Source organism: Bdellovibrionota bacterium, from assembly GCA_035292885.1.
In the GTDB taxonomy this organism is placed as follows: Bacteria; Bdellovibrionota_G; JALEGL01; order JALEGL01; family DATDPG01; genus DATDPG01.
Genome location: DATDPG010000047.1, coordinates 1 through 53275 on the forward strand (window position 1 = coordinate 1; position 53275 = coordinate 53275).

Annotated in this window: 50 protein-coding genes and 1 tRNA gene; 29 read left to right on the plus strand and 22 right to left on the minus strand. The window is 55.1% G+C overall.

Features of this window, described 5'->3' with window-relative positions; genetic code table 11:
* The 3 genes from VI895_03835 to VI895_03845 all read right to left on the minus strand — a co-directional run.
* Nucleotides 1-229 (minus strand): ribonuclease PH (locus tag VI895_03835; GenBank protein ID HLG18933.1); only part of this gene is annotated, 229 nt, incomplete at its 3' end.
* Nucleotides 226-930, minus strand: coding sequence for an N-acetylmuramoyl-L-alanine amidase (locus VI895_03840; GenBank protein ID HLG18934.1), 705 nt, complete (start codon nt 928-930; stop codon nt 226-228). The genes VI895_03840 and VI895_03835, both read right to left, overlap by 4 nt.
* Nucleotides 896-1582 (minus strand): CpsB/CapC family capsule biosynthesis tyrosine phosphatase, encoded by a 687-nt coding sequence (locus tag VI895_03845; GenBank protein ID HLG18935.1) that lies wholly within the window; start codon nt 1580-1582, stop codon nt 896-898. Before VI895_03845 ends, VI895_03840 begins: the two co-directional genes overlap by 35 nt.
* 75 nt (nt 1583-1657) lie before the next feature.
* On the opposite strand from VI895_03845, the gene VI895_03850 reads away from it, so the two are divergent.
* Genes VI895_03850 through VI895_03870 form a run of 5 tightly spaced genes read left to right on the plus strand, consistent with a single transcriptional unit; the run spans nt 1658 to nt 6740 of the window.
* Nucleotides 1658-3289 carry an NAD+ synthase gene (locus VI895_03850; protein HLG18936.1) on the plus strand — a complete coding sequence of 544 codons (1632 nt, stop codon included), beginning with the start codon at nt 1658-1660 and terminating at the stop codon, nt 3287-3289.
* Entirely contained in the window at nt 3286-4182 is an 897-nt protein-coding gene (locus VI895_03855) for an NAD(+)/NADH kinase (GenBank protein HLG18937.1), read from the plus strand. Before VI895_03850 ends, VI895_03855 begins: the two co-directional genes overlap by 4 nt.
* Nucleotides 4179-4919: a DNA repair protein RecO gene (recO, locus tag VI895_03860; protein HLG18938.1), complete on the plus strand. Its 741-nt coding sequence runs from the start codon at nt 4179-4181 to the stop codon at nt 4917-4919. Before VI895_03855 ends, recO begins: the two co-directional genes overlap by 4 nt.
* Nucleotides 4906-5697: a nucleoside triphosphate pyrophosphohydrolase gene (gene mazG / locus VI895_03865; protein HLG18939.1), complete on the plus strand. Its 792-nt coding sequence runs from the start codon at nt 4906-4908 to the stop codon at nt 5695-5697. Before recO ends, mazG begins: the two co-directional genes overlap by 14 nt.
* The gene (locus tag VI895_03870) at nt 5694-6740 is read left to right on the plus strand and encodes a methyltransferase (GenBank protein HLG18940.1); all 1047 of its coding nucleotides are present in this window, start codon (nt 5694-5696) and stop codon (nt 6738-6740) included. Before mazG ends, VI895_03870 begins: the two co-directional genes overlap by 4 nt.
* Before the next feature lie 70 nt (nt 6741-6810).
* Here the strand turns inward: VI895_03870 and VI895_03875 are convergent, their stop codons facing one another.
* The 4 genes from VI895_03875 to VI895_03890 form a co-directional block, all read right to left on the minus strand.
* Nucleotides 6811-7047: a hypothetical protein gene (locus VI895_03875; GenBank protein ID HLG18941.1), complete on the minus strand. Its 237-nt coding sequence runs from the start codon at nt 7045-7047 to the stop codon at nt 6811-6813.
* Nucleotides 7048-7153: 106 nt separating this feature from the next.
* Nucleotides 7154-8782: a hypothetical protein gene (locus tag VI895_03880; GenBank protein HLG18942.1), complete on the minus strand. Its 1629-nt coding sequence runs from the start codon at nt 8780-8782 to the stop codon at nt 7154-7156.
* 26 nt (nt 8783-8808) lie between these two features.
* Nucleotides 8809-9762, minus strand: a complete 954-nt coding sequence (locus VI895_03885; protein ID HLG18943.1) for a radical SAM protein — start codon at nt 9760-9762, stop codon at nt 8809-8811.
* A gap of 88 nt (nt 9763-9850) precedes the next feature.
* Nucleotides 9851-10507, minus strand: a complete 657-nt coding sequence (locus VI895_03890; GenBank protein ID HLG18944.1) for a type II secretion system protein — start codon at nt 10505-10507, stop codon at nt 9851-9853.
* 83 nt (nt 10508-10590) lie between these two features.
* Here VI895_03890 and glp point away from each other — a divergent pair, with 83 nt between their 5' ends.
* Nucleotides 10591-11817 (plus strand): gephyrin-like molybdotransferase Glp, encoded by a 1227-nt coding sequence (glp, locus tag VI895_03895; protein ID HLG18945.1) that lies wholly within the window; start codon nt 10591-10593, stop codon nt 11815-11817.
* A gap of 11 nt (nt 11818-11828) precedes the next feature.
* Nucleotides 11829-13412: a glycosyltransferase family 39 protein gene (locus VI895_03900; protein ID HLG18946.1), complete on the plus strand. Its 1584-nt coding sequence runs from the start codon at nt 11829-11831 to the stop codon at nt 13410-13412.
* 34 nt (nt 13413-13446) lie between these two features.
* Here VI895_03900 and VI895_03905 read toward each other — a convergent pair whose 3' ends face one another.
* Genes VI895_03905 through tolQ form a run of 5 tightly spaced genes read right to left on the minus strand, consistent with a single transcriptional unit; the run spans nt 13447 to nt 17646 of the window.
* Nucleotides 13447-14412, minus strand: a complete 966-nt coding sequence (locus VI895_03905; GenBank protein HLG18947.1) for a Ppx/GppA phosphatase family protein — start codon at nt 14410-14412, stop codon at nt 13447-13449.
* The gene (tolB, locus tag VI895_03910) at nt 14391-15707 is read right to left on the minus strand and encodes a Tol-Pal system beta propeller repeat protein TolB (protein ID HLG18948.1); all 1317 of its coding nucleotides are present in this window, start codon (nt 15705-15707) and stop codon (nt 14391-14393) included. Before tolB ends, VI895_03905 begins: the two co-directional genes overlap by 22 nt.
* Nucleotides 15704-16492, minus strand: a complete 789-nt coding sequence (tolA, locus tag VI895_03915) for a cell envelope integrity protein TolA (GenBank protein ID HLG18949.1) — start codon at nt 16490-16492, stop codon at nt 15704-15706. Before tolA ends, tolB begins: the two co-directional genes overlap by 4 nt.
* A 41-nt stretch (nt 16493-16533) precedes the next feature.
* Entirely contained in the window at nt 16534-16953 is a 420-nt protein-coding gene (tolR, locus tag VI895_03920; protein ID HLG18950.1) for a protein TolR, read from the minus strand.
* A gap of 3 nt (nt 16954-16956) precedes the next feature.
* Entirely contained in the window at nt 16957-17646 is a 690-nt protein-coding gene (tolQ, locus tag VI895_03925; GenBank protein HLG18951.1) for a protein TolQ, read from the minus strand.
* A gap of 54 nt (nt 17647-17700) precedes the next feature.
* Here tolQ and VI895_03930 point away from each other — a divergent pair, with 54 nt between their 5' ends.
* Nucleotides 17701-18243: a GerMN domain-containing protein gene (locus VI895_03930; protein HLG18952.1), complete on the plus strand. Its 543-nt coding sequence runs from the start codon at nt 17701-17703 to the stop codon at nt 18241-18243.
* On the opposite strand, the gene VI895_03935 is transcribed toward VI895_03930, so the two are convergent.
* Complete coding sequence (locus VI895_03935) at nt 18170-19621, minus strand: hypothetical protein (protein ID HLG18953.1); 1452 nt, start codon at nt 19619-19621, stop codon at nt 18170-18172. The genes VI895_03930 and VI895_03935 overlap by 74 nt on opposite strands.
* 78 nt (nt 19622-19699) lie before the next feature.
* Here VI895_03935 and VI895_03940 point away from each other — a divergent pair, with 78 nt between their 5' ends.
* The 7 genes from VI895_03940 to VI895_03970 all read left to right on the plus strand — a co-directional run bounded on the left by VI895_03940 (nt 19700) and on the right by VI895_03970 (nt 26206).
* Entirely contained in the window at nt 19700-20260 is a 561-nt protein-coding gene (locus VI895_03940) for a hypothetical protein (GenBank protein HLG18954.1), read from the plus strand.
* Nucleotides 20257-20913: a cell division ATP-binding protein FtsE gene (ftsE, locus tag VI895_03945; GenBank protein ID HLG18955.1), complete on the plus strand. Its 657-nt coding sequence runs from the start codon at nt 20257-20259 to the stop codon at nt 20911-20913. Before VI895_03940 ends, ftsE begins: the two co-directional genes overlap by 4 nt.
* On the plus strand, nt 20910-21809 hold the full coding sequence (locus tag VI895_03950; protein ID HLG18956.1) for a permease-like cell division protein FtsX: 900 nt from the start codon (nt 20910-20912) through the stop codon (nt 21807-21809). The genes ftsE and VI895_03950 overlap by 4 nt, the downstream gene beginning before the upstream one ends.
* Nucleotides 21806-22945: a peptidoglycan DD-metalloendopeptidase family protein gene (locus VI895_03955; protein HLG18957.1), complete on the plus strand. Its 1140-nt coding sequence runs from the start codon at nt 21806-21808 to the stop codon at nt 22943-22945. The genes VI895_03950 and VI895_03955 overlap by 4 nt, the downstream gene beginning before the upstream one ends.
* A gap of 33 nt (nt 22946-22978) precedes the next feature.
* Entirely contained in the window at nt 22979-24268 is a 1290-nt protein-coding gene (locus tag VI895_03960) for a S41 family peptidase (protein ID HLG18958.1), read from the plus strand.
* Between the two features lie 73 nt (nt 24269-24341).
* Entirely contained in the window at nt 24342-24698 is a 357-nt protein-coding gene (locus VI895_03965; protein HLG18959.1) for a PilZ domain-containing protein, read from the plus strand.
* Between the two features lie 146 nt (nt 24699-24844).
* On the plus strand, nt 24845-26206 hold the full coding sequence (locus VI895_03970; protein ID HLG18960.1) for a sigma 54-interacting transcriptional regulator: 1362 nt from the start codon (nt 24845-24847) through the stop codon (nt 26204-26206).
* Between the two features lie 209 nt (nt 26207-26415).
* On the opposite strand, the gene VI895_03975 is transcribed toward VI895_03970, so the two are convergent.
* Nucleotides 26416-27207, minus strand: coding sequence for an RMD1 family protein (locus VI895_03975; protein ID HLG18961.1), 792 nt, complete (start codon nt 27205-27207; stop codon nt 26416-26418).
* On the opposite strand from VI895_03975, the gene VI895_03980 reads away from it, so the two are divergent.
* Nucleotides 27182-27637 carry a hypothetical protein gene (locus VI895_03980; GenBank protein HLG18962.1) on the plus strand — a complete coding sequence of 152 codons (456 nt, stop codon included), beginning with the start codon at nt 27182-27184 and terminating at the stop codon, nt 27635-27637. The genes VI895_03975 and VI895_03980 overlap by 26 nt on opposite strands.
* A gap of 16 nt (nt 27638-27653) precedes the next feature.
* Here the strand turns inward: VI895_03980 and VI895_03985 are convergent, their stop codons facing one another.
* A complete protein-coding gene (locus VI895_03985; protein ID HLG18963.1) occupies nt 27654-31421 on the minus strand; it encodes a hypothetical protein in 3768 nt (1255 codons plus the stop codon).
* Between the two features lie 176 nt (nt 31422-31597).
* Between VI895_03985 and VI895_03990 the strand changes: the two genes are divergently transcribed.
* The 4 genes from VI895_03990 (at nt 31598) to VI895_04005 (ending at nt 36216) form a co-directional block, all read left to right on the plus strand.
* Complete coding sequence (locus tag VI895_03990) at nt 31598-32329, plus strand: OmpA family protein (GenBank protein HLG18964.1); 732 nt, start codon at nt 31598-31600, stop codon at nt 32327-32329.
* Between the two features lie 193 nt (nt 32330-32522).
* Nucleotides 32523-34790 (plus strand): PBP1A family penicillin-binding protein, encoded by a 2268-nt coding sequence (locus tag VI895_03995; GenBank protein ID HLG18965.1) that lies wholly within the window; start codon nt 32523-32525, stop codon nt 34788-34790.
* Between the two features lie 71 nt (nt 34791-34861).
* On the plus strand, nt 34862-35404 hold the full coding sequence (locus VI895_04000; GenBank protein HLG18966.1) for a hypothetical protein: 543 nt from the start codon (nt 34862-34864) through the stop codon (nt 35402-35404).
* A gap of 23 nt (nt 35405-35427) precedes the next feature.
* Nucleotides 35428-36216 (plus strand): enoyl-CoA hydratase-related protein, encoded by a 789-nt coding sequence (locus VI895_04005; protein ID HLG18967.1) that lies wholly within the window; start codon nt 35428-35430, stop codon nt 36214-36216.
* A 7-nt stretch (nt 36217-36223) separates the two neighbouring features.
* Here the strand turns inward: VI895_04005 and VI895_04010 are convergent, their stop codons facing one another.
* The 3 genes from VI895_04010 to VI895_04020 form a co-directional block, all read right to left on the minus strand.
* Nucleotides 36224-38095, minus strand: coding sequence for a M48 family metalloprotease (locus tag VI895_04010; protein HLG18968.1), 1872 nt, complete (start codon nt 38093-38095; stop codon nt 36224-36226).
* Nucleotides 38096-38112: 17 nt separating this feature from the next.
* Entirely contained in the window at nt 38113-38706 is a 594-nt protein-coding gene (locus VI895_04015; GenBank protein HLG18969.1) for a LemA family protein, read from the minus strand.
* An 85-nt stretch (nt 38707-38791) separates the two neighbouring features.
* Nucleotides 38792-39373, minus strand: coding sequence for a TIGR00730 family Rossman fold protein (locus tag VI895_04020; protein HLG18970.1), 582 nt, complete (start codon nt 39371-39373; stop codon nt 38792-38794).
* Nucleotides 39374-39464: 91 nt separating this feature from the next.
* On the opposite strand from VI895_04020, the gene VI895_04025 reads away from it, so the two are divergent.
* Together VI895_04025 and tnpA are read left to right on the plus strand one after the other, a co-directional pair.
* Nucleotides 39465-39547, plus strand: a tRNA-Leu gene (locus VI895_04025).
* A gap of 116 nt (nt 39548-39663) precedes the next feature.
* On the plus strand, nt 39664-40110 hold the full coding sequence (gene tnpA / locus VI895_04030) for an IS200/IS605 family transposase (protein ID HLG18971.1): 447 nt from the start codon (nt 39664-39666) through the stop codon (nt 40108-40110).
* 131 nt (nt 40111-40241) lie between these two features.
* Here tnpA and VI895_04035 read toward each other — a convergent pair whose 3' ends face one another.
* The 3 genes from VI895_04035 to VI895_04045 form a co-directional block, all read right to left on the minus strand.
* Nucleotides 40242-41525, minus strand: a complete 1284-nt coding sequence (locus VI895_04035) for a site-specific integrase (protein HLG18972.1) — start codon at nt 41523-41525, stop codon at nt 40242-40244.
* A gap of 311 nt (nt 41526-41836) precedes the next feature.
* Nucleotides 41837-43210, minus strand: a complete 1374-nt coding sequence (locus VI895_04040; GenBank protein ID HLG18973.1) for a relaxase/mobilization nuclease domain-containing protein — start codon at nt 43208-43210, stop codon at nt 41837-41839.
* Complete coding sequence (locus VI895_04045) at nt 43207-43545, minus strand: plasmid mobilization relaxosome protein MobC (GenBank protein HLG18974.1); 339 nt, start codon at nt 43543-43545, stop codon at nt 43207-43209. The genes VI895_04040 and VI895_04045 overlap by 4 nt, the downstream gene beginning before the upstream one ends.
* 228 nt (nt 43546-43773) lie before the next feature.
* Here VI895_04045 and VI895_04050 point away from each other — a divergent pair, with 228 nt between their 5' ends.
* The 7 genes from VI895_04050 (at nt 43774) to VI895_04080 (ending at nt 53111) form a co-directional block, all read left to right on the plus strand.
* Complete coding sequence (locus VI895_04050) at nt 43774-44502, plus strand: hypothetical protein (GenBank protein ID HLG18975.1); 729 nt, start codon at nt 43774-43776, stop codon at nt 44500-44502.
* Nucleotides 44503-44509: 7 nt separating this feature from the next.
* Nucleotides 44510-46006 carry an ATP-binding protein gene (locus tag VI895_04055; protein ID HLG18976.1) on the plus strand — a complete coding sequence of 499 codons (1497 nt, stop codon included), beginning with the start codon at nt 44510-44512 and terminating at the stop codon, nt 46004-46006.
* A gap of 140 nt (nt 46007-46146) precedes the next feature.
* Nucleotides 46147-47328, plus strand: a complete 1182-nt coding sequence (locus VI895_04060; protein HLG18977.1) for a hypothetical protein — start codon at nt 46147-46149, stop codon at nt 47326-47328.
* 191 nt (nt 47329-47519) lie between these two features.
* A complete protein-coding gene (locus VI895_04065; GenBank protein ID HLG18978.1) occupies nt 47520-48434 on the plus strand; it encodes a hypothetical protein in 915 nt (304 codons plus the stop codon).
* 128 nt (nt 48435-48562) lie between these two features.
* The gene (locus tag VI895_04070) at nt 48563-49354 is read left to right on the plus strand and encodes a hypothetical protein (GenBank protein HLG18979.1); all 792 of its coding nucleotides are present in this window, start codon (nt 48563-48565) and stop codon (nt 49352-49354) included.
* A 209-nt stretch (nt 49355-49563) separates the two neighbouring features.
* Nucleotides 49564-49896, plus strand: coding sequence for a hypothetical protein (locus VI895_04075; protein ID HLG18980.1), 333 nt, complete (start codon nt 49564-49566; stop codon nt 49894-49896).
* Nucleotides 49893-53111, plus strand: coding sequence for an adenylate/guanylate cyclase domain-containing protein (locus VI895_04080; protein ID HLG18981.1), 3219 nt, complete (start codon nt 49893-49895; stop codon nt 53109-53111). Before VI895_04075 ends, VI895_04080 begins: the two co-directional genes overlap by 4 nt.
* Here the strand turns inward: VI895_04080 and VI895_04085 are convergent.
* On the minus strand, nt 53080-53275 hold a 196-nt coding region (locus VI895_04085), incomplete at its 5' end, for a hypothetical protein (protein ID HLG18982.1). The two genes, VI895_04080 and VI895_04085, sit on opposite strands and share 32 nt — an antisense overlap.

The window sequence follows — 53275 nt, forward strand, 5'->3', positions numbered from 1 at the left end:
CCCGCCGTTTTCGGGTGTGCGTCGCCCGCGGAAGCATGGAATATTCGGCGGTGACCCAACCCCGTTTTTTCCCTTCCAAAAAGGGGGGGACACTCTCCTCCACCGAAGCGGAACAGAGGACCCAAGTGTTGCCCATGCGGATCAGACACGATCCCTCGGGATATTTAATGTAATTCGGCTCGATCAAAAGAGGTCGCAGGCCGAGTTCGTCGCGTCCGGGAGATCTCATGGCGACGGATTGTTGCCCGGCGAGCGAAAACGGTCAATAGCTGCGACGAGCATCGTTGCGGCCCGGTCCCACGTCGCGGGGTTTTCCCATCGGTTCCCCTCCGTGGAGGTGAGATAGCCCAGCTCCACCATAGCCGCCGGCATAGTGATCCCCAAAAGCGGAGCCAACGGCAGAGCGGAGATTTGCATCGTCGTTTCGGGATTGTCCTCCAAGAACTGGTCCGTCAACGCCGAAACCCATCGCCAGGACTCTTGGGTATACGCCTGGTGAGCGGACATGAGCGGCATGACGAGATCTTCCCGAAGTACGGACACCGAGCTTAAGGCGTAAATCCTCGCTCCTCGAACCACCGGATCGGGCGCCCCCGCCATGTGCAGGCTCACAAAAATTCCCGGACGATGACTATTGGCGAGACGCCTCCGCTCGTCGAGAGAAAGACCGTAGTCGTCGCGGCGCGTGAGAAACACGCTGATGTCCGATCGACCGGACAGGAGTTGCTCGGTGCGCTTGGCGACTTCCAGATCGACCGTCTTCTCCGAGATCGCGCCCATTTGCACGCCGGTATCGCTCCCGCCGTGGCCGGGATCCAGGACGATAGTAAAGCCCAACGCGTCCTGGGCATAGAGCGGCAAAATGGGAAAACTTCCGTAGACCGAAGCTGAGATACTAAGGAAGAGTGCAGAGGCGCTCCAGGCGTTCATCCCCACATTCCTTTCGAAGAAATTCCACGGCATCCCGAATTTCAGGGAGCTGCGAAGGGCGGTGAATATCGGTGGCCACCAAATCGATTCGATCGGCCTTCAAAAACGCCATCGCCGCGGACCGAAGCGCTCGGTGCGCCGACTTCGGAAAGCTCATGAGGTCCACCTGAATTCGAAAACCCATGTCGATATATTCCTGCACCCGCTCCGGATCGCGGATAATTCGGTTGTATCGTTCGGCGTGGGCGAGGAGCGGAAGGATTTTGGCGGCATGGAGCGTCTCAAGATACGTGGCGGCGGCCTTGGGAACGGTGATCTGCGGCAGCTCGATCAATTGGTATTTTTTCCCCTTCCAATCAAACGGGAACGTCTCGCGCTCCGGCGCCGAAAGCAGCTCGTAATCCAAAAGGCATTCGCGGCCGAGGAGAATCTCGATGGAAATGCCTTCCTTCCGAATCGCTTCCCTGACCTTTTCCGCGGCTTCGCGGATAGATGCAGCGGTGGGCGTATATCGACCCGGATAAAAATGAGGCGTGGCGACCACATGGGTAAATCCAATATCCGATAGGCCGCGCAATATACCCACCGAGTCGCCGACCGTCTTCGCTCCGTCGTCGAGAGCGGGGAGAAAATGCGCGTGGACATCCAACACGGCTGAAATCGTACCATCGCGTGCAACCCCTGTCGCCGTTTCCCGTCGCGGGGAAGGAGTGATATCCTCCGCGCCATGCGCGTGGCGCTGGCACAAATCAATACGTCCACGGGTGCGATCGATGAAAACTGCAAACGGATCGATCGCTATCTGAAACATGCCTCGGTCCGCGGCGCGGAATTGGTCGTTTTTCCCGAACTGGCGATCGTCGGTTATCCGCCCAAGGATCTTTTGGACCAAGACGGTTTCGTTCGGCGAAGCCGGCAAGCGCTCGATCGCTTGGCCGCCGACCATCCGAAAGAAAAATTCATCGTCGGTTTCGTCGACACCGGCGGAAAGGAAGGGAAGGGAAGGGCCAACGCCGCCGCCTATGTGGAAGGTGGAAAGATCCAGTTCATCCATCGAAAGGTGTTGCTGCCCAACTACGACGTGTTCGATGAGGTTCGCTATTTCGATGCCGGCAGGAATGTCGACGTCGTCAAGATCGGCGATCGGAAAATCGGCATCACGATTTGTGAGGACATTTGGAACGACGAATCGATTCTGGGGCGGAAGCTCTATGGCCGAAATCCGGCGGAAGAGCTCAAACAAATGGGGGCCGAACTCATTATCAATATTTCCGCTTCGCCGTATCACGATGGAAAAGAGCAGGTTCGCCGGAAACTGGTGGACGGTCTGATCGAAGATCTTCGCCTTCCGATCCTTCTAGTGAACCTGGTTGGAGGGAACGACGAGCTTCTTTTTGACGGCGGAAGCTTCGCGGCCGATGCACGGGGGAAAATTTTCTGCCGGGCGAAGGTGTTCGAAGAGGATTTGGTTTTCATGGATTTGGATTTGATGCAGGGGGAATTCCGCGACTGGCCCGAGGAAGAACAGGAGTGGATGTCTCGGGCGTTGGTCATGGGTCTTCGGGATTACGCAAGGAAGTGCGGATTTCAAAAGGTGGTGGTGGGTCTCTCCGGCGGGATCGACTCATCTTTGGTTGCATTATTGGCCGTGGAAGCCTTGGGACCCAAGAACGTAATGGGCGTCTCGATGCCGTCACGCTTTACCAGTCCAATGAGCCGGGAGGACGCGGAATCGCTGGCGAAAAAACTGGGCATTGAGTTTCTGACCCTACCGATCGACCCGATCGCGCAATCGTATGAAGAAGCACTGAGCGATGCATTTTCCGGGAAAAAACGGGATGTCACGGAGGAAAATATTCAAGCGCGCGTTCGGGGAAATCTCTTGATGGCCTTGTCGAATAAATTTGGTTCTCTTGTGTTGAGCACCGGGAACAAATCCGAACTGGCGGTGGGATATTGCACGCAATACGGCGACATGGCGGGAGGGCTGGCCGTGATTTCCGATCTGCCAAAGGAAAAGGTTTACAAAATGGCGCGTCATCTCAACCGGAAATGGAACGCGATTGCCGAGCGGGTTTTCACCCGGCCTCCCTCGGCGGAACTTCGGCCGAATCAAAAAGACGAAGATTCCTTGCCGCCGTATTCCGTTCTCGATCCGATTTTACGGCTCTACGTCGAGGAAATGGCCGGCGTGGAAGAGATTATGGGCGCCGGATTCGATCGCGCGACGGTTCAACGGGTGATCGACCTGGTGGACCGAAACGAATTTAAGCGAAGGCAGGCGGCGCCCGGACTCCGGTTGTCGGCCAAAGCTTTCGGGGTCGGTCGTCGGATGCCGATTGCTCGGGGGAGCGCATGAAGCTCCGCCGCGTCGTGGTCGTATATAAGAAGAGTTCGTACCAGGTTTATGCGCGGGAGCGGCGCGACCGGAGGTTCCTGAAGCTCCTTCGACAGAAACACGGCGTAGTCGGGCGTTTGGTCCGAAGCCATCGGGCGCACACGGAAGTGTTGGGTCACGTTCGGAGCGTTCTTCGCCGCCGCGGCATCGCCGTCGAGTTTATCTATCGGGCGCAGGGATTTTCGGAGCGGAAAGCGGACCTGGTGCTTACCGTGGGAGGGGACGGTACGTTTTTGGAAGCCTCTCACAGCGTGATCCATCGCCCGATCCTCGGAATCAATTCAAACCCGGAGGAGAGCGTCGGATTTCTATGCGGAACGACGGCAAGGCGCCTGGAGCGGATTCTCGATTCCATTCGCGAAGATCGCTTGCACCCGACGGAGTTGGCGCGGCTCCGGGTCCGTATGGACAAAAAAGTGCTGCCGGTGCAGGTGCTCAACGATGTCTTGATCTGTCACGCCAACCCGGCCGCGACCTCCCGGTACATCATGCAATTGCGAGGAATCCGGGAAGAACACAAGTCCTCGGGCGTCTGGATTTCTCCCCCCGCCGGCTCGACAGCCGCGACCGGCGCCGCGGGTGGAAGAAGGTTGCCCATTCGATCCCGGGCGTTTCAGTTTCTCGTGCGGGAAATCTACCACCCCACCGGCAAGCGATTTCGTTTGGCCGGCGGGATTGTCCGGCCGGGTGATTCGCTTGTCGTTTTTTCCAAAATGCGCGCGGGCAAAATCTATTTGGACGGCGCACATATTCATTACCCGTTTTCTATCGGTGAGCGGCTTCAGATCTCGGCGACGGCTCCTCCGCTCTTGGCATTCGGTCTCGACGGCAAACGGGGACGAAGGCGATCATGAGTCGGCCTCTCGAATCGATGGAGGCCGTCATCGTTCGGCAGGTGCCTTACGGCGAAGCCGACCTGATCGTGGGGTTGATGACCGATCTGCGTGGAAAACTCTCGGTCTTCGCCTCGGGCGCCCGAAAGAGCGTGAAACGTTTCGGGGGCGGGCTGGATCTTTTTTCATACGTTCGAGCCGACCTCCGCCCGCCGCGGGCCGCTCATGAACATTTATGGCGGCTGGAAAAAATCGAATTGATCGACCCTCATTTCTCGGTTCGGTCGAACCTGCGGGCGTTCGCCACGGCAAGTTATCTGGCGGAATGCATTTGGTCCTTGGGAGGCGAGGGAGATCCGCAACACCGGCTGTTCGTTTGGTGGAGAGAGACGCTGGCCGCCATGGAGCGCGATCCCGCGGCGTCGGACCGCGCCGTACAATTGGATTTGGAACTTCTCAAACTTTGCGGCTACTCACCCCGATGGAATGTCTGCATCGAGTGCGGCCGCCCGCCGCAGGGGAATCCGCTCTTCTTTTCCTTCGAACAGGGCGGTATTTCGTGTCAGAGCTGCCGCAAACGGGGAGAAGGGCGTTGGCTCGACTCCGCGACGGTTCGGCATCTTTACTCGGGCGAGTCGATGGAGCATGGCGAGGAAGACTCCATCCGCCGGACGCTGGATGCCTTTGTGACCCATACGCTGGGGCGGGAGCCAAAGAGCCAGCGTTTTCGAGAGGAGATTTTGCGTGAACGCGGGTGAAAAGTTCAATCGTTTGGTGGAAATCATGGCCCGCCTGCGCGGACCGGACGGCTGTCCCTGGGACCGCGAGCAAACGCCCGAATCGATCCGTCCGTATTGCATCGAGGAGGCGTACGAAGTTGTCGAAGCGATCGACGAAGGGGATCCCAAGAAACTCTCCGAGGAGCTGGGAGATCTTCTCCTTCAGGTGGTGTTCCATGCCCGCTTCGGAGAGGAAAAAAATCAGTTCAACGTCGAAGGGGTGATCGATTCGATCAACGAAAAACTCGTTCGCCGTCATCCACATGTCTTCCGGCGGAACAAAGGGGACGAGGCTTCCACGCCCGACGAGGTTCTGGAGAAATGGGCGAAGATCAAGAAGCTGGAAGGGCGAAAACACCTTTTGGATGGAATTCCCAAGGCTCTGCCGGCGCTTCTGCGCGCCACGCGCATGGGGGAAAAGGCCGGGGGTGTCGGCTTCGACTGGCCCGACGCCGAAGGCGTTTGGAAAAAAGTGGAAGAAGAGATGGACGAACTGCGTGCGGCAAAGGGTGATTTGAAAAAGACGGAAGAGGAGTTGGGCGATTTGTTGTATGCGCTCACGAGTCTCGCGCGGCACCTGAAGGTGGACGCCGAATCGAGCCTCCGCATGGCTACGGAGAAGTTCGAAAAACGGTTTCGGTGGATGGAGGAAGAAGCGCGGAAGCGGGGAGAGGAGCTTGCGGAGCTAACCGCCGACGAGCTGGATCGGCTTTGGAATCAGGGGAAAATGACTACCAGAGAGGTTGAAAAGAAGTGACGGGGCGGCTGTTGAAACGGGAACGATCGGGCCTTGTGCGCGCGGCTGTCGTTCGCTCCTTCGTCATCGGAATTCTCGCCACACTTGTGTTTGGTGTTGCGCTCTATCATCCCTTCTTCCAATCCCGCGTCCTTTCTCGAATGCCCTTTCTCTGGACTCTGATCCTCTTTCTTTACTGGGTGGTGCCGCTCCCGCTCTATCTCCTGACGTTTCTTCGCCATCCCGAGCGGCGGTACGATTCCGGGTCAAAGCCGCTTCTTGTTCTAGCGCTTGTCCGGAGACTTCGACGGGGAGGTTGGCACGGAATCCGGCCCGCTTTTCGTTCCTTCCACGCTCGGCTGACGCTTCTGAGTCTTCTGGTGAAGCTTTATTACCTGCCGCTCATGACTTCTTTTTTTTGGGAGCACACGACGTTCATTGTGGGCTGGTTTCAGCGGAGTCCGTCCTTAAGTTCGTTTACGCTGCAAGACTGGGTTTTGGGTAGCGGCTATTCGCTTGTAAACCAGACGATCTTCCTGATTGATACGATGATTTTTGCGTTCGGTTATGCCGTCGAACTGCCCTGGCTCAAAAGCCGGATTCGATCCGTCGAGCCGACGCTGCTTGGATGGACGGTGACACTGGCCTGTTATCCGCCGTTTAACATGGCGACCGACGTTGTTCTGAGTCGGAAATACGCCAACGTCGTTCTTCCCGATCTTTTCCGCGCGACGTTGAATATCGGCGTCCTGACCTGCCTGCTGATTTACCTGTGGGCCTCGATCGCGCTCTGGTTCAAGGCGAGCAATCTCACGCATCGCGGGATCGTCGCCCACGGCCCGTATCGATTCATCCGGCACCCGGCCTATGCCGCCAAAAACCTCTCCTGGTGGTTGGAGAGCCTTCCAAGTTTAACGAATCCCTCCAACATTCTTTCGATCGTGGGCTGGAACGTCATTTACATTCTCCGGGCGATCACCGAGGAACGGCACCTCAAAAAAGATCCCGCGTACCGCGAATATTGCCGCAAAGTACGATATCGATTCATTCCCGGTGTTGTCTGAAATGGATGCCGGTGGCGCAGGTTCGGAGCGGGCGTGGGGAGCGGAAGAATTCCAAGGATTGGGCCCCAGCTCAGTGTGCAGTTCCAGTTTCGTCGTCCAATTCGTTTCTGAGCTGTTGGATGGCGGAGCAGATATCATCCTGATACTCCCGTACCGCCTCGCTGATGCTTTCCCGGCACTCGTCGAACACGGCCTCGAGCTCGCTGCTCAGTGAATTTTTCTGGGAAAGATTCTTCATGGCTTCGTCTCCTGTTGTCTGGGAATAGGTATTCAAGCGGCGTACCAACGAGGCGCCGATATTTTCCATATAATATCGGGGTCTTAGGTAGTGTCGGCGCGGCGCATGTGGGTTGATCAGTTCGCCTGGGGTGGGACGGGAAGTTCCCAGCGAATCCAGGGACTTATGCAGTGCGTTAACGGAGGGGAATCACGCTCAAGCCGAGATCCAGATTGGTTTCGCCCTGAAGGGTGATGACCGTCTGGGCGTTTGCGGGCGCCAGGAGCTGAAGGACATGGGCGCCGGAGAGAAAAAGGGATCGGCTGATCGCCGCGGAATTCCCTGCCGTCGCGCTTTCCTGGATCAAGGGCCCGTCGAGCGTGATCGAAGAACCGTCGATGTCGATTCGCGTACCGCGGAGCCGAATATTGCGCGTCATGTCGGTGAGCGGATCTTTAACTTCAGGCTGGTAATTATATTTCGGGTCGCGTCCCAAGTAGTCGGTGTTATCGAGCGCAAGCAGGGCGCCAAAATCGGCGTACCAATTGAAAAAACTTCTGGCGGACGAGCTTTGAATGTTCTCGATTCCAGTGTCAGCGGAGGAAGCCAGTTTTTTCAGAAATGTAATTCCGCCACCCGTAACGTCGCCCGCGTTCGTGGCTGAGTACGAGGCCCCGCCCTGCTGTTGGAACAAATACAGGAGAAACAACGTCATTCCGCCTCGCCGGGCCAGGCTGTCGTCGCTCCCCGCCACCGTTTCGCAGAAATCTTTTCCCGCGACGACCGGCGATCCGGATCCGGCCAGCGACGTATGCTCCAGGCATTCGAGGTAGAACTTCGTCAAGAGGGGCGTGCAGGTCCCCCAGCCGACAAGATCTTCGGCAAGGTGCGCCATCCCCTCCGCCAAGAAGACGTCCTCGATATCGATCAGGTTTCCGCCCGATGAGGTGTAAAGCGGCAACGTCTTTTCGGAAAAATTGATGAGGTGAAGCATCTCGTGGGCGACCGTCGCGTTGACGAGGGGAACGGGGTTCGAGGCATCCGGTATCAGAACATACAAGATCTCGCCTTCGTTGCTTATGAGATTTCCCGCTTCCGCGGGAAGCAGATCGATCGGTCGGAAGAATCCGAGCTCTTCGCTTCCGATTCGAACTTCGTCCGAGAAAAAGACAATCACCTTTCCGTTTCCGTCGATGTCCGATTCCGTCCCGAAGAGGGCATGGAGCCGGGGGAGAGAGATCGTCGAAAAAGCCGTGACGGCGCTGTCAATCGCCGACTGGTCCACTGACGCGCTCACCCGGCTGTCGATGTAAAACGCGGCGTCATCCGAATCCGCCCGTAACGTGCCTTGTATGGATGTATTTTCCTCCCCGGCGAAAGGCGAAAAAATGTTGATGGTCGGCTGGATGGAAATCCCGCGTATTGCGGGGGAAGCCCGGCGGTCATAAAACCGACGGAGAAGATTGGGATCCTTGCGGAATGTCCGCCCGGCTTCTTCGAAACGCGCGACCGTGTCGCGATAACGTTGCACCTCGAGTTTCATGTCTCCCATGAGCTTTGCAGCCCCAAGTTCCAGAGAAGGTTCAACGGGGCTGTGCTGAAGAGTGGAAGGTCGTGAGGAAACCTGCGCCGCCGACGCGGTAAAGTCGATGCGATACGTCGACTGGCCTGTCGGAGCGGACGTGGGGGCCGAAAAGGCCACGAGCATATAATTTTGATCGGACGCGGTGGCGGTAAGCGTCTTGTTCGAGGAACCGCCGCGGGCATCCAAGAGGAGGACTTCGCCCTCCTGGCCGCCCGAGCAAGAAGAAAGGGCTCCCCACAAAAGAGCGAGTGTGCAAAATCGGCGGCTCAGAGAAACTCGCGAATTCGCTTGAGATCGACCGGCGTTTGGGCCTCGCCGCGACAACCGTACCAACAAAGGGTGCATTCCTGTTGCTGAAAACTCTTGCGGTGATCGTAGTCTTTCCAAAAGACGACGGGAGGCAATTCCGAACAGGGCTTGTACCATCCTTCGGGCGTGATCTGAACCCATCGCAAGCCGGCCGGGCATCCGTCGATCTGGTCATGCCCGTAATATCTCGGCATGAGCGAAAGGAAATAATCCGACGACCGAACGTTCTTGTACTGGCGTTTAAATTGAAGAATCTGATTGATGACGCCCGGGAAACGGGAAAGATTTTCCTCGGACAGATAATGCGTGTCGTTCATATTTTTGAGGTCGCAGTATGACGTGTACGAAATGCGGACGCCCCACTCGCGGGCCTTTTCCGCGGCCAGCAGAGTCTGGCTGAAGTTCTCTTCCATAATGATCCAGTTGAATCCGATGGAATCGAACCCGAGCTTGGCGACTTGGGGAATCAGGCTTTCCAGATGTTTCCACAGGCCGGGAATTCCGCGGCTCTTATCGTGCTGCTCATCCAGTGAATCCACGGAAAAGGAGATCTGGTTGAGTCCGGCCTTTTTCAGCTCTTTGGCCTTTTCTATGGTCATCAAAGAGCCGTTGGTGATCATGGCCACGTAACTGATCGGGACGGCCCGTTTGATTCCCCGAATGATTTCGGGAAGATTCGTCCGCAACAACGGCTCACCGCCCGTAATGTTCACCATCATCGGATCGATCGGCTTGAGGACCGGACCGTAATCGTCAATGACGTTCTCTTTCGTGGTTTTCCAATAGTCGCAAAAGTCGCAGGTGGCGTTGCAGCGCTTGGTGATCTCCAAATTCACGGAAATGGGCCGTTTTTGCGCCACATTACGGAGATATTTGTACGTCAACAGCGCTTTGTGAATATACATGCTCATGTTTTTTGGGGTGCCGGCCTTATCTCTTTAATGAGCCGACGTCAACGCCGTATTAATGCAGAAAACGCCGTATTTGTCGATGCTTCGATTACTCGCAAGCTCCGGCATCGCTTAGCACCGGGGGGATTCTCGCGAATATTGCTCCGGCGCCCGATGTTCCGACGAGGCCTTTTTCTCCCGGTTTTACGGTCTGAATCAATCCGCCACTGAGCGCTTCGATCTCTCGTGCCCGCGCCGTGGCTTCAAGATTCGGGTTCTTCAGAATGATCTGGAAGCTATGGTCGACACACGCAGTCGTGGATACACTTTGGCAGGCTGCGCAAAGCTTGGGTGAACCTGTGTTGTCGAACCATATGATGCAAGTTCTGTCGACGTTTGCCGGGGTACCGGAACAAGATGCGAAATCGATGTCAGGCTTAAACGGCAGGCTGGAGATCAGAATATCCGCCGCGGGTGCTGCAGAATCGCCGCAAAGATTGCCCGCATGATTGCTGTTTTCATCGACCCAGAGCTCGGCTGTGAGCGGGCCGCTGGTCGAGAACTTAATACAGGTCCAGTGGCTTCGCGCCGTGGCCTCCGATTGCGCTCTTGAGAGCAGGTTCTCAAGCCCCGACACGGTGGATAAGAGACGTTGTTTGGGAATGTATCCGCGCATCGTGATCAGGCCGGCGGAAAGAAGGATCGCGACAATGACCAACGTGATCATCAACTCGACCAGTGTGAATGCGCGCGGTTTGACCGTCATCCTTAATTTCCTCTAGAGTGCGGCCAGTCGGAAAATTCGAGAATGGCCGAAATCAGTATAACCGCATCCTTTTGGAGCCGCCAATGATCCCTTGGCGGGAAGCGGTTCAGAAAATTCTCAAAGAAACTCAAGCCGCGCCGACGGAACTCGTTCCGTCCGCCAACGGATTAGACCGGGTTCTGGCTGAAAATATCCGCTCCAAGGGGGACCATCCTCCGTATGCCCAATCGGCGATGGACGGCTTTGCCGTGCGGGCGGGCGAATGCAGCGAAGGGATGGAACTCGACGTCATCGGTGAAGTCGCCGCCGGTTCAGCCGGAGGCCGTTCTCTTTCGCCCCATCACGCCATTCGAATCATGACCGGCGGGGAGATCCCCTCCGGCGCCGATGCCGTCGTTCGAACTGAGGATACCGAGCCCATGGGGGAGGCGCGGATCCGTCTCACGAAGAAACCTCGATCGGGCGACAACGTCCGTTCACTGGGGGAAGATCTAAGGAAAGGAGATGAACTGTTCCGGCCGGGAACTTGGCTTGGGCCCCCCGAACTCGGAATGTTGGCCTACTTGGGTGTTCATCGTGTCCAGGTCGCTAAGCGTCCCATCGTCGCCGTTCTCCCGACCGGAAACGAGTTGGTGGAAGCCGAGGAAGCTGCTTTTTCGGAAAGAGAAAAGCTTCTTTTCAATTCAAACGGTCCGATGATTTCGGCCGCCGTCCGCCGAGACGGGGGAACGGCGGAGCAGCTTCCGATCGCCCGAGATAATCGTTCGCTTCTCCATTCGGCGCTGGCGCGAGGGTTGGACGCCGACGTTTTGATCACGTCGGGGGGAGTTTCGGTCGGGACATATGATTTTGTCCGAGACGAATTGGAAAAACTCGGCGTTCAGGTCGTTTTTCACCAGGTAGCGATCCGTCCCGGCCGGCCGATTTTGTTCGGAGTTCGGGAGAAACCGAAGCGGACATCGGTATTCGCGTTGCCCGGGAATCCCGTATCTACGTTCGTGACGTACGAAATGTTTGTCCGGCCGGCGCTGAGGAAAATGCTCGGCTGTGAGCCGTTCGAACACCCGACGTGCCTCGCGATGCTCGAAGAACCGATCAAGAAAAAGAAGCCGGGTCTCACTTTCTTCATACAGGGGATCGTTCGATTCAATAAAGGATCTCTTCTCGCCCGGCCATCCGGTAAACAAGGCTCTCATCTGCTCACTTCCGTTGTTCGCGCCAACGCCCTTCTCGTATTGGAGGATTCGCGAGCGGAAATTCCTGCGGGCGAAGTGATTCCCGTTATTCCGCTTCGAGATATTTCCGGCTAGACTCCTTCTCCTTGGCGGCTCAAACATTCGATTCGCGGATGGAACGGCGGCGGATTCTGCTCTGCTGGTTCGTCCCGCTCCTCCTCTACCTCAGCAACTTGGACGGCACATGGATTCAGGACGACCACTATCATGTGGAACAGAATCCCTACATTCGTTCCGCAAAACATATCCCGCGAATTTTGACGACAACCGTCTGGCAATCCACCTCCGAGGAAACGACCCGGTCGGATATCTACCGCCCGGTGTTGATGATGTCGTGGATGGCGGATCAATTCCTTTTCGGGCTTCGGCCGTGGGGCTTTCACCTCATCAATAACGTGTTTCATGCGGTGAATTGCGTACTCCTGTATGCGTTACTCCGAACGTTTCTGGGTTCATCAAGTTCTCTCCTGGGCGGCTTGCTCTTTGCCGTCCATCCGTTGGGAGTCGAGGCGGTGAGTTGGATCGGCGGCCGCCAGGATCTCCTCCTGGCTCTCTTGGCATTGTGCAATATTCATGCGCTCCTGAAATGGTTGAAATCTCCTTCTCCGATTTGGATCGGGCTCTACGCGCTCACCCTCCCGCTCGGACTTTTTTCAAAGGAGAGTTTCGTTCTCGTCCCCATTGCGGGAATCGCCGCGCTTCTGATTTCCTCCGGCGATCGGCGCGAAACGGCCGCTCGGTTGAAGAGTCCGTGCGCCGTATTGATCGGCGTTTTCATCGGGTGTTTCCTTTGGCGAAACGAAATTGTTCGTCGCTCTTTCTTTGAATTGTTATCGCCGGAGTTGTTCGGAAATGCTCTCGCTCTTGCAAAACGTTTCTTGTTACTCTTGTTCGTTCCGGCGGATTCGGATTTCCTGTTCCCCTATCGGGCGCGCTCCTTCGCTTGGATGTCGGCGGCCCTACCGTTTGCTCTGATAACGGCCCTTATCGCGAGTCTTATGTTTGCGATCCGAAAAAACACCGCCGCTGTTCTCGGCATTCTTTTCCTGTTGGCTCCGCTTGTGCCAGCAGCGCTTGTACTGGACCTGGTGGGAACGATCGCGGAGAGATACTTTTATCTCCCGATGGTTGGGATCGCTTTGCTGTTTGCCGCGTCGATCGAGGGTTTGGAAAAGCGGGTCTCGGTTCCACGATTGGGGGCCTGGATCGGGTGTCTGCTTCTCGTACTTTCCTTGGTCACGGTGGCGAGAAACCGGGAGTGGCGAGACGAAGAGACACTTTACCGGAGTTCCATCCAGCGGGACCCGTCGAATGAAGCGCCCTATTTTCTTTTGGCATGGCACTATCACCGAAGCGGAAGTTTTTCCCAAGAGATCGAAGCTTATCGGGATGGATTGCAGAGGAATCCCCGCCACTTCTCCATGCTGAATAACCTTGCCGTTCGTTTGACGGAGCGGGGGGAATTTGTCGAAGCGAAGGAGCTTTTAAAGCGCGCCTACGGTCTCTATCCCCGTGTGGCCCGGGTTTCCTACAATGTGGGTTATTTTTATGAACGAACCGGCGAGGTAAAGAACGCGCGAAAATGGTACGGCCAAGCGATCCAACTTGATCCCACGTACGAAATTCCCAAAATCGCCCTCCGTCGCCTCGGTACATCCTCTACTCCATAATTTGACGTTATTTGTTCGACGTAACGGGAGCGAATTACGAGAACCGAACCGGGGGAACGAAATTCCGCAACTTTTCGAAGAGCTTTCCAAACCGAATGCCTCGGTCGTACACTTCAAAAACGTCGTTTCCGAATTTCGGGTAGAGCCGTTCAATGATCAGCGAACCGGAGAGGATGACATCCGCGCGGCGCGGATCCAGGCCGGGGAGCGAAAGTCGTTCCTTCGCCGTCATCCGTGAGAGCGTATCCACCCAGCGATTCACCGTTTTTTGATCGAGTTTGTGACCGGCGATTTTGTCGGGATGATATTCTTTCAATTGCAAATCAACCGAAGCCAGGTGGGTAAATGTGCCCGCCGTTCCGTAATAATGATCCAGCGTTCCCAAAGGGGTCACGCGCGACAGCCGCTGGTCGATTTCCGCTCGGGCGGCGTCGAGTTCCGCTTCCGAGGGCGGATCCGATTTGAGATGTCCCTCCAGCACCTTGATCGTGCCGACATCCAGGCTGCGGCCGCCGTCGAATCGGTGTCCGATTCCCCACGTCACTTCGGTGGATCCACCGCCGATGTCCACCACCATCGAGCGGGCGTCGCCTCCCGGTTCGGTGGTCACCGAGAGATAGGTCAGCCGCGCCTCTTCGTTGGGAGGAAGGACTTCGATGTCGATTCCGGCCTCTTCCTGAATACGGGTAAGAAGAGCCGAACTGTTTTCGGCCTCCCGCACCGCACTCGTCGCCGTGATAAGAATTTCCTCCACCCCGAGCTCCTTTGCTTGTAGGACGAATTCCCGAATCGAACGACAAGCGCGTTCAATGATGTGATCTCCCAGCCGCTTCGTAGCACGAAGACCCTCGCCCAATCGCGGCATCGCACTCTCGTCGGCGATTACGGTGACTCGGCCCTCCTCGTCCCGTTCGGCGATCAGCATTAAAAGGGAATTCGTACCGAGATCGAGCGTGGCGATCTTACGACTCTTGTAAATCACTTGTTCAGCGGACCCCACTTCGGCATGAGGTGGTCGAAACTTCCGTTCGTCAGTTGGATCTGTTTCGATCCGTCCGGGCGCATCACATAGATTTGATACGATCCCTTTCGATTGGACGTGAAGGTGATCAGCTGGCCGTTGGGCGACCAGGAGGGTTCCTCGTTGTTGCGCGAGTCGTACGTCAGACGGACCATGCCGGAACCGTCGATGTTCATTGAAAAAACATCTACCTGTCCGTCGGTGTCCATTCCGGCGAAGAGGATTTTGTCTCCGCGCGGGGACCAGACCGGCGTCGTGTTGTTGGCTCCTTTATACGTCAGCCGCTGGGCGTTTTGGCCGTTTCGATCCATTTTGTAGATCTGAGGCGATCCATCCCGTGTCGAGACAAATACGAGGGTCCTTCCGTCGGGCGAGAACGAGGCGCTGACGTCGATTTCCCGGTTGTTCGTCAGTCGATCCCGGGTTCGGCCGTCCATCTCCAGCAAATAAATCTCGGAATTCCCGTCCTTGGTAAGTGTGGTGGCCAAAATGTTTTCGACGGGGGAGAGGGAAAGGCCGATCACCATTCCCTGCATGGAAGCCACGCGCGACGTGTCTTTTCGTCGAAGATCGTACTTCCAAAGTTGCGGAGTTTTACCGCCTTTGAACGAAGTGTAGTAAATCGAACGCCCGTCTTTATCCCACGCGGGGGAAAGCACGATCGATCGATCATCCGTGAGCTGTTCCAAATTGTCGCCGTTGAAGTCCATGGCGTAGAGTTCTTTGTGTCCGGCTCGCTTTCCGATAAAGGCGATTCGGGTATCAAACACCCCCTCCTCTCCGGCGAGCACGCGCATGATTTCGTTCGCGAATTTGTGCGCGATCTTGGGGACGTCGGAAACGGTTCCTTCATAACGCTTGGCCGTCAGTTCCTGCCGGAGCAAGACATCGAAGAGGTGCAGCTCGATCGTGAGGCGTTTGCCTTCCACGCGATACCACCCTTTCGTCAGAGCCAGAACATCCAAAACCGTCCAGCTGGCAAAATCGATGTCGGGGACGGCAAATCCTTTCTTGTTCGGATCCTCGAGAAAAGCTCCCTTCTCGATGAATCGAAACAGTCCCATCAATTCCAAATCGTCCCGCAGTTTTCGGGCGAACTGTTCACCCATGAGGTTCGGATCCTCGTCGCCACGAACCCGAACGGGGGGGACGATGGCGATGGGAAAGGACCGATCGGATACTTGCGTAATGTCGATATAGATTTTGGCCGAGGCGGGAGAGGGGAGCAGCCCCAAAAGCACAAAGAAACCCGCGAAAACCGACCCGCGTCTCATTTCATCTCCGGAACAAAGATGATGACAAACTGTTCCCGCATGACATCCTCCGCCAATTCTTGCGGAGGGAGAGGGAGCGGAGAAGATTTTCGGATCGCCCGCAACGCCGCGGAATCGAAAGCCGGATTTCCGGAAGTGGTGCTCACGGCCGACTCGAGAATGTTCCCGCCGGCGTCGATCCGAAAACTGATCTCCGCGCGAAGCCTGTTTCTCGCGTCGTCCCGCCGTTGAATCCACACAAAGTTGTTCGTGATCGCCTGCTGAACCTGTCTTTTGTATCCGCCGAAGATCGGATTTCCCCCCAAGATTCCCCCGACACCCCCCGGTCCGGCCGGGAGCCCTTCGGCGGCGCCTTTTCCGGCGGAAGGAAAATTATCGGCCCGCGGGCCCGGGCGCGTCTCGGGTTCGCGACGTACCGAAGCCAAGGCTTCCTCCATGGCCTTTCGTCGGGCGTTTTCTTCTTCGTCGGCCGCCGCTTTTTCCTTCGCGGCGGCTCGGTCGACCTTGGCCTTGTCTTCGGGCATCACCACCTTGGCCTCGGCCGGTTTTACGGGCGCGGGAACGTCGGGCGGCACGATCGGTCCGGGCAGTTTATTGGGGGCCGTGGCCTTGGGCATCTTGACCGTGGTGGCCCACATGACGTTCATGGGACCCGGGATTGCGGCGTCCAGATATCGGCGCGAAGCAAGCGTCGTTGTCATCAGCGTGAGCCCCAATGCCACCAAGTGCGCCGCCGTGGATACGGCGACCATCCTCTTGAATTCTGTGTCTTCAAATGCGTTCATTCGAACTCACGGGATTCGATCGGCCTCCAACCTCGGCACGATCAACCCCCGTCGTTCTCCTGATCCGTGATCATCCCCATCCGGTCGATCCCGGCGTTTTTCACCAGCGCCATCACTTTGACGACAAAGCCGTACGGCACGGTTTTATCGGCCCGGAGGTAGATCTCCTTTTTCTGCTTGTTCCGGAACACTTCTTTGAGTTTGACCGACAGGTCCTGCACGCCCACCTTGGTTTTCGCGATCGAAAGTTGTTGCTTCTTGTCGATCGTGAGAACCACATCTTGCTCGGTGACGGCGACGGATTTCTTTGAGCTGGTGGCCGGCAAATCGATGTCCACTTGTTGCTGAATCAAGGGCGCCGTGACCATAAAGATCACCAGCAACACCAGCATGACGTCGACGAAAGGCGTGACGTTGATCTCCGACAGCGGCCCGTGGTCGTTACGGGTGGAAATCGCCATCGTTCATGCGGCGCCGAGCTGGCGCTTGATAATGTTGAGGAAGTCGTTGGTGAACGTGTCCATCTCCCGCTGCAACGAGCGGATGTGAGCGACACAATAGTTGTACCCGATGACGGCGGGTATGGCCGCAAAAAGGCCGACGGCGGTCGCGATCAGAGCCTCGGAAATTCCCGGCGCCACGACGGCGAGATTCGTCGCCCCTGAGGCGCCGATATTGAGAAAGGAATTCATGATGCCCCAGACGGTCCCGAACAGGCCGATGAACGGCGCCGAGCTTCCCGTCGTGGCCAAGAAAGTCACCCGTTGTTCCAGCATCGCCTGTTGCGCAAGCGCGGTCCGCCGCAACGAGCGCTCCACGTTCTCCAGAATTCCCGCCACCTCGTCCGGCTTGAGTTGCACTTTGGCGCCGCCGGCGCTTTCCCTCGCTTTCAAAAGTTCCTGATATCCGGCCGCAAACACGGCGCCGACCGGGCAATACGTCATCTCCTTCGCTTTTCGATAGGCGGTTTCCATATTTTTCTGGTTCCAAAACTCTTCCAAGAATTTCTCGGAGTTTCTGCGGGAACGGCGCAAAACGCGGCGCTTGTGAAAAATAATTGCCCAGGAAATGATCGAAAACGCGATGAGCAGGAACAGGACGAACTTGACGACAAGGCCCGCATCGAGAACAAGCTTGAGAACGTTCAATTTCATGGGAAACCGGTACGACAGACCGTACCAAAAGGAGAAGCCCTGTCAAAAGGTCTCATGATCTTATTGCTGGTGGCGGTTCTGTTCTCGGCCGCCGTTTGGCAGCTGCTCCGCTTCGGCGACCAGGATTCGCGCGAGTCTGCGCCCGCCGGAGAACCCCCTGCGGCCGTTACGCCGGCGACCGAGGCGACGATCACCGCATCCATTTATCTTCCAGCGAGAGATCTATCGAGAATCGATCTTTTTTCCGTTGAACTGCCGGACCGCAGGGCCGATCTCCAAAAGTGGGTCGAAGCTCTCTTTTCAGCCTTCTCATCTCCTCCCAGCAACACCGCTCTGCCGATTCTTGCCGCAAACACCGTCCCGCGACATGTGTTCGTGGATGAAAACCAAACGCTCTACCTCGACATGCCGGCGTCGTTCGCCGAGGCTCCGCCCACGGGGGCGGAGATGGAGATTCTGACGATCCAGTCGATCGTCCGGACGTTGACCGAAAATATTTCCGGAGTGAAAGCGGTGAAGATTCTTATGGAAGGGAGCGATCGGGACACGTTGTGGGGCCATGTGGATGTGAGGAACCCGATTGGGCCTCGTCCGTGAGACAGGCGAGGGTGTATTTACCTGCGGACCACCGAAGCTTCCACGTGCGGGGGGGCAGCGATCGGAATGCGGCCGCGCCGTTTTTCGAAGACGACAGCGTGCAAACCACGCAGGGGAACTGACCCCACCAATCGGATTCAGCTCTGCTTTTCCAAGGCGGAGGAGTTCGAAGGGTCGGCCGATCAAACACGATTCGCGGGTCTCCGTTCGTCAGTCCCCAGAGCGCCGTCCATCCGAGATCTTTTCGTTCCACCAGCACCCGCTGCTCATGTGTCATCGTTTTCAAAATAGAGTTGAGTTGTCTTGCGGCATCGATCGTTTCGGGCTGGACTTCAGCCGGCGGGAAAGCGGCCAGGCCGCAAAAGATCAAACCGATCGAAACGAGCAGCGCCATTCTTAACGGCCTCGTGATTTGAAGAATCCAACGGTCTGCGGCGATAAAAGCGAGTCCGGTCAGCAATGTGCACGGGATGAGGATGAGGCGTTCCGGAAACACGAGCGGATAATGCGAAAGCCTGAAGAGGGGGGTTAAAAGGGGAAGGAAACTCAACGCGATTACGACGAGAACCATGAGTGAAAGAGCAACGCGGATATGTCGCCGGAGAAGCCCTGAGGCGACCGCCACGAATGCAAAAACGACGAGGGGAAACGTACCGACGGCAAACCAAAAGAGACGATCTGCGATGGTGCTGGGCGTGAGATGCACGAAAGCAGCCGCTTGCACCATTCGGATCGGTCCGAGCGGATCGGCTTGCAATCCTCGCCACATGAGAAAGAGAAGAATCCCGCTCACGCCGATGGACGAGCGGGCCAATCGTTCCTTACGGGGTCGCGTCTTTTCAAACCAGACGAAGATCGACAGCACTACGGCCGTCAGCCAAACCTCGTAGCGTACGAGGGAGCCGATGCCGAGACAGAAAGCGCTCAAGAAACGGCTCCATTTCGACGCTCCGGACCAACCGTAAAGCGCGCCGAGGAGGAGGAAGAGTCCAAGCGTTTCGGAAAGAGGAACGCCCCCCAACCACAAGACGGCCGGTTGAAGCGACCAGAGGATGGAGCCTGTCCAAGCGGTTTCCCGGCTTGCCGTCATTCGCCGCAACCAGAGGTAAAAAAGGGATGAACAGCCGGCGGAAAAAAGTATGGTCAGACCCACGGCACTCGTCTGAACCGTTAGCCCCAAGCGCAGAGGTACGGAGTAAATCCAAAAATAGGCCGGGAGGAAGAATGGATCGGGAAACCAGGCCCAATGCTTCGCCGTCTGCACCGCTACCGAAACGCGGAGATATTCGTCCACGCTCAGAACCCGAAAGCCGGAGAGGAAGAGGAATGCCTGGATCACCAACCTCAGAAGTGCGACCCATGCTGCGTCACGTTTCATGAAGAATCCGTTTGAGAGTGGTAACATCCGTTCCCGATGTTGCCGGGCTTTAACCATAATATTCGCCACGAGGGGATATTGTTCCACGTTCAGACCGAAGACAACGGATTGAGCAATCCTGTCGTCGTGACCCACCTCTATGTCGGCGGAAATATTTTGGCCACGCGCAAACGGAGCTACGAAAAGTTTGCCGCCGTTCCGAGTCTGCAAGAGATTGTGTTGAGCATGATGAAAGATCAGCACAAAGAAATGATGAAGGATTTAGTGCACGGCCGAATCCGGAGCGCACTTCGTTTCTTGGCGGCACAACCGGCGGTTCGGGCTCCGATCGCCGTACGCCCGTCGACACCAACGAGTCCGCCCGCCGGCGAACCACCCGGTGTAAAACCGGCGCCCGCCGCGAAACCGTTTCCGCCGCCCTCCTCTGCAACTGCACCGGTCCGGCCTTCGGGCCCGATTCCGCCGCTGGGACAACGTCCCGCCGTGCCTCCGCCAGCCACGGCGCCGCGTCCTTACCGGAGGCCGGCATCGGTGACCCCGGCGGCGGCCGTGCCCACGCTTGATACGTCCGGTGTCGCGGAAAAAACATTGGATGAACTCATCCTGGAGTTTTTGGGTCAAGAGCAGACGAAGCCATGATTCAGATGTTCCATGTCTACAAGTCGTATCAGCGGGATACGGCGGTGTTGACGGATATCAATCTCAAAATTGAAAAGGGAGAATTCGTTTGTCTGACCGGCTCGAGCGGCGCGGGGAAAACGACCCTCCTCAAGCTGATTTTTTGCGCCGAACGCGCGAACGAAGGCCAAATCCTGGTGGACGGCCGGAACGTCGTGCGCCTTCGGCGGCATCATGTCGCCCAACTTCGCCGCTCGATCGGCGTCGTCTTTCAGGATTTCAAATTGATTTCCACGCGGACGGTTTTCGACAACGTGGCGATTACGCTCCAGATCCTCGGCTTCCGCCGCTCTACGATCGAGCACCGGGTCATGACCATTCTCCGTTTGGTGGGGCTGGACCCGAGGGCGCGGAGCATGCCGATCCGCCTGTCGGGCGGGGAACAACAGCGTGTGGCGATCGCACGCGCGCTGGTCAACGACCCGAAAATCTTGTTGGCGGATGAGCCGACCGGAAATCTCGATCCGGAGTTGACGATGGAAATCATGGAGTTGCTCCGCGAAATCAACCTCCGCGGAACCACGATCCTACTGGCCACGCACGACCGGCGGTTGGTGGAACACGTTCGACGGCGCGAAGTCGCCCTTCATGAAGGGAAATTGATTCAGGTATGAAAGCGCTCCGGATCGCAGGGTACTTGGTCGCCTCGGCGTTTCATTCCATCCGGAACACGGTTCTGCTCCATTTTGTCGCCACGGTGTCGATCGGCGTGGCTTTTCTCATCATTCTGGGGACGTGGGTTTTCTTTTACAACGCCAAATCGGCTCTGGTCGGATCGCACGCCCGAACCCATGTTTCCGCCTTCTACGAGCGGGGCCGGGATATTGCGGACATCCCGAAGATTCAAACGTCCTATTGCCGGCGAACCTATGTCCAGAGCTGTTTGTTTCGGTCCGGCGAGGAGGCCCGCGCGATCTTTGTGGAACAGAATCCGGATCTGAAAGGAGCGGTCGCCTCGCTGAAGCAGAATCCCTTCTCCGCATCGATTGAAATGGAACTTGATCCCGATTTTCGAGACCTGCGTGAAATTCAGCGCCTCGCCGCCGAATTGAAGACCTTGCCGGGCGTCGAAGCGGTGGACGACGGCGGGGAATGGGTGGGTCGCTGGGTCCGTTTGCTCGGCCTGGCCGATTGGCTGATGTGGACGCTTGGGATGGCCACGGCGTTGGCGATGATTTTTGTCGTCGCGAACACGATCGCCCTCGTCATTTATTCGCGGCGCGATGAAGTGGAAATTCTGCGCCTCGTCGGAGCCACCGATTTTCAGGTTCGCGTGCCCTTTCTTTTGGAAGGATTGATTCAAGGAGGGATCGGAGCCTTGTTGGCGCTGGGAGGTCTCCGACTTCTTCTGCTGCTGCTGCAGATTCATCTTTTTTCCGAGATCGGGAGTTTCGTTCAACTGATCGTCAAGCCGCCCTCCGTTCATTTTCAGATCGCCGCCGTCTTGGCCGGCGGCTTGATCGGTGTCGTCGGAAGCGCGGTCGCCACCGGTAGGTTCTTACGCACATGAGGCGCATGGGGGCGGCATGGATGTTTCTGCTCTTGGTTGCGCCGGCGGTTGGAGCCCAACCTCGGGTCAATTCGCAGCAAAAGAGTGTCGGTGATTTTGAAAAGAGACTTTCCGAACAGCGCCTGCATCTACAGCATCTGTCGAGCCGGGAAGGCGCGCTACTCCGGGAGTTCGATCAAGATTCCCGGAAATTGGATGGACTTGCGGAGGAGATTTCACGATTGGAAATGGAAGAGGTCGAAAACGAAAGGGATATTCGGGCCACATCGACCGAAGTGGAACAATTGAAATTTCAGATCGAATCCACGCAAGAGGAGATCGGCCGCCGCCTGCGGCGGATGTATATGGGAGGAACTCCCAACTATCTCCACCTTTACCTCGCCGCCGGGACACTCGAGGATTTGCGCGGGCGCAATCGCCTCGTCCGCCAGTGGCTCGCCTACGACCAGGAACGGGTGGATCAGTACAAAGATCGCGTACGCCAGCTGCAGAGTTTGCAAAGAAATCTGGAATCGGACCGCCGGCGCCAGGAAAAAACCTTGTCCGATCTAAGTCGGAACAAGTCGGAGTTGGACCGTGAGCGCGCCGTCCGGAATCAAATGTTGGCCATGGTTCAAAGCCAGCAAGATTTTTATAAACGAAGCATTCGGGAGCTGGAGGACGCGGCGAAGGATCTGGAACGTTTGGTCAAAACGTTGGAAGCGGCGCGGGCGGAACAGGAATCTCACTTCGCCCAAATGAAGGGCAAGCTCCCGCTTCCGGTGCGCGGCGCGCTGGAACAATCCTTCGGCCCGTATCTCGATACGCGGCTCAAGACCACCGTTCATCACAAGGGGGTCGACCTGCGGGCGAAAACGGGCGCGCCGATCCGCGCCGTATTTGACGGTCGGATCGTCCACTCGGGATGGTTCACCGGCTATGGTAAGATTCTGATTCTCGATCACGGGGGTGGATATTTCTCTCTTTATGCGCACGCTTCGAAACTTCTCAAAAAGGCCGGTGACGTGGTGGCGGTCGGAGAACCGATCGCGGAAGTGGGCGACACCAGTTCCTTGAAGGGGGCTTATCTTTATTTCGAACTCCGGTACAAAGGAATTTCCCAGGATCCGTGGCCTTGGTTTGCTCATGAACGATAACTTCCGAGAACAAGTCGTATGAAAGGAACTCCCATGAAATCGATGTTGGCTTTGTTGATCGCTGTATTTTTCCTTTTGCCCGGCGCTTGGGCCAAGAGCGATGAAACATTTCGAAAGCTCGAGGTTCTCTCGAAGGTGCTGAGCTACGTCGAGGCGAATTACGTCGAGGATGTTTCGAATTCCAAGCTTCTCGACGGGGCGATCAAGGGACTTTTGAACGACCTGGATCCCCATACCGTTTATATGCCGCCCGACAGCTATCGCGAGATGAAAGTCGATACAAAAGGGGAATTCGGCGGCCTGGGAATCGAAGTCAGCATGAAAGACGACAACCTGATCGTGGTCGCGCCGATCGAGGACACGCCGGCCGCTCGCGCGGGCGTCAAAGCCGGGGACCAGATTGTTAAGATCGACGGACTGTCGACGAAGGGAATGTCGCTGCTGGACGCCGTAAAAAAAATGCGGGGACCGAACGGGTCAAAAATCGTGCTCACTCTCCTAAGGGAGGGCCAGACGGCTCCGTTTGATGTTTCCATGCGGCGGGAGACGATTCAACTCAAGAGCGTCTCTTCGGAACTGATCGAAAAATCGTACGGATATTTTCGAATCAAAGCGTTTCAGGAAAAGACGGCCCGTGAATTGACACGAGACTACGACCGTCTGCTCAAACAAGCGGGCGGCACATTCAAAGGGGTGATCTTGGATCTTCGGAACAACCCTGGAGGACTGTTGGACCAAGCGATTCGTGTGGCTGACGAATTCCTCGACGCCGGTGCCATCGTTTCCACCATCGGCAGGAAAGGGGCTTTTCAAGAAGTGGAGATGGCGCACAAGGAAGGGACGCGTCCGTATTCCCCGCTCATCACGTTGGTGAACGAAGGATCGGCCTCGGCATCCGAAATCGTCGCCGGCGCCCTGCAGGATCATGGACGTTCGGTCATCCTCGGAACGCAGACGTTCGGGAAAGGCTCGGTGCAAACGATCATCGATCTGGACGACGGATCGGGGCTGAAACTGACGATCGCCCACTATTACACGCCGAAGGGGCGGTCGATTCAGGCGAAGGGGATTACGCCCGATATCGTCGTTTCGGCGGTTCCTCCTCCGCAACCGGACGACGCGAATTTCGTTCGGGAAAAGGACCTCAAAGGCCACTTCGAAACGCCTCGGCCGGTCCAAAAAGAGGAGCCGGAAAAGCCGAAAGGAAAAAAGACAACTGAGCTGGACTTGGAAGGGGACATTCAGCTCAAACGGGCTTTGGAATATCTGAAGACGTGGGAGGTTTTCCGGACGACCGTAGCCGCCCAAGGCCTCAAATCCTGAGCATTCTCGCGACGTTTGGCCCCTTGAACCGGCGAACGCTTCTGGATTAGAGTACGCCCAGACAGAGCATCGAATGGACGAAAGGCGAAGAACGCGAAGATTCCGAACGCGCATGAACATCGTTTCAGCGGACGACCAAGGGCTGAATTTTAGTTTTGTCACCGATCTCTCGAGGGACGGCGCGTACATCGAAACCGAGAAATTGATTCCCATCGGCACGCCTTTCACGTTTGTGCTCAACAACCGAGCCGCCCAGGCGCCGGTTACCACGCGTGTGATTCGGATGCGGGATGCTTTTTTTGAGGGAGGCAAATCCGGAATCGGCGTTCGATTCGAGCGGCTGGAAGGCTTGGCCAAAATCGTTCGAGACGATCTCCTCCTCTATCTTATGAATGAACCGTTCCACGAACAGTGGCGCGCGGCCTCTTAAGACACAGATGTCCCAATAAATTCGGGCGACTTGGCGCGGCGGCCGCATTTCTGAGACACGCATGCCTCGTGGGGCGTTGCTGGAGCGGGGATGATCGGGTATCATAGGGGCACTTAAGTCCCAATCCAGCTGAAGGAGAAGCTCCCATGATACGTTCTGAAACCAAGGTGATTCGTTCGGGTGAACAGCCCACCATGCTCCTGCTCCCCAAGAGCAAATTGATTGTCATCGGCCCGGACGGCGGCAGCCATGACTACGTCATCGATAAAGGGACGATTTCCATCGGAACCTCCGATGGGTCGGACTTAAGGCTCAATGACGAGACGGTCTCCCGCAATCACGCCGAAATCATCAAGACCAAGGACGGTTACTTGTTGCGGGATCTGGGTTCCACCAACGGGACATTCGTCGGGGGCCTTAAAGTGAAGGAAGCCTATTTGTCGGCCAGTTCCGTGATCAAGATCGGAAAAACCCGGATCAAGTTCACACCGCTGGATGAGCAGGTGGAGATTTACCCATCGAAGAAGACACAGTACGGAGACATGATCGGGAAGTCTCTCGAGATGCGGAAAATCTTCGGCATCCTGGAAAAGGTCGCCCCGACCAATGTCACCGTGGTGGTCGAGGGAGAGACCGGGACCGGGAAAGAACTGATCGCGAAGGCGATCCATCAGAATTCAAGGCGATCGCGCCATCCGTTCATCGTGTTCGATTGCGGCGCGGTGGCCGAAAATTTGATCGAGTCGGAACTCTTCGGCCATGAACGGGGGTCCTTCACCGGTGCCACCACGACCCGGCAGGGCGCATTCGAGCTGGCCGACGGAGGAACAATATTCTTGGATGAAATCGGCGAGCTTTCCATGGAGCTGCAGCCGAAACTTCTGCGTGCGCTGGAGACCGGTGAAGTGAAGCGGGTCGGCGCGGATCGACCGAAGAAGGTCGACGTTCGCGTCGTGGTCGCCACGAACCGGCATCTCAAGGATGAAGTGAAAAAGGCTCGGTTCCGGGAAGATCTCTACTTCCGTATCTCGGTCGTGCAGATCCAGCTTCCTCCGTTGCGGAAACGGCCGGAAGATGTGCCTCTTTTGATCAAGGCCTTTTTTGAAGGCGCCAAGCACGATTCAAATAAGCCCGACGTCCATGGATTCAGTGAGGAAGCTCAGCGGTTGCTTCGTGAGTATCAGTGGCCGGGCAATGTCCGGGAACTCAAGAACGCCATCGACCGGGCCATCAGTTTTTGTGACGGTTCGGAAATCGATGTGCAGCATCTCCCCGATTATATTCAAGAGCGATCCATCGTTACGCAGGCGCACCCCGCCATGGACGGCGGCCTGCCGTTTAAAGACGCCAAAGAAAAGTGGATCGAAGCCTTCGAGCGCGACTACCTCGTGGAGTGCCTGCGCAAGAACAATATGAACATCTCGAAGGCGGCGAAACAGGCCGGCATCGACCGCAAGTCCGTCCAGCGGCTGCTCAAAAAGTATTCCCTCAACGTAAAAGACCTGTGAACTCGTTAAGGGGAAGCGAGGAGTCACCGCCGAATCGGCCCTCGATTTAGCTAAGGCTTTGGGCACCACCCCAAAGCTTTGGATGAACCTCCAAGCGACATTCGATTTGGTAAGGGCTATGGAACGGAGAGCCGCTTAACCGACGGCATCGATTTGAGACGTGCCGTGCCTCGATAAGGACACGCCTCCCGCCGAGTTCAGGCGTTCAATTAGCGGGCGAGTTCGTAGACGAAAAGCACCACTTCGAGGGCGATCAGGAGGACGATCGTGATTTCGACGTACCACATACTGCGAGTACGGGAGAGATCGGAGATGATCTCAACGGTCTCTTGAACGATCTTGAGTTTGTATTCCAGCGTCCGGTATCTTTCCCGAAGTTCGAACATATCCGCCATCTGCAAGTACAACTGCTCCAGCACCTGACTCTCCCACGTGGGTTCCGGGCTATCGAGCAGATACGTCGAGCTGATCACCTTCTGTTTCACGTTCAAGCAGAAACCGATGAAGCGGACGAGCTCGGAATCCTTCTTTCCGATCTTTCCCTCTTTTTCCAGCATCTCCGAAATGGTCCCGGACTGTTGAAGCGCTTGGTTGGCCAGATTTTCAAAATATTCAAGGGCCGTCGACTGCGCCAGCACAAGGGCGATGATTTGGATCTTTTCGAACGTCGGCTTGTCCAGTATCACCCGGCGGAATTCCACGTTGAGCCGCGGGCCGATCTCCAGAACAAATTCCTCGCTGGTAACGATCTCGTCTTTAGGTGACACAAACTGGCGCATGACCGATAACGCCTGATCCTCCCGGGGAGGGTCGAGATTGAAGCAGACCATCGAGCCGAAGTTATAAATGATCAGATATTGATCCCTGCCGAACCGGTAGACGACCTCCGTGCCCGAGGCCCGGAACGGTTTTTCCGGAAAAAGATTCAGAACCGAAGTCAGTTTGAGGGCTTCGGTTAAGTGGTATGCTCGAAACGTGGCCCGATCCATTGCCGCCGGCATTCTAATCATTATAGGAATTGGGGCAACGGCATGCTCCGAAGAGTCCGACGTAAAGGCCGTTCGCGCCATCGTCGAGAATGTGCGTGTTGTGGCCGAACGGAAGGATTTTGATCGTGTCATCGAACAGGTAACTGACGATTACACGGACAATACGGGGAATAAGAAGCAGACGTTAAAGCCCAGGTTGGAACGCATGTTCGGCATTTACGACCGCCTCGAGATTCGCGCTGCGATATCCAAGATTGAAAAAGCGGGAAACAGCGCGAGAGCATTGGCCAAAGTCAAAGTGGACGGGTTCCGAGGAAGCCAGAAAGAGCGCCTGTTCGGCTCCCCCTTCGCGGCCCGCGATTTGCAGATCGATTTCGAGAAACGGGGCGGGGACTGGAAGATTGTCGGGAGCTCGCTGGTTTCCCGGAGGGGGCTGTTCTGAAGGCGCTGCACTTTATTCAGGTTCTTGGCACTTCGATCCGATGAATGACGAGATTCGCGGAATTTTGAAGAGCCATTCTCAAGTTTTCAGCAATTTCACCCAAGGGGTGCAGCCATGGGAACGAGAGGAATTGGCTCTCCAAGATGATCTGATTCTCGGTTATATAAAAACGAGTCTCGATAATCCGCGCGGCCGCGACCCCTTCTGGCGTAATGTATTGGTGAATCTCCACCACGGTGTCCCGGCTGTGGTTGATCAGAAATTCTGCGCTGGACGACTCCGAGACATGAGGGCCTTCAAGCACGGGCGGGGGGACGTCCTTAGGTTTAATGGCGATCATCTCGTTGACTTCGGCCCAAATCTCAAACATTCGCCGGCTCGATCCGAGTCCGAGATGTCGAATAAAACTCTGGATGTGTTCGGGTAGTTGGTTGAGTTGCGCGGAATTTTCAATGACGGTTAACGAATCCGCGTTTCGAATCGAACTGGCGAGTTGTTGGTAATCCTTAGCCGTTGACTTTCTTCCGACAAACCAACCCGTGTATTTAAACGGTTGGTGGTCCCCATTTGGCGCCCTTTTCCAGTCTTTCGCGTAATCGTAACGAAGTGTCGCTTGAGGAAAAGCCTCCAACACCGCGGCGCGCATGTTTGAGAAATCAAGCTGTTTGAATGACGTTTCCCGCGGATAGGCGGCGAACGTGAGCTGATTCTCGATATAATCGATTTCCCTCGGGGTGCTCAACGCACCTTCGCGCGAAGTTCCAAGGGAGAGAGTCAGATCGCGTTGCGTTTTTTCGTCGAATGCTCCGTTTTGAAGCATCGTACCTTCCCGGTAGCTTTCTTCCAAAACACGCCCCATAAGGGCTCGATTCGTCAGTTTGTAACGCCGCAGGCGCTCATCGCGGTCGAAAGTATACGTTCGACAACTTTGGTCGGCGTCGTTGAATTCGAACACGAGGAAGCGCCAAGGCTGTTCGACCAATAGAACCCACCGATGCGGGGTGATGACGTCGACGTATACGGTCACATTGAGGTCCATGTTTGGGCGGACAGATCTTCCACTAACCACGAAGCGGTTCCTAATTGTGTTCCAGGTATTGATGATTCTTGAAAAAGCGTGACCGGCGCGTCCGTCGAACACCCGTGATTTCGCTAATCGAACCCGCGCCTCCCCGGGTAAAGACTCCATCTCTTTAGCAAGAGTCATGGCATAGAAATCAAAGTTTTGGCCGGGCCGTGGCGAATTTTCAGCTCCTTTCGCGATCCACACCGGCACGACCCCTTGTCGGATCAAGTGTTGGTGCAAAGCATCGATGGTGAGAATCCGTTCATACTGGTTCGGGTTCAGAATTGCGGTAGACGAAATTCCAGCGGCCTGCTCAACCCACTCTCCAGCCATAAACGCCTCGTAGTGAACGGCTCGCGCAAATATTCCGGCGTCCTCTGGGCTGAGCTCTTCCAGGCTCTGCAAAAGCTGGTCGTACGTTTCACTTAAATGTTCGCTGGCGGAACGACTGAGGTGAGTGAGCGCAAGAATTTCGGCGAACCGCTCTTGGCGCTGGAGACTCTGTACTTCCGCTGGCAGGGCCGACAATATTTCGTTGAGCGTCTGACTTAATCGTTCAATGGTAAAAGGATGGTTCCCCTGCTTCGCGGAACGCAACAGAGCGCTCGATACAGCATGAGCATAAGCCAGGCGGGGCGCAGCCATGCGGGAAGCGCCTTGCCGAAGAAGATCGGAAACCCAATTGGCGGCGTTAACGGTTTCGGCATCTATATTTTTCAGCAAGGTTGCAGGAATATTGGGGGAGAATTCCCGCAGATGAACAATTACGTTCTCGCCTGTCCACTCGAAGTACGCGGCCTGGTGAAGCTGAAGACCTCTTGAGATTGTTTCTCGGATCTCAAGTCGAAAATGGCGCACGCGATGGGTTTGAGTGTTCGTAATCAGCCCGCTGGCGACCGTCAAATCGCCTTCCAGGTGCCGCAGGTCGGTTCTGATTCGTTGCGTGGTGACGCTCCGGTTCCGCTGAATGTTTCGGTCTTTCAACCGGAAATTGTCTACGAACTGGCGTACGCGTTGGTCTTGAGGCCGCTGGCCGAGCGTTTTGTACCATTCCCAAAACTTTTCAAACATGGGAGTTCCGTAACCCTGCGGCGGGACGAAGGGTGGCTCCGTTCCTCCGGGTCCGCGTGGGACCTCGGGCGGGCCTTTGTATTCTTCAGACGCGTGATCTTCACCGCGTTCAGGCCGTTTTAGCGGCACGACTTTTCCTTCATCCCCGTTCCCGCCGCCTTGCCCGTTTCCTCCCGCGGTCAAAGCCAAAATCGGTTTGGAGAGGTTCGGGTTGATAAGAGCTGGAACGGTGGAACCGCCGGTGCCTGTGGCTTTAAGGCCGACCTCAATCTGCTGGCCTACGACGTCAACGCGCTCAATTTCCCTTGGTATCGGTTGCCGGATCGGAATGATGTTGGCGTCGCGCCCTGATTCGAGGACCGCAGCCCGTTTGCCGGCGGGAGATGCGCGCGACCAACTTTTCCCTTCGACCAACTCTACGACATAGTTTCCTTCCGCATCGCGAATGACGGCGTAGCCGAATCGCTGCTTTTGGGCCTGGACCCGCAAAGCGCTCCAAACCGATCTGTATCCGTTTTCTACGGCCACCTGGTGGAGGCGCTCGTAGAAATGCAGGTTGGCCCGAAGTTCGACATACGCAAGGCGCAGAAAGAGGACATGCATGACACCCCAAAACCCGGTCCACCCGTTTGGATTTTGGTACATACTTGCCGCCAACTCAGCGGTGGAATAGCCGAGATAGCCCACCATCAACGGCGCTCGAACCTGTCGGGCGACCAACTCGTACGTTCGGAAGGCTTTTCCGGCACGGGTGGAACGGACAAAATCGTCGTAAAGCTCGATGGCTGTTTCGAGCTGCTTCGCGATCGTAGCCGCCTTGGCCACCTCTGCACCGAGTTTGGCTCCTTTCACGGCGGTACGAAGTAATTTTGCGGCCGGAAACACGAACACGGCGTCCATGAGAAGCGTGCTCACGTGAAAGTCGCCCCGGTAGATTTCGGAGGCTGTCTCCCCCAGCGGGAGAAGTGAGATCATGAAGTGGGTCACGATCGCGGGACGACGGCTGAGCAGTTCTTCAAACCGGGCGATCGTTGCGGCGTCCCCATACTTCGTCAATTCTGTCTCAAAGAGCCAAAACTCTTCTTCCACATGCCGGTCATAGAGCGGCATCTTCCGGTACGCCTCGATCATCGCCGGAATCTTCTGGTGGTATCGGAGTGCTTGATCGATCGTCAGAAACTCCTCTGCAGCATGTTCTGGGTTCACCGGTCCGTTTAAGTTCTTAAGGGAGTTTTCGATCCGTTCTTTCAATGGCCCGAAGTTGAACCCCTGCTGATCGAGGTACTCTCGCGCTTGCGTGAGCCCAGCGCGAACCGTCTCGATCGTCATTCGGGTTTCGATTTGAGTGCGAACCGTAAGGGCAAGCGCGTCGTCTCCTCGTTCGATGGCCTCCCGGAGCGATCGAATCAGTGCCCCAGCCTCATGGGAAGCGCCGGCCTCGGGGAGCGCGCGCGATAGCGCCTCGAAGTTTCGCAAAAGCGTGACGTTCTGGGCCTTGGACAGCTGGGTAAAGACCTCAGCATTGCCCTTGGAGATTGGAACGGAGGGTGTCGCCAGTGCGACGCCGCTGACGCAAATCAAGAAGAGAATTCCGGGAAGTTGCGGCCATCGAAAGCACGCAGATCGTAATTTCAGGTAGTTACACACGTGTCTTTGCCCCTAAATAGCGCCAAGTGCGGACTGTGCAATCCGCATGCCGTCAAAATTCAGTAACTTACCGAATTAACTACTGTTTTAAGATGAATCTCCAACTTGCGTCCCCCTGACGAGAGCGTATGTTTATCGGCTGTTTTCGGGCTAAAAACCATTCAGGAGGGTCCTTCATGATTCGAACGCTAATTACGACGGTTTTGGCAGCTGGTCTTTGTGCCTGTGGCGTCTCAAAGGAGAAGTACACCGCGCTGGAAGATCAGGTGAACGATTGCCAGGGGCAGTTGAGCGCGACCGCTTCGGCGAAGAAGAGCTGTGAGGATAGGCTGGCTTCACTTTCGACGACGAAACTGGAGCTCGAAGAAAAAACGAAGACCTATGAAGATCTAATGAGTTCGCTCAAGGACGAGATTAATTCGGGTAAGGTGAAGATTTCGGAAATGGAAGGGCGGCTCACTGTGAACATGATCGACAAGATTCTTTTCAGTTCGGGCAGTGCGCAGATTCAGGACGAGGGTAGGGCGGCGCTTAAGAAAGTGGCCGATGTATTGAAGGGCGTTAAGGACAAAAGGATCGTCGTCGAAGGGCACACCGACAACGTCCAGCTCGGGCCTTCGCTTCAGAAAAGGTTCCCAACCAACTGGGAGCTTTCCACAGCGCGCGCCACGTCCGTTGTGAAATTTCTGACAGGGGCGGGGGTGCCGGCCACCAATATGGCGGCTGCCGGATTTTCCGAGTTTTCACCCGTGGCTTCCAACCTGACGCCCGAAGGAAAGCAGCAAAACCGACGGATCGAAATCGTTTTGACACCGAAACTGCGTGATCGCGACGTGGCGAAAACGAAGCCGGCCACGACTGAACCGCCCGCGAAGGAAACTCCGTCCGCTGCGTCGGTGACGGAATAGTTTAAGTCAGTGAACGGGCGAAGGCGGGAACCGGTCTCATAAATACGTTCGTTGCGAGACCGTCAGGATGCGAGCGGGCTTCGCAACCGCAGGGCCGAGACGCCGAGGCGTACGTAGAACGTACGTCGCAGGCGGATCGGACCGAGGACGCGAAGCCAGCGATGCAAACTGACGGTCGGAGCAGAAGGTATTTATGAGACCGGTTCAAAACGCCCGTCGCCTGATGGTTCGGATCGCCATCGCGACGACGGTGGTGATCTTCTTGTATGCGTTGTACGCCGCACATCTCGTCTCCGCGAAGATGAGCGGCGCGCGCTGGAAGCTCCCCTCGCGCGTGTATGCCTCTCCATGGATTCTATATCCCGGATCGCCGCTGATTGAAGCCGACCTTAAAGATTATTTTCGTCGTCTGGGGTATGCCCGGACCGAGCGCAAACCCGTAGCGGTCGGGCAATGGAAGAAATCGAGTTGGTCGATTGAAATTGGCGTTCGCGCATTTCGCGACGCGGTCGGCGAGCATCCAGCCCAGACCCTTGAAATCGATCTGACCGGTGAAACCATCCGCTCCCTTCAACGAAAAGAAAGCGACGGCCGATCGGAAGAGATTTTTACGTTCACGTTAGAGCCGGAGCCGGTGGGGGAAATTTTCGGCGCGCAGCGGGAGCAGCGGACGGTCGTCCGGCTCAACGATCTTCCCTCCACGATGCGCGAAGCCATTCTCCTGATGGAGGACCGGAAATTTTACGAACATCACGGAATCAGTTTTCGCGGCATCGCGCGGGCGGCGTGGTCGAATCTCCAGGGCGGGAAAGTCACGCAGGGGGGAAGTACGCTCACTCAACAGCTGATGAAGAATTTCTTTCTCTCCCCGGAGCGCTCGCTCTGGCGGAAAATCCGGGAGGCTATCTTTACGGTTGTCGTTGAAATCCTCTACTCAAAAGACGAAATATTCGAGGCGTACGTGAACGAAATTTACCTCGGTCAGCGGGGCGCGACGTCGATTCATGGGTATGGTGAGGCGTCGCGTTTTTATTTCTCGAAGCAGGTCGCGTACCTGACGCTGGGAGAGCAAGCTCTTCTCGTCGGGCTCGCCAGTTCTCCCGGATTGTATTCACCCTACACGAAGCCCGGTGCCGCGAGAGAACGACGCGCCCTCGTTCTTCGCGCTCTGTTCGAGAACGGAAAAATTTCGAAGGATTTGTTCGCGGAGGCCGATCGCGAGCCGATCGAGCCTCGCGGGAAGGCCGGAGACGAACGCCGGGCGCCTTATTTTATGGACTACGTCAAAAACGAGATCGGCGAGCGATACAGTTCGGCGCAGCTGGCGGAGGAGGGCTATGAGATCTACACGACGCTCGACCCGACGTTTCAAGCGAGTGCGGAGAAGGCTGTGTCGGAGGGTTTGGCTGCTGTGCAGGCACAAGGAAAAAGGAAGAAGCGAAAGGATGTTCCTCCGCTCGGGGACAAACCTCTTCAAGCGGCATTGATCGCGCTTCATCCCCAGACGGGCGCGATTAAAGCGATGATCGGCGGTCGGTCGTACGAACAGACCCAGTTTAACCGGGCCGTGCAATCGAACCGCCAACCCGGCTCGGCGGTCAAGCCGTTCGTGGCGGCAACCGCTCTGATGCCCGACGAGGGAGGGGAGGTGCCAAAAGCGACGGCAACGACGATTCTTGATGACCGGCCGGCGACTTTTTCGTTTTCGGGTAAAGAGTGGTCGCCTCGAAATTACGAAGATGTCTATGCGGGAAGCACGACGCTGCGCGGAGCGATCGAGCGATCGCTGAATGTTGCGACGATCAATTTAGCGGCCGGCGTGGGCCTGGAACGTGTAGCGCAGTTTTTTCAGAAGGTTGGGTTTCCAAAAGTCGCGGCGGTTCCGTCGATCGTTCTCGGCACGATGGAAGTGACGCCGCTTCAGCTCGCCCGGGCGTACACGGTATTCGCCAACGCCGGCCTGCGCAGCGACCCGCAATCCGTGACGGCGGTCGTAGCACAAGACGGCGCGCGGCTTACGCAACGATCGATGGAGGTTGAGCGCGTGCTTCCGCTTCAGATCGCATATCTCGTGACAAACGTCCTCCGAGGCGTGATCGACCGAGGCACAGGATACGGAGCGAGGCTTGCCGGTCTGACCGGAGACTTGGCGGGAAAAACCGGCACGACGGACGATTACAAAGACAGTTGGTTCATCGGTTATTCTCCTTCGCTCCTTGCGGTTGTGTGGGTGGGACTCGACGATGGCACACCGACCGGGCTGACCGGGGCTTCCGGAGCCCTCCCCATTTGGATCCGATTCATGAAAGAGGCTCTACGCCGGTTGCCAAGGGAACCGTTTCTTATTCCGCCGGATATCGAATGGTTTACCGTCGACCGAATGAAAGGGTGTGTCGGTGGGTCGGGGGAGAGTTTGAAAGAAGCGTTTTTGAAGGGTACACAGCCCCCACGATGCAAGTGAGAATGTTTCGAAAAAATGAAGTTGGGCTCCGGTCTCGATGGAAGCTCCCAAGGCCATGCTCGTTCCTGCGCGTGGCCTCGGGGATCTCCATCTCGCCACCCAACTTCATTCTTTTGTGGAGTTCCCGTCTTTGCATCGTGGGGCTGTGCACAACCCTTCTCTTAGTTGGGGGTTGTGTCAAAACCGGGCCGCAGGTGGAGCCGACGGCGGTTCCGATTGGGGAGATGGCGGAGCACGAAAGCGACCCCCGCCGGGCGGCGTCGATGCGTGTGGTGGAGGAAGGGAGGAAAGAATTGACCAAGAACCTCTACGAACGCGCCGCCTATCATTTTTCGCGCGCGGTTGAAATCGACAGCTCGAATCCGTTTGCGTACTTCTACCTCGGAGTCACCCGGTTTCGCTCCGGCCAATTCAATCAGGCGGCCAATCTTTTTGGGCGGTCGTCCGATCTCTTCGATCTGATGAACAATTGGCGGGCGGAGGCGCTAGCTTATCGAGGCGAATCCTTGGAGAAAACGGGAAAGATCCAGGAGGCGCAAAAGGCTTTCGCGCTGGCGCTGGAGGCCGATGCGTCGAACGCCCGAGCACAAGAAGGCCATGCTCGCCTAAATTGAAACGAAAGATCCAGAGAAATCCGATGGAACAGATCCCGCTTGAAATCGAACGAAACGGCCCCGTCGCCTTTGTGAAGCTGAATCGTCCGGAGGTTCATAACGCATTCGACGCCCGGACGATACGTGAGTTGAGCGAAGCATTTTCGAATCTTGCGCGCGAGGAGGCGGTTCGCGTCCTGGTTCTCAGCGGTGAAGGCAAGAATTTCTGCGCGGGCGCCGATGTCAATTGGATGAAATCATCGATTCATTTCTCCGCGGCGGAGAATGAAAAAGACGCTCGAGATCTCCACGAAATGCTGGGAGCTTTGTATCGCTTCCCAAAGCCGACCGTTGCACGGGTTCACGGCGCGGCGTTCGGTGGAGGCGTGGGGCTGATCTCGGGTGTCGACGTGGCGATCGCGGCCTCCGATGCGCTCCTTAGCATCAGCGAAGTTCGCCTCGGAATTCTCCCGGCGGTGATCAGTCCGTTTGTTACGCGAAAGATCGGCGTGGCGAATCTCCGGACATATGGTCTCTCAGCGAAGAAATTTTCGGCGGAGGAAGCGTTTCGGATCGGCTTGGTGCAAGAGGTCGTTCCAGATTCCGAGCTGGATGCGGCCGTCGACAGATGGGTGAACCTATTCTTGGAAGGGGGGCCGCACGCCCAGGCGACGCTCAAAGTACTTACAGAAGAGACATACGGTCTTGGGATCACCCAGACATCGAAACAGACGGTGAAGACGATCGCGAAGATCCGTACCGGTGAGGAGGGTCAGGAAGGGCTGAAAGCCTTTTTGGAAAAGCGGCCCCCGACCTGGCGAACCAAACGCTAAAAAGCGCTTACCGTTGTGTCGCCAAAAACGGCGGCAGGGGACAATCCAACGTATCGGCAATCGCTCTCAACAATTCCCCTTCTTTTTCCGTGATTTTTCCATCCGCCGTCACGCAAAGCATAGCCGCTGTAAGGATTCTCTGTTTTAGGACCGGAGGTGCCGCGGCCAACCGGTCGAGAGATCGTTCCAATGTTTCCAACGTGCATTCGTGAAGAGGAAGCATTCCGAGAGCGTCGCGAGAAAGCGTATGACCCACGCGCGCAAAAGCTTCCTGAGCCGCGGGAAGACTCGATTGACCGGCGTACGCCAGCATAGAGAGAACGACTTCACAGTCGGGAAGAAGCGGTTTGACGGCGAAGTATTGAATTTTGTGCCGCAAAGGTAACGCACGAAGGTGTTTCGCAAGAACGCGCTCCAGCGCGAATTCGAAAATACTCAGTTTGCGATCCGAACGTGCAAGAACCCGGACCCGGCGCTGCAAATCCTTTCGATGTTGCATGGAAAGCATTCGCAACGCGGGTAGTGACAGTTCGATCAGGGGTAGTCGAGCCGTTGGACCAAGAATCGCCACCGCTAAGGCTAACGCAGCGACTTCATTTGCATTTGCGTCTCCGATCTCTTCTTGAAGGGCGGCGATCTGATGGGTCCGTTCGGTCTCGGAGTCTTGAAGGAGAAGAGCGTAAATCAAGTGCTGGGCCGCCGAAGGACTTCGGGCCGCCCGGGCGACGATCGGAGGCAAAGTGGCCAAAAAGTCATGCGCATGGACGAGGTGTTTGGGTAAGGGATCCGCCACGCGGCGCAACAGGTCGTTCTCGCCGACCGCCGCGACAATTGGAATCCGTTCAGTCGTTCTCGTGCGAAGGGGAAAAATTCCCGACTCCTCCGCCGGAGGGGAGGGCAACGACTCTACATAGGGATAAGCTCCGTCAAAGGAGGCGTCGATCGTGCGGATCCGATCCGCAAGTGGGGGATGCGTCGACAGAAACGAAAACAAGGGTTCCTCCACGGCGCTTTCAAAAAAGAGATGGCTTAGAGACTCGGCGTACGGATGATGAATTCGAGAGCCTTGCCGGAGGCCGCCGATTTTCTTGAGTGCGCCGGAAATCCCGGCCGCATTTCGCGTGAATTGAACGGCGGAGGCGTCGGCCAGGTATTCCCGCTGGCGGGATGCGGCGTATTTGATGAACCGACCGAAGAAAACTCCGATGTATCCCAAGACGTACAGGTAAAAACCGAGAACGACGAAAGGCAAACCGCCTGTGCGAATAAGAAAACTCCCGAGCGTGCTGATCACCTGAATGCCATAGAGGGTCGAGGCCATTTGAAGATTGAGGCGGGTGTCTCCGTTGAGAAGATGGCTGAATTCATGCGCGATGACGCCCTGCAATTCGTCGCGATTTAGAAGTTCGAGCGCCCCGCGGGTGACCACGATCACGGCGTCGCCGCGCGTGTGACCCGCGGCAAACGCGTTGATGCTCGTCTGGCGGGGAAGGGAGAAAACCAAAGGCACGGGTGTGCCGGACGCGATCGCGATCTCCTCGACGACGTTTTTCAGGCGCTGCTCGAAGGAGTTTTCGGCCGTTTCAAGCAGAAGGTCCCCTCCCAACATGAGCGCCACGGCGGTCCCGCCCGGTGCCAGCTTTCTTCGCATGTACAGACTCCCGCCGAGGACGACCGCCCCGTTCACCAGTGTCACCCAGAAGAAGAGGAAGGAATGCCACCAGCGATACGTTCTGCCGGGGAGGAGATGGGCGAGATCCAGCGACCAGACGGTCACGGTGTAAATGGATAAATGGATGAGAAGCAGCGAAAGCGCGAAGAGATAAATCAGCGTTCTTGTGTTCTTCCTCCGCTGATCCTGCTGACTGAAAAAGTTCAAGTAGCCGCGTTACATTTCTAACCGAACGAGACTTTCGGAGCCTTGCGCTCCTCGACCGATTCCATTTCCCAGAGCTGCGCTTCCGTGAAATTAAACGGCCCCGCAATCAACGAATTGGGGAACTTTTCCCGCGTGATGTTGTAATCCATAACGGCATCGTTGTAAGCCTGGCGAGCGAAGGAGATTCGATTTTCGGTGGAGCTCAGCTCCTCCGAAACCTGCATCATGTTTTGATTGGCTTTAAGGTCCGGATACGCCTCGACCACGGCCATCAGCCGGCCAAGCGCACCTCCCAAAATGCTTTCGGCGCCGGCGAGATTTTTCATCGCGGAGACCTCACCGGGCGAGGCCGAAGCCTTTTGTGCCGCCTGAAAGGCCGTGTTGCGCGCGGCGATCACCGCTTCCAGCGTCTGTCGTTCATGCTTGATGTATCCCTTGGCCGTCTCAACCAGGTTCGGAATCAGGTCGTAGCGGCGTTTGAGCTGGACGTCGATCTGCGAGTAGGCGTTCTTGTAACGGTTTCGGCCGGTGACAAGATTGTTGTAAATCCCGATCGGGATCACGATCAGAAGAACAAGCAGAACCAAAATTACAACCAAAGCGGTCGTCATGGGTACCTCGCTGCGAAATTTTCAAAAAATGTAGGCCGCTTGGGGCCGGCGGGCAAGGTTTATCTATATTGGAAGAGGCAGGGTTTTAGAGATTCGCGCGGCTGACCCATTTCGGATCAACCGGGGGGACGTGATTTCTGAGCTTCTCCAAGAGTTTCTCCGGCGTGGACTCCACGACCAATAGTTCGAGATGCTTTTGAGGCATCATTTCCTGTTCCGCCAAATGAGAGAAGAAGGCCAGAAAGTGATGAAAGTAGTTCCCGGTGTTGAGGATTCCGCACGATTTTCGGTGAAGACCGAGCTGACCCCACGTCAAGACTTCCGTCAGTTCGTCAAGCGTTCCCAATCCGCCCGGCAAAACAATAAACGCGTCGGCCAGGTCGTACATGAGATTCTTCCGTTCATGGAGGGAAGGCACGACATGCAACTCGGAAAGCCCTTCATGGACCACTTCCTTGGTCTTTAGGAATTCCGGGATCACGCCGACCACCGACCCTCCATGACTGAGGACGGTGTTTGCCAGCGTGCCCATCATTCCGAGCTTTCCCCCTCCGTACACCACGCGGATCCCTTCACGCGCTAAAACCTCGCCCATTCTTTGAGCCGCAGCCTCATACGACGGACTCGAACCGGATCGAATACCGCAAAAAACACACACACTCTTCATCGTTCCTGGTCATACCAGCGGTGGAGAAGTTTGAACAGAGAGGAGAGTCCCCAAGTCAAGTTTGTGATAGCATTTCCAGGCGAGGCCCGGCGCCGCCGTGGTGGAATGGCAGACACGCAAGGCTTAGGACCTTGTGCGCGTATGCGTGTGGGGGTTCAAATCCCTCCGGCGGCACTCCTTTTGATCTATCCTCTCGAAATCATTTCTAACACACCTTAGAAGATCCCCGGGCGTAAGCCCGGGGGTGAATCGGGCTCCCAAGTCTTCTTTTTTCCGGTACAGCAGGGGGCATGGAACTAAGAAGACAAGCCCACTGTGTGTATCGCTGCATGTATCACCTGGTTTGGATTCCTCGGTATCGCTATTCGATGCTGGTGGACGGAGTTTCGCAGTATCTCCTGATCAAGTTGGATGAAGTGAGGAAGTACCATCCGGAGATCGAGTACATCGAGCGAAATATCCAACCGGACCACGTGCACATCGTAGTAAGCTTCCCGCCAAAGTACAGCATCGCAAGCGTAGTACGGATTATGAAAAGCAATACGGGACGAGCGTTGAGGGAGAAGTTCGAGTTTATTCGGGAGCGATATTACGGGCGAGGCGGGATGTGGTCGGTTGGATATTTTGCGAGCACAGTGGGCTTGGATGAGGACATGATCAAACGGTACGTCCGATACCAGGAAAAAGAAGACTTGGGACAAGCGAAGCTTGCATTCCCAAGAGGCCCACGGGCGTAAGCCCGTGGATATCTAGGTTTTCCCAACGTAGGGTCATTGGGTCAACAAAAGTCAACAGGTCTGCATTTTCTTTTCGTGAAAATCCGTTGGCTGACGTTTGGGTCAACACCGGGTCAACACACAAAATGCGATTAAACTACTGACCGTTGTTTGATCGAAATGACTTTCGATAAAGATGGACTCGTCGAACTTCCGTCGCCGTGCTTTGCATGACCAAGTGTAAAGTTGATCATCGCTTTTCGCTGCGTTCGTTCGGCCACCTTTGCGTAATGCTGTGTGACGCGAAGATCTTGATGCCCAAGCGCGGCCTGGGCGGCGCGAATGTCATTGGTCTGCTCCGAAAAAATCGTTGCAAACGTATGACGAAGCACGTGTGTCGAGCGGATCGGAAGATCACAGACTCGAAACGCTTTTTTAAACGCGTTTTGAATCGCTGGGTATCTCAAGAGCTCTCCGTCTCGATGAAAGACGTACGGCCCCTTTGATCCCTTCTCGCGCCATTCCTGAAGAAGTTCGACCAGTCGCTCAGGAATAACCACGACCCGATCGCGGCCCGTTTTCGTACTTTCACGGATCGCTGGCTCCTTCGTTCGAAAGTGCCAAAAACAGACCCGCTTGATTTCCACGGTTCGGCGTTCCAGATCGACACATTCCCAGCGTAGCCCGCAGGCCTCGCCGATCCGCGCGCCACATAACGCCTCAAAAGACGCCAAGTAGTAATAGACGGGCGTGTGTCGTTCTTTCAGACGATCGAGAAATCTCTCCAGATCCTCAACGGATAGCGAGAGATCCGGCCTCCCCGGTTTTGGCTTGAAGAAACAGTCTTCACTGTGTCTTTTGAGAACCGGCGGCTGGTAACGCGGATTTTTGTATTCTCGGTACCAGTTCAAAATACCTCGAAGCGCCTTGAGTTCTCGGAAGTAGGACACTCGCGTCGATTTTTTCGGATACGAGGGATCGATCAGGATTTGCAACCACCGATCGATATCAAATGCCGAAAGTTCCTCTACCGGTATGTTCAAGATGGGTTGAAAATGAATCAACTCCTGAACATACTTCTCCCAGGTATTGATCGCGAAACGGGGTTTTGACCAGTCTCGCCAATCTTCTACCAGAGCTGCAAGGGTGTACGTTGAGGGTTTCACCCGAATCTCCGTAGGATCTGGATTTGCTTCCGTTCGCCAAGCGCGTGCGTTTTCCAAATTCTCAAACGTACGCGCCTGTTGAACGAGCTTTCCGCCTACGCGAACTCTCCGGATAGCCCGATACGGCTTTGCCGGGCGACCTCCTCGCGAGACCACCTCCACATATTTTCCTCTCTCTTCCTGCCAGACGTGAACTTTGAAAATGCCGGGATATCCCCGCATCGTCATCAGTTTCCGTCGCGGACGTTGTTTCGCTTCTTGTTTATCCATAAGGATGACTCCTTTCCGATAACCATCTGCGAAGGACGTCCGAGTGAAAGCGAACCATCCGGGGTGTCGGTCGGACCGTTGGAATTCGGCCTTCCGACACCATATTTCGAATCGTTCGCTCGCTACATTGAAGTAGCTTGGCCACATCACTGACTGTGAGCAATCGACCTATTCCGTTTTCAAAGAACAACCCTCGGGAAGAACTGTAATCCCTCCGAGTTCTGAATGACGGCAGAATATCACTTTGAATCCCGATCGAATCATTTTTTTCATGAAATTTGGGATTTACCCAAACAGCGACAGGTTCTTCTCTAGAAGAAGTCAATGCCGAATCCCTTTCCCTTGCCGCGACTTAAACCCTTTCCGCGATTCTTTTCTAAAAGTTCCCGGCTCTTTTCTCGTTCGAGAGGTTCTTTGCGTTCTCGGCGGTCGCGTTCTTCGTCAAACGGCTTTAGCGCTTCTCGGATTGCTTCCGGTATTTTTCTACCAGTCCTTCCAAGTCCTGACTCAATCGAGGATCGATTCTCCGAATGAGTTCCCATTTGGTTGCTGTTTCTTGCTCCCTCTTGGTAGATCGCCAGTCCCATACGGAGGACACGCTCAAAACTAGAACGCTCACGAGGAGCGCGCCCAGGAGACTGTGAATCCACACTTTTAAGGTCATTCCGGTATTTTGAAATTCGATCCGTCGAAAGGTCGTGTCCGCGGCTTCCCGAATATCTTGATACATCTTGGTATCTCTCTTGATTTCGTTCGATGTTTCTCTCCCCTCCGTGAACGCGATCTTCAACGCTCCGACCAAAGGCTCGAGATCTCTCGCCCACCGCTCGGTTACTCGGTTGTCGCTCTCTCGTAAAAGTTGAAGAAGCTCGTTCAAGGCTTCCATAGCCGCGAAGTCTCTCGGTTGCGTTTTGAATTGCTTGACGATCTCGCTCTGGTTCATAGGAAACTCCCTTCATTTTTTGAAGACCTGCCCATGTGTAGGCTCGGCCTAGGTCACTCCCTTTCATCACTTCTCCCTCCAAGGAAAAGCTGATCCCGGACACATGGCCGGTTTTGGCTCGATTCGGAATCGTCTCCACGTTTCTGGCGTGAAGGCGCTGAAAAAATGCACTCATCGTCGGCTGCCCGTGTGCCGCTTCGTCGACCAGGTGTTGCAGACGCAGTTTCGTAGTCGGTGTCTGTTCTCGAAGGACTTTGTGCAGTTCGCCCGACGTTGGGGCGCGCGAAGGCACCTCCCGACTTGGCAATACACGCTGTAAGCCGTATTCCATTTCCAGGCCGCGAACGATCGTTTCGCTTCGCCGAAAATCGTGGCTTTCGCTGACGACCTTTCCATCCATCCCGATTCGAGAAGCCACGATATGGATATGATCGTGCGGCGTATCCCGGTGCCGAACGGCGACGTATTGGGATTTGGAAAATCCCATCCCGTCGAGATACGTCTGCGCGACTTCTTGCCACTTTTCATTGGATAACGATTCACCGGGCGGGAGCGACAAACTGGTGTGATACACCGCACGCTCCAGGTTGGGTTTGAGCTTTCGGGTTTCATTGAATTCCGCCGTCAGTTGCTTGGCCGTCGTACCCAGCATGTTGCCCCCAACCATCTCGGCGCGGTCTTTGGAGAGAATATATTTGAGGACTCCGCCGAAACTTCGGCCTTTGATCTGTTTCGCGATCATTTTGCCGCCCCGATGACTTGGAGGCCGATGGATGTCACCATTGCCCGAAGCTCCTGAAGCATGTGGGGGTCGATTGGCATCGCCATCCCTGAATGAATCTTGCGCATCAGCTGGCTCAAATTGTTTCCGATCCGAGAGAGCTCTTGATACGTTTCTCGATTCACAGACGGCACCGGAGGCAGCGGAAGTTTTCGGCCAAAGGCTGCCCGGCGGACGTACTCACTCACGCTCACTCGTAACTCTCGGGAAGATTCCTGGAGCCACGACAATTCAGCCGGCGTGAATCGGATCGGAACGACGCGGCTACGGAGTTCACCGACCGCTTCAGCCGCCATCGGTTTCCTGCGAACGAAGTGAGAAGGGCGAGCGCTCCACGACGTAGTCGGGGAGCATGGCTCGCTACTCACCTCTTCCAACATTTCTTCTCTTTCCTTCTCGTCCATTTTTGCCCACTTCTTTGTATATTCATTCTACGTATATTTTATATAACGCCACTGCCAAGAAGTGTCAATACATTGACTCGTGAAATGAAAATACATACGATTGCTCTGAATTACAGGCGAATGAAGAGACGTAAACCAAAGATCCGCCGAAAGACGGTCGAGACCCCACCGGATGTCGTCTTTAATGTCCGCATGGAGCCTTCTCTGCGGGCCGCACTGGAGCCTGCGGCCAATACCTACGGCATGGCGCCTGCGAGCATGATCCGTCAGAGGGTATTCTCCGATGTGAAGGCCTGGGGGCCTTTTGATCCGGATCTCTTGATCTGGATTAAGAAGGAAGGAAGGTCGGCCAACTTCACCTTCGTGGCCCCTCCCATTTTAGCAAAGGCAATGAGAGAGCGGGCACAAGCGCTCAAACTGACTATTACGGATTACGTGAGAAGCGTGGCGATCCATGAAGTCCTTTTGGCCGAGGGCCTCGCCAATGAGATCAACAAAACGAACTTCAATCCGAAAACAAAGCCTGACCATCCAATTCTCCGAGCTTACGCGGAAGGCAGACACGAGCGGCAGATGGATTTAGGGAAAACAAGAATGGCGATGGAGAATAAATCCGATCACATGATTTCGGGATATACGACGTACCGGGGGGAAGATATTGTCGCTGTCATTCAAGCTGAGGCTGCAAAGGAGGGTCTAAGTCTTGCCGCGTATCAAAAAATGCTCGTCTTCCGCGACATTGAACAAAAATACGGATTGAAATTCCTGGCCGAACTTTTGAATACATCTCAAGAAGCATGGGACATGCAAGATGGATATCTAAAGAGAATGTTGGAAGCGCGGAAATAGAGTAATCATGAATCCGAAAACCAAACCAGGTACGCGCACCTCGCGTGCCGCGATCGCCAACCAAGTAAATCTTCTCATGCGCGAGGGCGAAGGTTTAACCGTGGAGTTCAAAGAACGGTACACGCCTCGGGTGGACGAAGATATTGTGGCATTTGCCAACGCCAAGGGAGGAACCATACTTCTCGGCGTCCGGGAGGATGGCACCATCGCCGGCGAACGGTTGACCAACGACCTAAAGGCCAAAATCAACAGCCTGGCGCGGAACTTAAAGCCGACGATTCCTGTCGAGTTTTCCCAAGTCGGGAAAGTGGTGGCGATCTTCGTGTCGGAAGGATCGGATAAACCATACTCCTGTGGTTCAGGCTACTACCGAAGACTCGACGGTAACACACAGAAGATGAGCCACGATGAGCTACGCATCATGTTTGCGGAGAACGAACCGCTCCCTTTCGAAGAAAGAACAGTCAAGGGGTTCACGCTGGAAGACATCTCCAATTCGAAAATACGCGCTTTTACAAGAGAAGCCGGCATACAAATCGGGCGCGCTGGAGTTCAGGATGTATTGCGCAGTCTTAACGTGGCGGATCAGTCCCGGATCAAAAACGCGGGGATCCTCTTTTTCGCCAAGGATGTATATCGGCATATCCATCAGTCCCAGATGACGCTAATCGCGTTCAAGGGAACGGATCGCATGCATATTTATGATCGGCGCGACGTGCGTGACGATCTCCTCACGCAGTTCAACGAAGCGGTCGCATTTCTCCGCAAACATCTAAATGTGCGAAGCGAGATCCACGGTGTCAACCGTAAGGACATTTACGAAATTCCTCTTGAAGTATTGCGCGAAGCTGTTGTGAACGCGCTCATGCACCGCGACTACAGCATTACCGGTACGCAAATAAGCGTCGAGGTCCACGACGATCGGGTCGAAATCGCAAACCCCGGCGATTTGCCGAAAGGTATGTCAATCCAGAACCTCGGCAAAGTTTCGATCCGGAGGAACGAACTGATCGCTGATCTCTTTTTCCGCATGCACAAAGTCGAACGTTTCGGCTTGGGCATTCAAAAAATGAAGGAAGCAATGCTCGCCGCGGGACTTCGCGAGCCCGTTTTTGAGCCGGGTGTATTTTTTCGGGCATCGTTCCAGCGATCGCCCGAATTGGCGTTAAAGAAACACCGCGAACAGTCCGTCAGGCGGTTCGGAGAAAAGTTCGGAGAAGGTTTCTCGCGGGAGCTAGAGTCGGAGCTAGGGTCACAGCTAGAGTCGGAGCTAGAGTCACTGGAGCTCCGTGTGCTGGCCGCCCTAGTTAAACACCCACTTGGCAAAGCATCACTGGCAATAGCTTTGGGTCAAAAACAGGCCTCAGGTCCTCTCCATCGAATAATTCGATCCTTGCTGGCAAGAAAACTTATTGAACGAAGTCTGCCCCAAAAGCCTGCGAGCCGATTACAGAAGTATCTGGTTACAAAGGCGGGGGAAAAATTACTACGGAGAAAGGAGTGAATTACATGAGTCGATACAGAGGGCACAAAAATGTTCGGCACACGGTTCGATATACGGAGCTTGCCCCAAATCGTTTTCGAAATTTCTGGGGAGTGTTCTTAGGATTTCTCCTGTTTGAAGTGTTTACACCGTCAACACCTTTGGCGGAACGTAAATTCAATCCTCCACCGTCAAAAGAGCTTTTCGAACGTTCCGAAGCGGTGGTCCTCGGAACGATCCTTGACATAAAGAAAACAGAAGAAAAGGGAGAGAAGCAAAGGGCGGGAGAGAAAGCCCCGTATCCAACAGAGCGAATGCAAGCCAAGGTGCAACAAATATCCTCTGAAAAAGGAGAGATTCCGAAGTCATTTAATCTCTTGTATTGGAATGTTGATTATGAAGCTTGGGCGAAGCACCTCAAGAACAATACCGTTGGGTTCAGCCTAGACGGAGGCCCTCATGAGATCCGCCTACAGATTGGAGAGCGATACCGTTTCTATCTCAAGCCAACTAGGAAGAAAGATGAGTTTATCCCCGTTTTAGACGGTGCATTTGATGATGGATTTTCTATAACGCGTCTCCCAAGCAACGATGAGGCCGTCCAAAAGTTGAATGCCGTTGAGGTCCCCGTCGCTAACGACAAGAGTTTGGTTACATTTGTGGACGAATTTGTAAACGCGGTGAAGAAGAACGACCTTGAGTTTGTAAAAAGAATCGATCCCAAGATGCCGGATCAGGCTATTCCGTCATTTTCCAGGAGATTTAAGGCCCTCATCGAGAACGCAGAACAGAACCAAAAGAAGGCGTCGATCAGTTGCGACAGCTTTGGTGTTTGCCTGATCGAATGGGAATATACCGATCGCAAAAACCCGACCGGAAAGCTGATGTTAGGCATCCGAGTAGTGAAGGGGAAAGAGAAGTGGCAGATCTATAACCCGACGGGGGCCTACGGTGACACCTTGCACGCGGGGGATAACCTCAAGAACTATTACGAGATTCAGTTCGTTGGCCATGGAAATGTTCAATATGGAATCAGGACCAATGGCGGAAAACTTAAGACCATGTGTGGGCCTGTTTCCTGTTCCTACGGCGGTCACTTCGGCAGCGACCTCTATCCTGGAAAGAAGAACCTCATCGAGATTGTCCTGTCCCCGGTTCAGAATTCAAAGCATTCGGAAAAAGTGCAGTTGGAGTGGACCATTACTGAAGCCCGGAAAGTTAAGGATGGGTTCCCCAAGCATCTTCCAAATATGCCGGGCTACCGCTTGATCAACCAATGGAGTGGGAGCGAGAATGTTTCTACCGATCCAGTGGTCAAGCGGGTTGAATTCGATGTGCAATAGCTGTTGTAAATATGATCGGCTTTCAACGTAAGGAAATCGTTGATCTGGGAGAAAAGCTCCCTTTGCACCGGAATAAAGACCCGATTTGGGCGCTTTTTCTTTTTTTCTCTCTGTTCGGCTCAATATTTTCTGGAATGGGGTTCCTACTTCTTTTTCAACTTATTTGGCGTTCCAGAGCGGATGTACCTCTTGTGGTTCCGTTAATTGCTCTTCTCCTGGGAACGGGGATCATCTTTCTTTCGCTTCATGCCCTGTCACGCACACGGATTGATATTGAGAACGGAATCGTTCGCTATCGCAAAACGAACCCAATATTAAAAAGCGTATCCTGGGCCGCGTCGTTTTCAGAATACGAAGGTGTGCTGGAACATCAGATGGTCGTTCCGGGAGGGAAAAATCGGCCTTCGCATACCGTATACCTTTGTGATTTGATTCATCGGACCGACAAGAAAAAGAATATAGAACTTTATAGTTCGCGTACTTCGAGCGATCACCGTGCGCGTGCCGAACGCTTCTCCCGACTCCTTAACCTTCCCATGCTGGTCGAAGGCGAAAATAAATACGAAAAAAGAGCCGCGGGAGATCTCGATTTGTCGGTGCGGGAACGGATATCAAAGGGAAGCGTGGAAATGATTCAACCTGCCTCTCTCCGGCCGCCGAAAGGTAGACTTTCCCGAGTTGCGTTGAACGGGGAGGAATGGATATCCATCAGCTCTATCGGGTATTTGCCTTTGGGCCTCCCCTTTGCTGGATTCGGCGCAGCCCTCTCCGTTTTCGCCGGGATCATGAGCGGCAATTGGATTGCACTTGTGTTCGGAACGATATTTTTCTTAATCGGATTAATCATCATTTTGGCTTCTTTCTGCGGACGCGAATACATCGGGGCCGACAGAGAGGGGGTGAGCCACTACTGGACCTTCCTGCGCCGTCGCTTCGGACAAGTTTCAATGCAAGCTCGGGCGATCGAGGAAATTCGAGTGGGTCGAAGGAATCAAGGGCAAGGGCTTCAGGTCATTTCGGATCAGATGCGGATTGGGATTTTCTCACCACTTTCAAAAGAAGATCGAGAATGGCTTCGGTCCTACCTTCTTACGAAATTATCGTGAATCTACACAGGGAGGCTCGAAGATTGACGGGTATACAGATAAGCAGGACGAATCAAATCACACGAGAGACGATATCCGGGCGGGGAGCCCTTCCACTTATCGGGACTCTTCTCTGTTCATTAGTACTGGTGGGATACTTTGTCCCTGGTCTTTGGGTAAGCCTAATCTGGGGTGTTCCTGATCGAGCAAAGGATCAAGGGGCATGGGAATATTTAGATTCCATTTCGCGTTTGCAGAATGTTCCTATCTGGATCCAAAATCAAAGTGAATTATCTAACGGCCGTGTTCTCTTACGACAGCTCAGTGATTCCGAAGTTGTCGCCTGGGACGAAAATCTCGCAGGAAAAAGTTTCACCAGAGCTTTCAAGGTGACAAAAAATGTTGCCATACCGACAGATCCGTTTCCACCCATAGCATTTGGGATCGATGCGCCGTTTAACCTTAACAAAGATCTTCCTTCGGCTCTTGCGAAGTATTTTTCCTCTCCCAATATTGCAAAGGCAACTTTATGTAGAACAATGGCTATTACCAATCAACTCCCTATCGAAAATCGTGATCCCAAAAACAGCTCTTACATTCCAGTTGAAGTCCGAACCGTTTGCCCATCTTCTGTCAAAGGACGTTGGTCTCTCTTTCTCAAACTGCTCAGTTTGGATGAGCAATCTGGATACATTAGTGGTGGAGCGGGTCTTTACAGTGAACGTTGTTTACCAACAGATCCAATGATCCTTCTCAATCGCCCACCATTTTGGGCATCATCATGCACAAAATTGGGATGTCTAAATATTCTTCGAGGAATTCTCGAAAAATCTGAACTTCCTAGTTGGCCGATTTATGTTGAGCAAAAAGGTCGAATCCGTCGTGCGGAGAAAGCAGATCTTCCTTGGCTCTCGAAAGGTGAGTTCAGAATACCGAATTGAAAATTATCCTCCTACGAGTCACAAATGTGGGCATGTAGTAAAGTGCCAGAGCTTTGAAAAATTGATTGTAAGGCAAATACGCGCGTCAGGAATAGGTCGATTGACTCACGCTGCATGTCCTGACGTTCGCGCGAGAGTTACCAACCGTCTCGCGGTAACCCTTCCTTGTGATTTGGGTCAACACCGGGTCAACAGGTCGGGTGATATGGATGTCACTCGGTTCATCTCTTTTCATTTTGCAGATCGGTTATCTGTTTGATGTTGTTGGTTTTGCCTTTGATACTGCACTCTTGCCGCCGGGTTCCTCTACTCCCTCCGGCGGCACCAACTATCTTTTCACCGCTTTTAGAAATGAGTTCTATTCTTCGGACATCTTACGTTTTCTCCAGAACGCGGACGAGTCGATCCCCAAGTGCGACCTGCATCGTCCATCGTGGAGAGGGTTGAATGACTGGAAGAATATGGCAGGCTACGATAATGGCTGGCGTACACCTGCGATGAAGCCACCGAAATCAAAGGCGAAAATAACGGCACTCGCATGAAATGCAAACAGTGTAAGGGCGAGATCAAAATCGAGAACGTTCGCTTTTGCCCCTTCTGTGGATTTCAGCTTCGTCCTCGATCGGAAGAGCGCAGAAACGGCATTATCGTTTTTGCGGACGTCTCCGGATTCACCCGTCTAAGCCACACGTTAGATCCCGACAGGCTCCGTGAATTGATGGATCAGTTGATGACTCGATTCTCGGCGGACGTCCAGAAATGGGGAGGGGTGATCGACAAGATCATCGGGGATTGCATTCTTTTCGTTTTCGGCACCGAACACGCCCGTCCGGATGATCCCGAGCGCGCCATGGCGGCCATCCACGACTTGAGAAACGAAATGAAGTCCTTCAACGACCAACATTCGCTTCAACTTAGCCTTCACTTCGGCGCTTCGTACGGAACGGTTTCCGTGGGGTCGGTGGGAGCCTCCACTACGGTCATGGGAGATCCGGTGAACATGGCTTCTCGGCTCCTTCAGGTTGCCGGAGGGGATCAAGTGGTCGCCTCAAAGGAATTTGTGGATCTGCTCTCCGCCGATTACATTTTCGAAGCGCTCCCTCCCGTCGCGCTGAAAGGGTTTGACGGACCGGTAGTCCCCCACAAGTACATCGAAAAATCGCGAGCGGCTCTCTCACGGAAGAAATTGGTGGGCCGAGAAAATGAAATTCAAATTTTGTCGAATCGGATCGACGAGTTGGTTCGGGAGAAAAAAGGGGGAAAATTTTTTCTTTTTGGAAGTGCGGGGAACGGGAAAACGGCTCTTTGCGAAAGAGCCCGCGAAATCGCCGCCGAGCGGGGCGCGGATATCTTAAGTCTCTATTTTGAGGAAGGGGGCGTCGGCACCTTGGCCCCCTTCCTCACGCTGGCTCAACGGATCCTCTCCACGCACGCTCTCAAAAAACATCCCGATCTTGAAATCTGGGCCAAAGCGCTTGCGGAAGAACAGACCCGGTCTGAAATCGGCGTGGAACAACTGGAGATCTTCCTGACTCAATTCATCGAGCATGTTTTAGAATCCCGGCCCCTCCTTTTCCAAACCGAAGACGCGCATCGGGCGGAGGCATCCGGGTTGGCCTTGCTTGAGAGATTGATGAAAACGTTCGAAGAGAAGCCGGTGATCTTTCTAACCACAAGCAGGATTGCAAGCGACAAATTGGGAGAACCGCTGGAAGTGGCGCCTTTGTCCGAAAAGGATGCCCGTCATCTCGTCACAAACTTGCTAGGCGATTCCGGACGTTCCGAGCTTCTAGTCGACGAAATCATCCCCCAATGCGGCGGCAACCCGTTTGTCCTCCACGAGCTGGCCCGCGCGATCAAAAGAGGCGTTCCAAAGGAGAAGTTGTTCCAAGGAAACATCGACTTTCTCTTGGCCTCCTCGCTCGATTCGCTTACCCCGGAAGACCAAGAGCTGATAAAAAAAGCGTCAGTTCTAGGGTCTCGAATCCCCGCCTTTCCGCTGGCGCATCTTTCCGAGATAGAGCCTGAACGTCTCCAAATGCGGCTGGCCCAGACGGGGCTGGTGACGTTTCTCAAAAACGAGAAAATGTTCGTTTTCCGCCACGATCTCATTCGAGAGCATGCGTACCGCCGGATCAACCACACCGTTCGCAGCCAATGGCACGGGAAGCTGGGCGATTATTTGGCCCGGCAGGAAAGCTCTGCTGAGGAGACCGCCTATCATTACCTCCTTTCGGGCCAGCGGGAGAACGCGCTCCGTTGGTCGCTGGCTGCGGGCCGAGCTCTCTCCAAACTTCCGGGCAAGGATCGGGCACTCTATTTTCTTGAATGCGCACAAAAACTCGCGCTTGAGCTCGAAAACGCCGGGTCGCTCCGCGACGCCCTCACTTCTCGCTTTTACGTGGAGGCCAGAGGAAGAAGCGTGGCCGACGCCCTATCGATATTGAGTCAATGGTTCAACGACGCCCATTTCGTTTCCAGGGACGGGGTTTCAGAGCAATTGTGTTTGATCAGAGCGGAATTCTTCTTCGAGCGCGGCCAGTACGAGGAAGCGATCCGGGAGATCGAGAGCCTGACAGAGAAGGCGCCTCAATATGCCAAACCCGAACTCGGCCTATTGAAAGGGAAAATTCATGCCCAGTTGGGCCATCATGCCGAGGTGACCCGTATCGCGTTGCGGGCGCTGAGGAACGCGGAGCCGAATACGGACCTGACGGGGAATCTCTACAATCTCCTCGGATATGTGTCGTATCTGGACCAAGAGTTCCAACAGGCTTCGGACTTTTATCAAAGAGCGCATGCCGCTTTTGAAAAGACGGAGGATCTTCGCGGCGTTCAAAAAGCGCTTCTCAATCTGGGCAATCTCGCCTTTGTCCGGCACGACTACTCCCAGGCCAGGGATCGATACTTGGAATCGATTCAGATCGCATATCGATTCGGCGATCTGGTAGGCTACGGCGGAGGGCTTCTCCGGTTGGCCCAGGTGAATTACCGGCGGCTCAAGTTTTCCCTCGCGATCGCCAATTTAAAACGCGCGATCTCGTTGTTACAAAAAGGCCAAAACGAAAATCTCATGCACCAATGTCACCTTATGCTGGGAACGATCGCCGAGTATTTGGGGGATTTCGATGGAGCCGAGAACCGGCTCTCCCGGGCGCAAGCCTATTTTGACACGGCTCAAGACCCCTATAACAAAGGGCGTGCGCTTGCCGCGCTAGGGAAACTTCGCTTTAACCAGCAACGCTATCCCGAAGCTGAAAACGCGGTCGAGGAAGCCATACGTATTCTGGGAACCTATCCGAACGAGATCCAACGAGCGGAACTGCTCTTGATTCAAGTTCTGGAGCGGTCCGGCCGCCGTGAAGAGGCGAGGCGGAAACTCGACTTGTTTAAAGCCCGGCATCAAGGATCCAAGTTGGATCAAGTTGTGGAATCCGACTTCCTCTGCGTGGAATCGATGCTCACGGGACGACAAGACTCCGAAAGAAGAAAGCATCTGTTGAACTTCCTGGATCAAACCCGTACGAGCGCCATTCGAACCGATCGATTGCCGCTCCTGGTGGAAGCGCTGGAATATGGTTTGGAAGAGAGGCTTCTTAAAGAAGCCCTTTGTCTCGCCGATGAAATCAAATCCTCGTTTCCCCATGAGTATCAGATGAATTTTGAGAAAAAAGGCTATTTCCAGCGACTCCGGGAGCTATCCATTACCTGGAGCCAAGCGAAAACTACTGGAGAGCCCCCTCGGCAAATAGCGTGAGGCCGATCGGCGTTCCCACGAAAATCCCGCCGTCCGGCTGCCCGGACGAATCGCGTTTGAACGCCACGGCCACAATATTATTCGAAGGGAGGCCGTCGTTCACTGTGAAGGTAACCAGTTGAACGTTCCCCTCCATATCAACGGTAACGCGCTGAAGACCGATG

What these genes read in the sequence shown, in the direction of transcription:
- VI895_04045 (HLG18974.1), bottom strand. Translation starts at nt 43,545, where the DNA reads ATGGCGGCTGAAGCGGTCGGTGAACTCCGTAGCCGCGTCGTTCCGATC.
- VI895_03950 (HLG18956.1), top strand. Translation starts at nt 20,910, where the DNA reads ATGAAAGCGCTCCGGATCGCAGGGTACTTGGTCGCCTCGGCGTTTCAT.
- VI895_03965 (HLG18959.1), top strand. Translation starts at nt 24,342, where the DNA reads ATGGACGAAAGGCGAAGAACGCGAAGATTCCGAACGCGCATGAACATC.
- VI895_03995 (HLG18965.1), top strand. Translation starts at nt 32,523, where the DNA reads ATGAGACCGGTTCAAAACGCCCGTCGCCTGATGGTTCGGATCGCCATC.
- tnpA (HLG18971.1), top strand. Translation starts at nt 39,664, where the DNA reads ATGGAACTAAGAAGACAAGCCCACTGTGTGTATCGCTGCATGTATCAC.
- recO (HLG18938.1), top strand. Translation starts at nt 4,179, where the DNA reads ATGAGTCGGCCTCTCGAATCGATGGAGGCCGTCATCGTTCGGCAGGTG.
- tolA (HLG18949.1), bottom strand. Translation starts at nt 16,492, where the DNA reads ATGAACGCATTTGAAGACACAGAATTCAAGAGGATGGTCGCCGTATCC.
- VI895_04005 (HLG18967.1), top strand. Translation starts at nt 35,428, where the DNA reads ATGGAACAGATCCCGCTTGAAATCGAACGAAACGGCCCCGTCGCCTTT.
- VI895_03990 (HLG18964.1), top strand. Translation starts at nt 31,598, where the DNA reads ATGATTCGAACGCTAATTACGACGGTTTTGGCAGCTGGTCTTTGTGCC.
- ftsE (HLG18955.1), top strand. Translation starts at nt 20,257, where the DNA reads ATGATTCAGATGTTCCATGTCTACAAGTCGTATCAGCGGGATACGGCG.
- VI895_04035 (HLG18972.1), bottom strand. Translation starts at nt 41,525, where the DNA reads ATGGATAAACAAGAAGCGAAACAACGTCCGCGACGGAAACTGATGACG.
- VI895_03930 (HLG18952.1), top strand. Translation starts at nt 17,701, where the DNA reads ATGATCTTATTGCTGGTGGCGGTTCTGTTCTCGGCCGCCGTTTGGCAG.
- VI895_04015 (HLG18969.1), bottom strand. Translation starts at nt 38,706, where the DNA reads ATGACGACCGCTTTGGTTGTAATTTTGGTTCTGCTTGTTCTTCTGATC.
- VI895_03855 (HLG18937.1), top strand. Translation starts at nt 3,286, where the DNA reads ATGAAGCTCCGCCGCGTCGTGGTCGTATATAAGAAGAGTTCGTACCAG.
- glp (HLG18945.1), top strand. Translation starts at nt 10,591, where the DNA reads ATGATCCCTTGGCGGGAAGCGGTTCAGAAAATTCTCAAAGAAACTCAA.
- VI895_03935 (HLG18953.1), bottom strand. Translation starts at nt 19,621, where the DNA reads ATGAAACGTGACGCAGCATGGGTCGCACTTCTGAGGTTGGTGATCCAG.
- VI895_04050 (HLG18975.1), top strand. Translation starts at nt 43,774, where the DNA reads ATGAAGAGACGTAAACCAAAGATCCGCCGAAAGACGGTCGAGACCCCA.
- VI895_04075 (HLG18980.1), top strand. Translation starts at nt 49,564, where the DNA reads ATGTCACTCGGTTCATCTCTTTTCATTTTGCAGATCGGTTATCTGTTT.
- VI895_04055 (HLG18976.1), top strand. Translation starts at nt 44,510, where the DNA reads ATGAATCCGAAAACCAAACCAGGTACGCGCACCTCGCGTGCCGCGATC.
- VI895_03850 (HLG18936.1), top strand. Translation starts at nt 1,658, where the DNA reads ATGCGCGTGGCGCTGGCACAAATCAATACGTCCACGGGTGCGATCGAT.
- tolB (HLG18948.1), bottom strand. Translation starts at nt 15,707, where the DNA reads ATGAGACGCGGGTCGGTTTTCGCGGGTTTCTTTGTGCTTTTGGGGCTG.
- VI895_03885 (HLG18943.1), bottom strand. Translation starts at nt 9,762, where the DNA reads ATGAGCATGTATATTCACAAAGCGCTGTTGACGTACAAATATCTCCGT.
- VI895_03890 (HLG18944.1), bottom strand. Translation starts at nt 10,507, where the DNA reads ATGACGGTCAAACCGCGCGCATTCACACTGGTCGAGTTGATGATCACG.
- VI895_04040 (HLG18973.1), bottom strand. Translation starts at nt 43,210, where the DNA reads ATGATCGCGAAACAGATCAAAGGCCGAAGTTTCGGCGGAGTCCTCAAA.
- tolR (HLG18950.1), bottom strand. Translation starts at nt 16,953, where the DNA reads ATGGCGATTTCCACCCGTAACGACCACGGGCCGCTGTCGGAGATCAAC.
- VI895_04080 (HLG18981.1), top strand. Translation starts at nt 49,893, where the DNA reads ATGAAATGCAAACAGTGTAAGGGCGAGATCAAAATCGAGAACGTTCGC.
- VI895_03875 (HLG18941.1), bottom strand. Translation starts at nt 7,047, where the DNA reads ATGGAAAATATCGGCGCCTCGTTGGTACGCCGCTTGAATACCTATTCC.
- tolQ (HLG18951.1), bottom strand. Translation starts at nt 17,646, where the DNA reads ATGAAATTGAACGTTCTCAAGCTTGTTCTCGATGCGGGCCTTGTCGTC.
- VI895_03955 (HLG18957.1), top strand. Translation starts at nt 21,806, where the DNA reads ATGAGGCGCATGGGGGCGGCATGGATGTTTCTGCTCTTGGTTGCGCCG.
- VI895_03840 (HLG18934.1), bottom strand. Translation starts at nt 930, where the DNA reads ATGAACGCCTGGAGCGCCTCTGCACTCTTCCTTAGTATCTCAGCTTCG.
- VI895_03960 (HLG18958.1), top strand. Translation starts at nt 22,979, where the DNA reads ATGAAATCGATGTTGGCTTTGTTGATCGCTGTATTTTTCCTTTTGCCC.
- VI895_04020 (HLG18970.1), bottom strand. Translation starts at nt 39,373, where the DNA reads ATGAAGAGTGTGTGTGTTTTTTGCGGTATTCGATCCGGTTCGAGTCCG.
- VI895_03970 (HLG18960.1), top strand. Translation starts at nt 24,845, where the DNA reads ATGATACGTTCTGAAACCAAGGTGATTCGTTCGGGTGAACAGCCCACC.
- VI895_03975 (HLG18961.1), bottom strand. Translation starts at nt 27,207, where the DNA reads ATGCCGGCGGCAATGGATCGGGCCACGTTTCGAGCATACCACTTAACC.